This is a genomic window from Luteitalea sp. (assembly GCA_009377605.1).
Taxonomy (GTDB): Bacteria; Acidobacteriota; Vicinamibacteria; order Vicinamibacterales; family Vicinamibacteraceae; genus WHTT01.
In genome coordinates, this window is sequence record WHTT01000036.1 from 1 (window position 1) to 57,671 (window position 57,671).

Below are 57,671 nucleotides of genomic sequence, written 5' to 3' on the forward strand. Positions count from 1 at the left end.
CCATGCGGCGCGAGGCGATAGTCTTTCGTGGACTCGCCGTCAGTCGCTTCCTCGAGGGTAAAGATCAGTAACCCGTTGGATCGCAGGGCGGCCGCGGCAACGGCGACGATCTCTTCCAGGGTACCGAAATAGACCAGCGTGTCGGCTGACAGGATGACATCGAACGCCTCTTTGTGCTCCCGGAGATATGCGGTCAACTCGCTCTTGACCAGGTCGTCATAGACGTGCTTTTCTTTCGCCTGAGCCAGCATACCGGCAGACAGGTCGACGCCGACGAGGCGCCGTGCGAAGGGAGCGACGAGCGGGCCGCAGAGCCCGGTGCCGCACCCGGCGTCGAGCACATCGAGGCTTTTCGGCGCTTGGGTCAGATCCGCCAGCATCGCGGCAACCAGCGCCGGGGCGCGGTATGACAACTTGGTGAGCTTGGAATCGAAGGATGCGGCGAAACTGTCGAAGATCTTTTCGATGAAGCCATCCGACGCGCGTGCTGGAACACCCTGACCCGAGCAGGCCGCGAGCATGTGCCGCGCGATCGGTTCCTCGGGCTCCTCATCGAGCCAGTCTTCGAAGATCTTCACCGCCTTATCGACCTCGCCGATGGTGCAGTGCGCCAGCGCCAGGAGTCTTCGAGCTTCCGGGTGCTTCGGCCTGAGCGTGATGACCTTGCAGAAGCAGGCCACCGCCTCCTGCATTCGCTTTTGTCCCGTCAGCAGAATGCCCAGGTTGGTGTACGCATCAATGCGGTCCGGATTGAGGCGAATGGCGGTTCGATAGGCCGTTTCGGCTTCGACGGGTCTGCCCTGCGCGCGCAGCAGCACTCCGAGATTGTTGTGCGCATTGGCATGATTCGGATCGAGCGCAATCGCGCGCTGATAGGCGACGATGGCGTCGTCCAGCTTGCTTCGATCCTGGAGAACGATGCCCAGGTTGCTGTACCAATCCGCCTGACCCGGCTCGAGCGTGAGGCTTCTCTCGATCAGGGAGATCCCCTCGTCACTTCGTCCCTGCTGGTGGGCGAGCACACCCGAGTAGTGCAAGGCGTTTGGATAATCGGGAACGAGCTCGAGAATCCGGCGATAGAGCTCGGCCGCCTCGGCCAACTGTTGATTCTTCTGCAGCCGAATGGCAAGTGACACCGCCTCCTCGACGGTGACTTCGGGTATTGGTGTCGGAGACTCTTCCATCTTGTGCCCGGCGGGGCTATGAAGCCCCGCCCTACCCTCAACGGAGGCGCACGGCCTCAATCAAACTGATACGCGAAGTTTCCGTCCGCCACCGCGAGACGCACGCGGTTCAGTGCCGACCCCGCCATTGTCCGCGTCAGAAACTCGTGGCTGATGGCAGGCAACACGGTATTCGTGAGTATCGCATCGATCATGCGCCCACCGCTCTCCACCTCGGTGCACCGGCTGACGATGAGGGTGACGGCCTGCTCGTCGTAGTCGAACGGGATCTTGTGCTGATCGCCGACGCGCTTTGCAATGCGGCCGAGCTGTAAGCGAACGATATTGGCCAGCATCTCGTCGCTCAGCGGATGATACGGAATCACGACCAACCTACCGAGCAACGCCGCCGGGAATCTCTTCAAGAGCGGCTCACGTAAGCCTTTGGCGATGCCTTCAGGATCGGGCATGAGCTCCGGATCCTTGCACATGCTCATGATGAGATCGGTCCCGACGTTCGAGGTCAGCAGAACAATCGTGTTCTTGAAATCGATGTGCCGCCCTTCGGCGTCCTCCATCCAGCCTTTGTCGAAGACCTGAAAGAAGAGCTCGTGCACGTCAGGGTGTGCTTTCTCGATCTCGTCCAGGAGGACAACGCTGTAAGGACGCCGCCGGACCGCTTCCGTGAGGATGCCGCCTTCGCCGTAACCTACATAGCCTGGCGGTGAGCCCTTGAGCGTCGAGACGGTGTGCTTCTCCTGGAACTCGCTCATGTTGATGGTGATGACGTTCTGCTCGCCACCGTACAGCGCCTCGGCCAGCGTCAAGGCGGTCTCGGTCTTGCCCACCCCGGACGGACCGCAGAGCATGAAGACACCAATCGGCTTGTTCGGGTTGTCGAGCTTTGCGCGCGAGGTATGGATGCGACGCGCGATCATGTCGAGCGCATGCCGCTGCCCGAGCACGCGCTGGTTGAGGGTTTCCGCGAGATTCAGCAGCGTCTCGATCTCGTTCTTGACCATCCGTCCGACCGGCACGCCTGTCCAGTCCTGCACGACGGACGCGACCGCCTGCTCATCGACGCTTGGCAGAATGAGCGGGGATTCGCCTTGCAGCGTCGTCAGCTTCGCTTGGAGGTCGGCAAGCTCGGCGAGCAGTGTCTCACGCGGCTCCGGCACCGCCGCCGAGAGGCTTCCAGGTGGCGCCTGCGCGGGGTCCAAAGGCGAGGGGTCTAAAGACCCCTCGCTACGTGCTGCTCTAGCTGCTGATCCCACGGTGTCAACGGCCGGCCAGCCTTCGCTCGCCTCCGGCGAGCTACGGCTAGGCAAGCCTGATTCGCGTTGCGCCTGGGCAGCCTGCTCGAGCGTGCTTCCCGTCCCTTCCACGCGCTCGGCTCCTTTTCGCAGCTTCGCGCGAACGGCAAGGATTCGATCCACCAGCTCGCGCTCCGCCTGCCATTGCTGTTCCAACTCAGCACACCGAGTCTCAGCAGCTACGAGCTTTTCCTCGCAGACCATCCGACGGTCGGCGGCGTCGACGCCAATGGCCTCTTCGCGTCCAATGATGCCCAACTCGATCTGCAACGCCTCAATCGTTCGCCGACAGTCTTCGAGTTGCGGCGGGACGGCATGCTGACTGATGGCCACGCGTGCGCAGACGGTGTCGAGGAGGCTCACCGCTTTATCGGGCAGCTGACGCGCCGGAATGTAGCGATGCGACAGACGGACCGCCGCTTCGAGCGCCTCGTCGAGCACCTGCACTCGGTGGTGCTTCTCGAGTATCGATGCGACCCCACGCACCATCAGAATGGCTTTCTCCTCGCTGGGCTCGGCCACCTGCACCACCTGAAACCGACGCGTGAGCGCGGGGTCTTTTTCAATGTATTTCTTGTATTCGGCCCAGGTCGTGGCGGCGATGGTGCGCAAGGTGCCTCGCGCCAGGGCCGGCTTGAGCAGGTTCGCCGCGTCTCCCGTGCCCGCCGAGCCTCCTGCACCAATCAGCGTATGCGCTTCGTCGACGAACAAGATGATCGGCTTGGGTGACGACTGCACGTCCTCAATCACGTGGCGCAAGCGGTCCTCGAATTCTCCCTTCATACTCGCCCCGGCCTGTAGGAGCCCGATGTCGAGCGTGTGGACGGAGACATTCTGCAGCGGCGGCGGCACGTCGCCTTGGGCCACGCGCGCGGCAAAGCCTTCGACGACCGCGGTCTTCCCGACACCCGCTTCTCCCGTCAAGATTGGATTGTTCTGTCGCCGGCGCATCAGGATATCGACGATTTGCCGGATCTCCTCGTCGCGACCGCTCACAGGATCGATCTGGCCTTTGCGCGCCCGGTCGGTCAAGTCCGTCGCAAATCGCTTGAGCGCCTCTTGCTTGCCCATTTGCGCGGGTGCCATCGCATGGCTCGCTTCGCCGGGTGCCGCCAGCGACGAGCCATCGGCTGCCTCCTGCATGTCTTCGGGTGAGCCGTGGACTATCCGCGCGAACTCTTCCGTCAACGTGTCGAGCTTCACTTTCTCGAACTGCCGTGAGATGCCGATCAACGCATTCCGCAGGGAGGGTGTCTTGAGTATCCCGACGATCAAATGACCCGTGCGCACCTGCATGTCGCCGAACATCAGGGTTGCATACACCCAACCGCGCTCAACGGCATTCTCGACGTGCGTCGAGAGATCGGAAATCGATGTCGCGCCCCGCGGCAGACGGTCCAACGTGTCGGTCATGTCCTCGGCCAGTCGTGAGGGATCGATCTCGAAATGCCGGGCAATCCGATGGAGGTCCGAGTCCGGTGTCTGCAGGATCTGCTGGACCCAGTGCACCAACTCGACGTACGGATTCCCACGCAGCTTACAGAAGGTCGTGGCGCCCTCGATGGCCTTGTACGCGAGGCGATTGAGCTTGCCAAACAACGCCGTGCGACTGATTTCGCTCATGGTCGTGACCGGTTAACGACACTTTCTGCATCCAGGCACAGCTCATCGGCATCGGTCTCGGTGCGCCGCTGGCCGAGCCAGGTCGTCCATCCAAGTTGTCCACGTCCGCCGAGCTTCAGCGGCGGGACCTCGTGCTTGTCGAGGCACAGGCGAACGTCCCAATCCAGCTCGAAGCAGAGATACATCCTGACCCAGTCCACCAGTTGGCGGAGGGGTCCGCCTTCGCCGCGTTGCGGCTTCGGCGAGACAGGTCCGCCCTTGTCAGGCAGGAAACTCTCGTATTGCGCCAGTGCGAGCGGTCCGAGATGAATCCGAAACTTGTGCTGACGATCCCAGACCGCGCGGCCGACAACCGCTCCTGTGCCAAGGGTCGCGCCGTCAGCCCCGAGACGCGTGCGCTCACCCGCGCCCAAGGACATCCAATGCCCGACGAACTCTTCGATCCGCACCGGAACACGGAAGAAATGCTGGAGAATGGCGCCCAGGCCCTCCGCGTTTCGCACCTGACGAACGAGCGCGCCCACGTGAAAGAGCTTGGCGAGGTCGGGCACGGCGTCGCGATTGCGGAAGGGCGCAGGTGACACGCCGGCGAACGCCCCGACAAATGCGGCAAAGCGGTCCTCGTCGGGCCGATCGCGCTGAACATGCGGCTGGGCTTGCGCCCATGCTCGATAGAACAGCGCGAGGAAGCGATGATGGAAGAGATCGAGAAACCGGCTGAACGTCGGATCGCCCGCGTGCCGAAGGCGTTCCCGGGCATATTCCGTGAGATGGAGCGGTAACGGGCCGTTGGGGCCAAGGAGACCGAACAGTCTCACCTGAAGGCGCGGCGGTCGTCCATCGCGCCCCATCTCGAATGACGCCAGCGGCGCGGGCGCAAACGATAGGTCCGGTTCTTGCCCCAGACGCACCGGCTCATCGAGTGGACGCAACGCTCGACCCCAGCGGGGCTTTTCAGCGTACAGGCATTCCAATCGCCGCAGCGTCTGATAGAAATCGTAATCGTACGGCGCTTCCGCCAACCGCGCGAACAGGCTCAAAGCGTTGGCCTGGCGCCCCAATGTGGCATCCATCGGCTGATCTCACCCCGACTTTGCGATCGCAAGACGGTCTCCGTGACGGAGTTGATCGACGCGTAGCGCGCGAAGAACTGATCGAGCACCGCCCCCAGGAGATAGGCGCTCCCGCCCTCGAAGGCCAGCTCGTCGACCTCCACCGTGATCTCGAGGCCGCGGCCGAACGCGAGTGGGCCGCGTGTCGGCAGCCTCCGCACCACACGCCCCACTCGGACAGATCTGAGTCCCTCGATCTGCCGTCTGGCGCTCGCATCAGCCGTGGCCGCGTAGAGCTCCAGCATATCGCGCAGCGCCGTCGCGCCTTCCTGTGGCGTGGAGTTCACGAGCGAGAGATAGTTGAGCGATAGATGACTGATGGCGCGCCAGGCGACGGCGCCATCGGCCAAGGCGGGGTACGGACGACTGGGTCCGCTGATGACGCGAATCGTCGAGACCGGCGCAGCGATGTTCAACGAGAAGTCGCTCTTGCCGATACCGACGGACATCTGCAGCGGCAGGTCCCGATTGGTGCAGAGCCCTTGAATCGAGAGCTGCCGCAAATCGGCGCTGTACGGGGCCTGAGCGGAATCCACGAGCCCGAGAAAGACCTCACTGCCGATGTAGCTGGAGCGCGCGCGGTAGCGCTGTTCCGGCGGGACCAGCCGGGGCTCACGGCGCGTCGTGAAATACGCGGCTCGGTGATGTTCGTCGTCCGTGCTGTAGGCCTCGTAGAACGGGAGAAACCGCTGCTCGCTGTCAGTGCCGGCGCCATGGCCGATGACCTCGGTCACCTCGTAGATCTCGAAATCCAGGGGTCTGGTGCGATCCGCGACGACGTGAAACTCGTGCGTGGAATCGGTGACGTGAATGCGGTCGATGCGCGACTTCGGAAAGAGGTTGACGGCCGGTGTGCAGAACAGCTTGAAATTCGAGGCGTCCACCACGCTCTCGAGATCCGGATCCCCACGGCTGAGCAAGATCACGAGCTCGATCTCGTTTCCCTCGACCTGTCGTACCCCTCGTCCGAGGCCCGTCAGCTCGAAGAAGCGAAAGCGCTGCGGGAACGCGAAGTACTCCTGCAGCAGCCGATAGCCTTGAAACGAGCGCAATGTCACCGGCAACAGCGCTTCACGATCGTCGAATCCGACCGGCCGAATGGTCGAGGAAGCGAGGAACTCCAGCCCGCCTTCGCTGCTCCGCAGCTTCGGCGAGGCAGGCGGGCCCTTCGGCGGGCGCACCAGCACGCCGAGACCGGCGGCGAGACACAACTCATACAGCTGGTTCGCCACATCGTCGCGTCCGGTCAGATAGAAACTGAGCCGGTCGAGGGGCATCTGGGAGAAGGTGATGCCGTCTGTCGTTCTGAGCCGGATGCGGAGGCCACCTTTGATGCGTTGCGCGATCGGGAGCCGGTTGAGCGGGAGATCGGGGGCAAAGGAGAAATAACTTGCCGAGATGATCTCGAGTGGCCACAGGGTGACGTCGTGCGCCGTGCGAAACTCACACGCTGTCACGTCCTCGGGTGCAAGCACCGAGTGCATGGTGGCGCCGCGCGGGACCGTCCGCGCACCGGTTGCGAGGCTGGGCTCACTCGTATCGGGCTGGAGCTCGGCCACGAGCATCGACGGTGTCGGCGCGAGGTAGTGCGGGTAGACGACCTCGAGCAGGGCCTGAGTGAAGCGCGGGAACTCGGCGTCGAGCTTGAGCTGAACACGCGCGGCCAGGAACCCGACCCCTTCGAGGAGCCGCTCGACGTACGGGTCGGCGACCTCCAGCCCGTGCATTCCGAGCCTGGCGGCGATCTTCGGGAATTGCTGGGCGAACTCTGCGCCCATCTCGCGCAGATGCTGCAGCTCGAGATTGTAGTGCCGAAGTAGACGGGGGTCCATTCACTTGATGCGCGATGCGAGATCGGCGATCTGCACCTCGCCAGTTTCGAGATCGATCTCGGTTCGTACGAGCAGTTCCACCGGCACCGGCTGCGCCCAGAGGTGGCCGTAAATCTCGACCCCGATGATGTTGTGATGCTCGAGCTGATCGACGTCGAGCGCTCTCACCTGCAACGTGCTCGGCAGGATACGCGGCTCGAAGTCCAGGACGGATTGACGAATGGCTCGCTCGATCTCGCTCACATCGAGCGAGGACGCCGTCTTTCCAGAGAGCGCCGGCAGTCCGAAGAACATCACGGACCGCCGTGCGTAGGGTGCGCCCGCGAGACCCGCTTCGGCCTCGAGACGCGTGGCGTTGAAGAGCCAGGCGAGATCGCGCAGCACCGCTTGTCGCATGCGGCTCTTCGAGACGACACGCTGCTCGCGCGGCTCCAGCTTCTTCTCTGGCTCGTCATCGGTCAGTCGGTCGAGCAGTACCGGTTGGAGCCGTTCCTCCGGTGTGCGCCGATCAGCCATCCGCCTTCGCTCCGCTTCCGCCTTCGTCGCTTCGCGAGTTCGGCGAGACAGGTCGGCGAGACACGTCCGCTTCGCCGCTGATCACGATCCTGCGGATGTCCATGAGCGGCATCTCGTCGGCATCCGTTGTGATGATGCGTTGACCGAGACCGTGGTGCCCGCCGTCGGCCATTTCTTCCCACACCGTTTTCCGCGCAAGCGCGACCAGGCCATCTGTTGACGCCTCTGATCCGGGATACCGGCTCGGAATCAGCGCCACCGACTCGCCTCCGTTCTCGAACTGGAGATGGGCGGGCATCCAGACCATGTCCCGCAGATCCTCCGGGGCCTCGATATCGATCTGGCTCAGACGGGAGAAGGGCACCCAGTAATATCGCCCGTTGATCAGAGCTTCCAGGACGGGGCCCAGCCGGGAATCCGCATCGGCAATCCAGGAGAACGGCTGTCCATTGATGGTGCCGCCCGAGGCGTCGGCCTCATCGAAGGCGCGGGCGCGCAGCGCCTCGGCGTGCGCCTGCTCACCCCGGCCCGCGAGCAGGCGCGACTCGATCAACAGCGCGAGCCACTGCTCCGGCTCGCCGAGCACCATCGGCGATTTCTTGCCATCGAAGACGTCGCGTCGAATGGCCTCACAGCGTACCGCCTCGCCGTACATCTGTGCCATCGCCAAGGCAATCGGATCGAGGCTCGATGCGACGGTGAGCTGGTTCAGCGCGCGCTCCCATTGCCCGAGCACGCAGAGCAATTGAAAGAGAAAGATCCGCAGCTTGGCCTCGGCTGGCTTGGCGCGCACCTCTTCTTGCAGTTGGGCGAGCGCCGCGACAGGGTCCCCGTTCTTGATGCTCTGTTCGGCCGCGGCGGCGAGGCTCATAGGGTGCCAAATCGATCTTCGAATGCCATGCTGCCAAGAGGCTGTCCATCGTTCCCTTGGCCGGTGTACTCGACGGCGATCTCGTTGAACGAGAAGCTGACGTGCTCGAAGGGCTCCGGTCTGCCGCCCGTGTCGCCGGCCTCGATATTGAGTGACGTGACGTGCCCTTGCTTGATGGTGATCTTCAGAAATTCGTGCTGGATCCCGCCCGCCTTGCGCAGGGTGAGCACCGCTTCGGGAATCACCTGATTCCGCCGTAACGCGAGCATCAAGGCGGTCGAGGCGCTATCGACCCGCTTGACGATCTTCAGCTCCTGGACGGTGGCCTTCCCCGATGCGCCTCCGCCACCAAGGGCGGTGTTGGCCTGCATGCCCCACGACCAACGCACGACGTCGATCTCGCCGCCGTGCGCCTGGTCCTGCGACTCCCCCTTGATCCCCTTGACCTTGAGGAACATGTCGCCGGCGCCGGCCCCTATTGGGGAACTCGGGAATTTCGCGTCACTGATCGCCATGGTCCGTCAAGCTCCCGCCCAGCGCTTAATCACCGATCAACCACCGTACTGTTGTGCCTCGCCGCGTCTCTGCCGCAATGCCCGCCTGAGCATCTCAGGCGTGTCCTTGTGCTCGGGTAGGGTAGAGAATAGGTCAGGCCTGGCACGCTCCGCGACTTCCAAGAGCACCCCCAATGCATACCTTTGATTTCTGATTGTCGAGACGCTCTGCGGATTACTGTGCCTAATCGGATCCATGCATTGGTCTGGGTACAGGGGGACCCCAGCCCGCCGAGCCTGATCCTTGAAGTGCATGATGTAGCGTTGCGTTATGGGCCCGACGATGCCGTCCACCATGATGTCTGGCTCGTCCGGCAACGGAGCGTACTCGCCTTTCGGATCGAAGCCTTGGATGTAAACCATTCTGAGCAGTGCTTGCACCAACATCACGTCATCTTTGCGGTTCGCGGCGGCCCGTCCAACGCGAAAGTCGGCGTTGTATGATTCGTATTCTGGGCCGCCGCCGGGGTTCTCTCGCACCGTAACGCATGCCATTGTTTTACTCCCAAAGGACCGGTGGTGAAAGTGCCGTACGTCGCAGATGGCGTCCGCCTTCGCCGCTTCGGCGAGACAGGCCCACCGGCACTGAAGGCCTGCGCGACGTACGGCGCGGGCGGCGCTCGGCACCTTCACCATCGGCGGCTATCCTTCTTTGTTAGCCTTGATGTCATACTTGAACTTGATCCCAGCATCGAGCGATCCATCGGCTTTCTGCCCCTTGTATTCCAGGTCCACCTTTGCGAACTGAAACGAGACGTTCTCCACCAGGCCACCATCGCTGCCGTTGCCCGAGGGCGTCACGCCGGTGATGAGGACGTCCTCCATCTTGTAGATGAGGAACTCCTCCTGGACCTTGCCTGCCTTCCGCGCGGTGAGGGTCGCCTCTTTGATGTGCTCACCAGTCGCGCACGCTTTTAGAAGAGTCGGTGACGCCTTGTCGACGAAGTGGGTGAACGAGAAGTCGCTGAAGCTCGCTTTGCCCGTACCGCCGCCGCCACCGGCGGCCATGGAACCGCTCTGCGTTACGCCCCACGACCATGCGAGGAGCTCGATTTCGTCTTTGTGTTTGCTGTCGGTCGATTCGCCCTTGATGTCGCCAATCTTTAGAAAGATATCTGCTGCCATGACAATCCTCCTGCGTTGAGTCCGAACCGTGAGTCGGTGTTAAGCGAGTGGTGATATCAGCCGGCCGCCTTGGCGGACGGCAACTTGGAAACGAGCCGCAGAGACACAGTGAGGCCTTCCAGCTGATAGTGCGGGCGAAGGAAGAACTTCGCCGCGTAATAACCTGGATTCCCCTCGACCTCTTCTACTTGGACTTCGGCGGCGGCCAGCGGCTTCTGCGCCTTGGTGCTCTCCGACGAATGCGCCGGATCGCCGTCGACGTAATTCATGATCCATCGCTGCAGCCACCGCTGCATGTCATCTCGTTCCTTGAACGACCCGATCTTGTCGCGCACGATACACTTGAGATAATGCGCAAACCGGCAGCAAGCGAACAAATAGGGGAGCCGTGCGGCCAACTTGGCGTTGGCGGAGGCATCCGGGTCGTCGTACTCGAAGGGCTTCTGCAACGACTGCGCCCCGATGAACGCGGCGAAGTCAGAGTTCTTCTTGTGCACGAGCGGCATGAACCCGTTCTTCGCCAGCTCCGCTTCGCGGCGGTCACTGATGGCGATTTCCGTCGGACACTTCATATCCACGCCGCCATCGTCGGTGGGGAACGTGTGGGTGGGGAGGCCTTCGACCGCGCCGCCGGACTCGATGCCGCGGATCCGTGAGCACCATCCGTAGAGCTTGAACGAGCGGTTGATGTTCACCGCCATGGCGTAGGCGGCGTTCGCCCAGGTGTATCGACTATGGTCGGCGGCCCCGGTCTCTTCTTCGAAGTCGAACTCTTCAACCGGGCTGGTCTTCGCGCCGTACGGCAGGCGCGAGAGATAGCGCGGCATCGCCAGTCCGACATAGCGGGAGTCGTCTGACTCGCGCAGCGATCGCCACCCGGCATATTCAGGCGTGGTGAAGATCTTGGTCAGGTCCCGAGGATTCGCGAGCTCCTGCCAGCTCGACATCTGCATCACCGTCGGCGAAGCGCCAGCAATGAATGGGGTATGCGCGGCGGCCGAAACCTGGGACAGTTCGCCGAGCAACTCGACATCTGGCGGCGTCTGGTCGAAGTAGTAGTCCCCCACGAGACAGCCAAAGGGCTCGCCACCGAATTGGCCATATTCGGCCTCGTAGATCTTCTTGAAGATCGGGCTCTGATCCCAGGCGGTTCCCTTGTACCGCTTCAAGGTCTTCCCGAGGTCGGCCTTGCTGACGTTCATGAAGCGAATCTTCAGCATCTCGTCGGTTTCGGTGTTGGTGACGAGATAGTGCAGCCCGCGCCATGCACCTTCGAGCTTCTGGAAGTCCTCCTGGTGCAGGATCTGGTTGATCTGCTCCGTCAGCGTCTTGTCCAGCTCGGCGATGATCGCCTCGATGGACTTGACGACGTCGGCGCCAATCAGCTTCGTCTGTGAAAGCGCCTGCTCAGCGAGCGTGCGAACGGCTCGCTCCACCGCTTCCTTGGCTTCGTCGGTCTTTGGCTTGAATTCTTTTCTCAGGAGAGAATCGAACTCATTCGCTTCGACGGCCCCAATGGCCGATGTTGTGTCTTGCTGGGATTTCGTGTCAGCCATGACTAGTCTCCGCGCGTCCGTCGATGGCGGCCCTCAAGGGCCGCCCTACCGCAAGATGTCGAAGGTGGCGGTAGGGCGCGGCGTTCGCCGCGCCAAGCCCGATGTCGAGGTCGAGCCCCCCTCTTAGGACGAGGCTTCATCCTCCGGCTTACTCGTTGTCGCGAGCGTCTGCAGAAGAGCCGGATCCTGTAACAGCTTGCTCACGAGCTCCTCCGCCCCGGTCTTACCGTCCATGTACGTGATCAGGTTGGCAAGCTGCTGCCGCGCTTCGAGCAGCTGGTTCAGGGCGTCCACCTTGCGAGCAATCGCCGCCGGTGAAAAGTCGTCCATGCTCTCGAACGTCAGCTCGACGTTGAGGTTGCCGTCGCCCGTGAGCGTGTTCGGCACCTGAAACGCCACGCGCGGCTTCATCGCCTTCATGCGACTGTCGAAGTTGTCGACATCGATCTCGAGAAACTTCCGATCGGCCACGGGCGGCAATGCCTCGGTCGGCTTACCCGACAAATCCGCCAAGACCCCCATGACAAAGGGGAGCTGAATCTTCTTCTCCGCCCCATACAGCTCGACGTCGTACTCGATCTGCACACGGGGCGCTCGATTGCGCGCGATGAATTTCTGACTGCTCGACTTCGCCACGACGCACCTCCTAGTGGGCTGTCTCCGACAGCACTACTCGTCTTGTCTCACGCCACCTGCTGCGCGCGCCACCGGGAGCGCCTCAGGGGCAATATCAGCCAGCACTTCGAGAAAATCCTTGGACACCAGACGCTTCGCGCGTTCCAGGAACAACGGGATCGGACTGGACGGCTCGTTGCTGCGAAAGTAGTCGGCCACGGCGTCCAACGCCCGGATGGCATCCTGGCGCGATTTGATCGCGCCGACCGCCACTGCAGCAGGGCGCGGCTCTCCGTCGGTCTCTGCCGTGGTGTCGTCGGCGTGTGTTGCGTCCGGACGCGACGCCAACTGCGCGCGCAGCAGCCGATTCATTCTGACGAGAGGCGCCGACAACGGGTCGAAGCTGGGCACCACTTCGGGGCCGCCTTCTGTCAGCATCAGCGTGTCGATCCGGTTCAAGGCGTCTACCGCACCGGCGACGCTCTGCTGCAGACCCTCCAACTCGTCCAGCGGCATCTCGGTAAAGGCCGCATTGATCTGCCCTTCGTCAGCCTTGACATCCGCCGTGCCCATCGGGGCTTGACCTGTGGCGATCTCGATGTCGCGGAGGCTGAACGTGCCGTGCTGACGATTGTCGACCAGCGGCACACGCCGGAGCCGCTCCACGACCGCCATCGGATCGGCAAAGCAGTTCAGCGCGTTTCGCCGGGCAATCGCGTCCTCATCCAGGAGCGGATACACCTGGCCCCAATACGACTCGAGCCATCGCGACGCGACCGTGAGCGTCTCTAAAAACGCCGGAAGCCCGTCAGTTCTCAACAGCGCTGTGCCCAAATATGCCAGGAGCCGAAGATCTTTACTCTTGCTCAACGCCTCGGTCGCGTTCGCTCGGATCTCGTCCCATTCCGGCGGCTTCCGGCGCTCGGACGGATCAGGCGGAGCGTCCAGCGACGTCGACTGTCCGAACAACCGCAGCGCATCGAACGAGGCCAGCAGCGCTGTGTCCTCCAGATCTTCTCCACACGGCTGATCGACTGTCACTGGTTGCAGCAGGGTTTCACCATCCCATCCAGCAGTCATACGGCGGCCTCTCCACGGCGACGGGAGCCAGCCTTACGCGACCCTCCACCTCTGTGGTACGCCCTCTCCTGCGAATAACGATGGAGTGCCCCTCGGCGAACAGTGCTCAAGTATTGCCCTTACCCGAGGAATGGGGAAAGTGACCTTGTGGACCCTGCGAGTAACGACCACTACATATTGCGCAGACCGCGCTATGTTGTGCAGCAGTGAGCCCTAGGTCGGCTACCGCCCGCTTCCCGAAAGCTGCCAAGTTCCTGAAACGAGGCAGATTCTATCGACTTTCGCCGAAAAGTCCAAAGCGAATGAGGAGTCAGGGTTACGTACATGCCTCCGCGATGAGCACGGTGACATTGTCCGGCGCACCGGCATCCAGGGTGGTCCTGATCAGTCCTTCCACCGCCGCGCCGATGTCCTCGCGCTCGAGCCATTCACCGAGACGGGCGTCCGGAATGGCTCGTGTCAGTCCATCAGAGCACAGCAGAAACCGATCGCCCAGCTGCACATCACCCCGATAGACGTCGAGCTCCAATTGGGGATGGATCCCGACGGCCCGCGTCACGGTGTGCGAGCGCTCTTGCCCGGCGAGCGGATCCGAGGCTCCTGGACTGTGATCGCGCGTGACCTGTTCCAGCCGGCCCGTGCGCCACCGATACACGCGACTGTCGCCGGCCCAGAGGACCACACACCGCGTGCCGCGTACCAGCAAGACAGCAACCGTGCTCCCGCTGCGATCGGCATGGGCGGCATCCCCCGCTCGGCGAACGAGGTGCGCGTTGACCTCTTGCACACGCGCATAGGCAGCGTCGATGAGATCTTCGAAGGCGGGATGCGGTACGAGATCCGCGAGCGCGTCACAAACCATTCGGCTCGCCATTTCGCCGTCGCTGTGTCCGCCAAGACCGTCGGCCACCACCCACAGCCCGATCTCTGGCCGTTCGACAAACGCATCCTCATTGTTCGCGCGCGCCCGCCCGACGTCACTCGCGGCGGCCGATCGAACGCGGAGCGGCGTCTCGCCCTCCACGAGCGCATCCGGCAGGATCCGATCCGTCTCGATATGTGCTGGGATCGATTGCCAGTGGTGGCGCGCCCATGCCCCCTCCAAGAGCGCCGCGAACGTTTCTGGATGCGGCAAGCCCCGCACAATCAAGCAACTGGGCTCGACAATGGAGGACCCTGCGGTCCACCACACCATCAAGGGCTCGTACAGGGTCGACAACCGGTGTGAAAGCAGCTGCTCGAAGCATGGTGTGAGCTCTTCGAGTGAGCCAATGGGGAAGTGCCAACCGCTCGTCTGTCCGTCGTCGTTCAGCATCGCAGCCGCGCCCGGATGGAGCGCCACACGCGCCGGTAGACTGACCGACACCAGGTCGTCGGCCAGGCGGATCACGCGCTCGTCGAAGCTCTCGAAATCGACCTGCTCCGCCGCGAGGGTGTCGATCACCAAGCGCTCGGCACGGTCGAAGAACGGCGCGGTCCCGGTCACCGCCGCGATGAGACCAGCGGAAGCTGGCAGCTCCGTGACGACTGTCAGCGGAAAGTAGCGTCCAACGCGATCGACGCTGGGCACCATCAGGCCGATGACGGGGGCTGAACCGCAGGTGCCCGGCGCCCCCATGAAGCGCCACGCCGGACTCGTGAGATAGACGTCGAGCCAACGTTCACCGAGCGCCGAACGGCTGGCCGCCATTGACTCCTGCAGCCATGCATCCCACACGCTCACGAACGCGTCGGACGTTCGCCGACGCAGGAAATCGCCGTGGCTCGGCAGCTTGCCGTACAGGCCTACTTCCAACGGACCGCACCAAGAAGAGAGAGGGCACGGCGCTTACCCCGCGCCTCAAAGCTCACACGTGAACCGCCGCCAGTCCCGCTTTGCGAACGGATTGTACACGCTGTCGGCTTCGATGATCACTCGAGCTCGATGCCCGCGCGCTTGAAAGATGAGCGCGGAGCGCACGTCAGATTCACGCTCTTCCCGTGCGGCGTCGATCAACCGAAACCAGGCCCATGGCCCATGGAACAACGGGTTGCGCTCTCGCCGACCGGAGCCATCCGCGAACACGACCGCAGCCCCGGCGCCGGGCTTGGGACCGGGCCAGACTGCCGTCACACTGCGCTGGGGAACCCGATAGTCGAACACCTGGCCGTCGCCCTCGAGCGCGAAATGCGTCGTCGACGCGTCGACGTCCGCGATCGTGACCGTGAAGGGCACGCGTAACGTGCTCGAGGTTCGATTGAAGAACAGCTCGCGAAGCCGTTCGGCCCCTTCGAATTGATGCAGCATCGCCGGTGACCCACGCACGGCGCCACGGCGCCATGTCCAGGGACTCTGCGATCTGTCGACCAACGGCTCCAAGTGCTCTTTGAAGAACTTGTCGAACACGCCGCCGTAGCCGAGCAGACGCGCGAAGTCCGACAGCCGCACGTCCGTCCTGCTGTCTGTCGCGAAGGGATAGCGACCTGCAAGGAGCGTCGTGCACTGGCGCAGCACGTTTTGGCTATAGAGCGTCTCGAGCTCGCTGCTCGCACCCGAGATCACCGTTGCTTCGGCCCTCCGACCGATTTGCGTGATCAGTGTCTGGATCACTGGTGGAAGTGCCTCGGCCTCCTGTTGCAGCGATTGCACCATGTCGCGGAGGGTCGGATCCGACAACGCGTCGAGCGGAGTGGCGGCACCCACCTCGGGACCCAGGGAGCGGAGATGCTGCTGAATCTGACCGATGCGACCAAGGAGACGGTCGAGCGGCGCGTTGCCTGGCTCACCCTGCATCAGTCGATGAATCGGCTGGAACTGCGCCGTGACGAGCGCGCCTGGCAACGCATCCGGCTTGCCTGTGGGCTCTGCTTCCTGACGGAAGAGACCGCCGAGGCGGTCCGTGAGCTTCTCTCTCACCGACGGTGCGGCCGTGGAGGACTCTTTTGGCTTCGGGTGCTCGACGAGCGTTGTATTCTCGACAACGGCTGTGAGAAGGCCGCGCAGCGGCGAGGCCGGCCCGGCCAGCGTGCCGAGCGCATCCCTGGCCTCCGACACCGTGGTGAACGGCACGAGCTCGAGGTCGTCGAGGATGCCCTCCCAGGTCGCGATGTAGTCCCGTTCGTACAGATGGGTCACCTCTGCTGCAAGCCTCGATGGGTTGCGGGCGGCCGCGCCACCCTCGCCCCACACCCAGTCATCCGCGGCGAATTGTGCCACCAGCTTGCTCATGTCGCGGCGGGTGACTTGCTGGAACACCCTGCGGCTGTAGACACTGGACAACGGCTCGGCCAGGCTTCTTCCGCTCCTGCGTCTGAGCACCTCTTCGACCCCGACACCGGCAGCCAAGTCGAGGCGCACCGCCCGCGCGCTGTCGTCGGTATACGCACGGTTGAGTCGGCTATAGATGAGCCGTGGAATCGATGCCTGGCGGATGGTGCTGCGCGCCTGCGCCACGAGCGACGGATTCAGGGTGATCGCGCGAAGCGTGTCCCCGGAGTCCAGCAAGCTCTGGAAGTGTTTCGACAATGAGCTAGGTAGGGCCGCCTCGCCGAGGCGGCCGTCTCGGTCAGGCGCGGCGCTCTTCATCGTTTGCCACTCGAGATCCGCGACGAAGCGCAGGTGCTCCTTGTCCAAGCGCTTCGGCTCACCGAGCATGAGGTACGCTTTCAGATACTCGTAGAGCTTTTCCGGTTCCGGCGCGAACTCGACCAGACGTTTCTCGATGCGTGCCGTCAATCGCGGCAACAGGGCCCCGTCGAGCTCCCGGAGGTACGCGTCGCGCGCGGCATTGCCGACCGATCGCCCTTGATAGAGCCCCCATCGCATCGCCCACGGCGTCTTGTCTCGATGGCGGTTTGCCGAATCGGCCACGGCGCGGATCGCATCAAGGCGTGGCAGCAGCGCGTCGAGCGAGCCATCCGCGGAGACGGAGGGCACCTGCTGAAGCTTGGTAATGTCCGCCGCGGTCTCCGCAAGGTACGTGCGGTTGCGACCGCAACTCACCGACAACACGAGAACGCCAACGAGGGCCACGAGAACGATGGCGGCGTAGGACCCCAGTTGCCAGGCGGCCTTCCGCACTTCCAGCCGTCGGTTCACGCCGGCGAGCCCCGACTCGCCGATCAGCACCTCCTTGAGGAGCCGTTCGACGAAGTACGCCTTGCCACGTCCGGTGGGTGGCACCACGGCCTCGGCCGTGACTCCAAATCTGCGGCCGATGGCGCCCAACAACCGATCGATCGGCGTGCCCTCCTGCGTCCCGCTGGTGAAGTACACGCCGCGCAGCAGGATCTGCTGGTCGAAACGCGTCGACCCAAACAGCTCGCCCACGAACTGCGTGAGCATGCCACCGAGCGCGGCCATCTGCTGAGGGAAGGCAAAGAGCTTCGTGCGGCGTCGAACATCACGATCTTCTTCGACCCGTGCGTAGACCCTCGCGTTGAGACGTGCCATCAACTGGTCGAACTCGGCAGGAAATGCCTGCGTGGCCTCGCCACCAACCGTCTGCTCGTACGGGAACGTGACGCCCCATACTTGCGCGCGGCCTTCCTGCGCGAGATCGTCGAAGTACTCGGTAAACCCGGCGACGAGATCGCACTTCGTCACGAGCACGTAGACCGGCAGTCGGATGTGCAGCTCCCGGTTCAGCTCGTTCAACCGACGGCGTGCGGCCTCGACGTGAGCCTCTCGGCCGGGCTCGCCCTGCACCATCAGGTCGTGCGCGCTGATCGTGAGGATGACACCGTTCAGTGGCCGTCGCTTGCGGTACTTGCGCAACAGCCCCAGGAATTCTGCCCAGCCTGCGCTGTCGGACGCTCGGTCGGAGTCCTGGGTGGTGTAGCGGCCCGCGGTGTCGAGAAACACGGCTTCGTTGGTAAACCACCAGTCGCAATTGCGCGTGCCGCCCACGCCGCGCAGCGCCCCGCGGCCCACACGCTGCTCCAGCGGGAACTCCAACCCCGAATTGAGCAGCGCCGTCGTCTTGCCGGATCCAGGCGCGCCGATGATGACGTACCACGGGAGGTCGTAGAGGCTGTGGCCGCTGCGCCGTGTCTGCTTGAGCGTCGCGACGGCTTCTTCGAACCGTTCGCGGAGCTGGACAGCCTCGGCGCTTGGTTGTTCCTGATCCGCCGCCGCTTGCTGGACGACCGCCGCGGCGAGCTGGTCACTCGCGCGGTACGCGCGCAGCTGCCGCACCAGCACCCACACGGACCAGAGCGCGACGATGAGCGCAATAGCGATGACGCGAGAGCTGACGGGCGCAAGCGGATGATAGGTGGCGAAGGCGAAGTAGGGCCCGGCGTACCAAATGAACAGCGCGAGCAGCAAGAAGCCGAGGAGGATCAACAGCGCGCGGAGCTTTAGAAAGGAGAACATCTTTCACAGTCCGCTCACGTGAATGATCTCCACGCGCCGATTGCGCGCCCGATTCGCCGGATCCGATTCGGGCGTGTACCGCGGCTGGGAAGACCCGACCCCCTGCCAGCTCACCCTGGCGTCGTTGTCGACTCCAAGCTGGAGAATCCTCGCGACACCGCGCGCGCGCTCGTGCGACAGCTCGTAGTTGTCTTGGTAGCGCAGCGACCGGAGGGGTTGATCGTCCGTGTGGCCGACCACCAGCACACGCCCAGGCACTTGATTCACCGCAGCCGCCACACGCTCGAGCGTCTGGTAATACACGGAGTTGACGGTCGCGTTCCCGGACGCGAACAGGTCGGGCCCGAGCAACGTCACCACCGTCCGACCACCCTGTTCTTCGGCGCGTAGCGCACCACTCGCCTCATCTGGCGCCAGTAGCGTCTTGAGCCTCGGGCCCTCCACCGGCGCTGCGGCCGGACGCGAGAACGCGTCCATGCCCACCTTCGCGAGCTCGGCGTGCACCGGCGCGGCGGAGCTCGTGAGACTGGCACGGTACGCCGTGAACGTGATCGCCAGGATCGCCAAGGCCGCGGCGGCGACGACCCACCACGGGACATAGCGCATGAGCGGATTCCGCCGATCCTCGAGTCCCCGCCAGCGCAACGAGAGCTCCGGCTCAGGAGCACCACGATGATTGCGGATCTTGCGGTAGAGGTCTTGCTGAACGGCGGCCAGGTGCTCGTGCCCACGCTCGAGCACTTGGTACTTTCCGGCGAAGCCAAGCGCGAGACAGAGATACTGCAGCTCCATCAGGTCGATGTAGCGATCGGGATCGTGTGAGACCCGGTCCAGCATCTCGAAGAACTTCTCTCCGCCCCAGGCCTCCCGGTGCAGCGCCACGAGCAGCGTGTGCTGCGCCCACTCGCTCTGAGCCCCCCACGGCGTGGACAAGACGCCTTCGTCCAGCCCCGCGCACAGCGCGTACCGCGCGGCAATCACGGCCTCGTTCTGGACACCGGCCTCGCGTGCTAGGGCGTCGAAGCGGTGAATCTGGTCGAGTGCGTCACGCCGCAGCGCGGCGACGTCCATGGGCGAGATCGTGCCGCGTATCTGCCCAGCCAGCAATAACAACGGGCTTGCTGCCCGCACGAGCGGATTCAGCCCGATGCCGAGCAGGCCACGCGTCGCCTCCTGAATCGGCGCCGCGTCGTTGGACACTGGCGCCGCCGGGCGTGGCCGCGCAGCATCACGGCGACCGGCTCCAGGCCGCGGCCTGAGACTCGTCACGTCTGGGCGATCGAACGGGTTGTCCTGGTCCGGCATCGGTTCGGCCCGCGAGAATCAACTGCGAATGGCCCAGAACTCCATTGCCAGGCCGGGGAATTCACCCGCGAGATGTATGGCCAGCCCGCCCGACTGCTTGAGTTGATCCCACAGCTCGTTGGTCTGATCGAGCTCGAAGTACGCAAACCCTGCGTGAAACGGAATTTGCCGGGGCGCGACTGGGACCGGCGCCACCGGCACGCCAGGGAGCTGCAGTGTGACCAGATCGCGAATCTTCTCCACCGGACCGATCTTGATTTGCGCGGGAAACCGCCGGCGTAGCTCTTCCGCCGGGAGATCGGCGCGCGCCGCCAAGATGAAGACCGCCGTGCCGTACAACGTACGATCTGGCACGATCGCCACGCTGATGCCGTACTTCTTGGACTCGAGCGGAATTGAGATCGCGCGCTGTTCCAGAATCGCGCTCAGCGATGCCCGGAGGGCGGCGATGACCGGCTCGAACGACTCCCGAAGCCGATCGTGTCGGTACGCGGGGAGCTTCGGCGGACGTTTGGCCGTTGTCGTAAACGTGGCGAGCTCGCCTGCGGCCGACACGCAGACTTGAAACAGTTCCTCCGGATGCACGGCCCCGGAATCGGCATAGTGGGCGAACAAGGGCTCATAGCGATTGATCGCCTGGAGCATGAGAAAGTCGGCGAACTCGGCCGCAGCACCCCTTGCGGTCGCCATCACCCGGCTTCCCAGCGCGTCGCCACGCTGGTGCAGCAGGCCGAGCAGCTCGGTCGTCACTGTGATGAGCCGATTCGCCGCCCGCGCATGCAGCACGGTTGGAATAAAACTGTCATCGAGCACGACCTGCTGATCCGACCGACACTCGACGACGTGTGCGAGCGGCAAGCAGGCATACGCCTCGGTGACCTCGCTCGCGAACAAGAATCGCGTACGCAGCGCGCCGACTTCCAAGACCGCCGCGTCTCCGCCGCTCGCTGTCGCGTCACGGGTCTGCAATTCTCGGACGCCGTGCCGTGCCAGTCCATCGGCACCGCCACCCCGGTCCAGGTCCGGCTCACCCGAGCGACGCAACGGCACCGCCAGATACAGCAACTGATCCCGGACGTCGGTGCCGACATCGATCGGCGTCGGCAACGGGTCATCCTCGGGTGCGCGAAACGGCGTACCGTCGGGGAACACCCCCGCGGCACGCCTCAGCCCGAGCTTGCCGATGCGCAGAAAGTCACGTTCGAGCTCGACCTCGGTGAACCCCCAACTGTGAGCAATCAGCGCCTCACACCGCGTTTCGACGTAGCGCTCGAAATAGCGATCCTGCTGCTGGAAGTGCTGAGGCTGGAGAAACAGCCCCTCGGACCAGACGACTTTGTTGTAGGCAGACATTCGCGTGAAATCGCAGCCAGCCCAATCTATAACAGATAACGCAAGTGGTGCACGCGTCGAACTCGCCCGTAAGGGCAGGGCTTTACAGCCATTGTGGGACGATCACTGCTTGCGTTGTCGGGGCTCCCTGACAACCCCTTCCCGGGCGTGGCGCTCGGCCTTGAGCCGACTGAGCTGTTCTTCGTAAGCCCGTGCGAACTCCTCACCGAACAACTTGCGGAAGCTCGCATCGGGGTCCTTGGCGATGGCGTCTCGCCTGTCGCGATAGAGATCCCAGTAGTGAAGCTTGGCCCCCATGCCAAGCAGCGCGCCTCTCTTGAGCTGACGGTCGAACTGTTGCTGCAGACGGTCTGGATCGAACTCGGCCAGCATCGATTCGAACGCCACGCGCATCCCGGCCAGCGCCGCGAGTTGATGATTTCGCAGATCGTCGAAGGCATCCTCGAATGCTTCGACGGGCCCTAGATACGCGGGATTGCGTTTGACGAGGAGATTGTGGAGCGCGTCCTCGACGTTCACGGAAAACTTGAGGGGGTTGTTGTCCGCGGCCCGGAATTGCGTCGTACGCATCCGGAACTCATCCTTGATGTGCTGGCGAGCCCGTAAGACATCCATGACGCCAGAGACCACCACACGCAGGATCTGACCAAAGCTGCGCGCCAGCTCGGGGGTGACACGTACTCCATCCAAACCAGCGCCCGCCAGTACTGCCGCCAAGTCCGACTCGTCCGGCTTCGCGCTTGTCCGCGACGCCAGTGCGTCTTGAGGCAGTGCGTCTTGAGGCAGCGCGTCTTTCGGCAGTGCGTCTTTCGGCAGTGCGTCTTTCGGCAGTGCGTCTTTCGGCAGTGCGTCTTTCGGCAGTGCGTCTTTCGGCAGTGCGTCTTTCGGCAGTGCGTCTTTCGGCACTGTCTCTTCCGGCGGCACGGCCGTGCGGTCAGACAGGGCCAGCTCGCTCGGGGCCGGCTCGCTCGGGGCCGGCGGAACAACCTGTACTCGTGAGATCGGAGCCTCTGTCGATTCTGCGGCTGGTGCACTGGTCGCGGGTCGTTCAGCGCCCGGCGGTGCCTCCAGGTGAGGCGGAGTCATGTCGGGCGGATCATCCGGCGCCAGCGGGTCGTAGTCAGCCGGAATCAACGGCGCGCCCGGCTGCTGTGTGGATGCAGGGGAGGGCAGGACTGCGGGTGGCTGGTAGTGTCCAGTTATTGGAGAGCTGCGTCCTAGATCTCTGGCACTGGCTGCCTTCCGTGCCGGTGTGTGCTTGGGCGTGGGATCCAACAGCTTGAGCGGGTCAACTTCCTGGCCAGTCACGGGCTCCGCGTCAGGTCCCACACTGGCGGAGGATGGGAGCCGTGGCGCTGGCGAGGGGAACCGTTGTGGCATGAACGGATCATCCGTCCCGAGCGGGCTCGAAGCGCCGAATGGAGGGTCGGGCGAATAGCCTCTGGACGCATCGGCAAACGGGCCCAGCGCCGCATCGTTCTGCTCACTACTGATTGAGACTTCGATCTCGTATGGGTCGATATAGATACGGTCGCCAGATTTGAGGGCATGCGGCCGCCCGCGCACCAGACGGTTCTTGGGCGAGTTGACGAAGACGCCGTTGGTACTCGTATCCTCGATATAGAAGATGGCGTTGACGCAGCTGATCACGGCATGTCGAGCCGAGACCCTGGAGTGTGGCAGCACCCAGTCGTTGCTTGTCTCGCGACCGATGCTGCCCCCCTCGGCGGAGAAGACTCCGCGGCGGGCGCTCCCGAGCCTTGCTGCCTCGGGCGCGGTGACGTCCAAGGTAAGAATCATGCGGGTGTTCCTTACTGAGCCAGTCTACCGCATGCGGTCCCTGTCGAGTAAGATCCGGGGGGCTTGAAACCCAGCACCTGGCAGCGAGGGAGGGAGGTTGTCATGAGACGGTCGCGCGCCGCTCAATCCACGCGGGCGGGCTATCCCTGCACGGCAGGAACGAGGGGCCGCGTGCCGCCGTGGCACGGCGCCGTGGTGGGCGCGGCGGTCGGACTGATGATGATGACCGGAAGGATAGCGCCGGCATACGCGCAGGCACCGTCGTTCCAACAACACTTCGCTGAAGGGGCCACCGGTTTCTACCACACCGACATCGGCCTGCTCAACACCAGTGAGACCGAGGTGGCCGAGGTGCTCGTCACGCTGAATCCGGAGGCGCCAGCCGAGCCGGTCACCGTGCCCCTCACGTTGGAGCCGCGTGCGCGGCAGACCGTTGACGTGAACGAGGCGATGGGCGATTACGCCGGTGGCGTGTCGATCCATGTCGTCTCGGATCAGCCCGTCGCGGCAACGCGGCAGATGCGGTGGGGGACACCCCTGACCTACGGGAGCACCCTGGAAAGCGGAGTACCAGAGGCGGCGACGACGTGGTACTTTGCGGAAGGCGCCACCTATTCCTTCAACCTCTTCTATTTGATCGCGAACCCGAACGACGCCGACGCGAACGTCACGATCCAGTATCTGCGCGCGAGCGGCGAGCCCGTGACGCAGGACCTGGTTGTGGCTGCGCGGAGTCGCCGCACGATCTGGGCCAACGCGGTGCCAGGACTCGCAACGGCGGAGGTGGCCGCCGTCATCTCGGCCGATCAGCCCATCGTCGCCGAACGAGCGATGTACCTCGGCTCGCGGTTCGAGGCGGGCACGGCCTCACGCGGTGCGTCGGCGCTCAGCTCGGAGTGGTTCTTCGCGGAAGGCGAAACGTCTTTCTTCGACACGTTTCTCCTGCTGGGGAATCCGGGCGCTGCGCCGGCCTCGGTCACGGTCACCTATCAGTTACCGGACGGATCGACCCTGGCCAAGGTGCACGACCTGCCTGCTGCCTCGCGACGCACGATTCTCGTTGATCAAGAGGATTTGGAATTGGCTGCAACCGCCGTAGCGATGCGCGTGTCGTCGAGTGTCCCGATCATCGCCGAACGTGCCCTGTGGTGGGCGGCGGCAACCGGCTCCTGGTACGAGGCCCACGCGACGCTGGGAGCAACTCAGACAGGCACGGTATGGGCGATTGGCGAGGGCGCATCGGGTGGCCCGGACGCGGAAGACACCTATGTTCTGGCCGCCAACGCTTCTGCGGATCCGGGAGAGGTGCGAGTCACCGTGATCCGGGACGACGGCGCGACCGCGCAGCAGGGCTTCGCGCTTGCGGGGCACCAGCGACTAACCGTGTACCTTCTGGAGTACTTTCCCGGTGTGGAGGGCCACCGGTTCAGCGTGGTGGTTGAAAGCCTGGCGAACGGAGAGCCGTCGGGCGTACCCATCACGGTCGAGTACGTCCGCTATCAGTCGACCGGGGGCCTCTTCGGCAACGCCGGCGGTGCTGCGCTCGCGACCAGAATTCAGTGAGCAATCCGGACGAGGTAGGGCGCGTTCGCCGAACGCGCCGTCCAGCCCACTAGGAACCAGGAACCGTGAACGAGGCCGCCATGTGCGCGCAGATAGGTTCCTGCTCTTGCAGCTTGTCGGGCTTCATCACACAAGTCAGCCGGTAGAGCGTCTGCGCGACGGGGAACGAGTACTGTCGCACCACTTCCGGGCCCTGTGAACCCGGTCGCTGATATTGGATGGCCACCACGCGACGGCTGCCGTCCTCGAGCAGCCGGGTGTCGAAGTCGGACGCATTCGGCTCGCGCTCTTTGATCGTCTCGGCCTCGATCTGGCCAAAGACGTCGGTGACCTCCTCGGGTTGCAGGGCCTGATTGAGCTGCGTCTGTGACAAGACCACCGTAGCCTCACCAGCCTCCTGTGTGAACGTGGCAACGGTTGGCGAGCTGCCCGGCACGCTTTGCCAGTGCTCCTTCGGATATTCAATAGAGACGCCGCCCGCGGGATCGCTGAGAGGCACGAAATCGGGCTCCGCTGTCCGGGTGAGCCAGGCGGGCCCACTGGGCGTCGTCACTTCCTCTTCCACTGGAGGCTCGGTAGGTGGGTCGGCCGGCGTGCCCCGCGAGGCGCACCCCTGTGACGTCACAGCGAGCGCGGTGACGACTCCCAGGGTGAGCGCCGATTTCACGAGAGCCCAGCATTGATGACGTCGGAACATTTCCAGTGGCCACTGCACAGGGTACCTCCTCATCGTCGGCGGTCATCGGCTGAGACCCGCGCGCCGCGCCATGTTGGCATTCGTCATCGTCCTTTCTTCAATTCCACGAGACGAGACCTGGCTGCCGCGCGATTCGGATCCCCCAGCGGAAGTAGTGCCACGGCCTTCTCGTAGAGGGGAATAGCCTCCGCCGTGCGCCCGAACGCATCATACTGCCGTGCTTGCTTGTACGCATCGCTACCCGCCACCTTCATCTTGCCCTCGAGACGTGTCAGGGCTTCCTCGAGACCGGGGGTCGCGGGATCGACCGAGCGCGCCCCCATGTATCGACGGTTCGCGGTCTCGAGATCCCCCCTCTCCTCGAGCCGCGCGCCGTCATGCATCAGCGCTGCCGCCCGCTGGGCGCGCAACTGTCGGGCTTTCTCGAGCAAGCCCTCGGTCTCGTCGGAGGCCGGTATGCCCTCGAGTACCTCAATTGCCCGAGCATAGTCATCGCGAGCCAGCGCGACCTTTGCCTGGCCAATCCGTTGCCGCCGACCGGCTTCGCCGGCCAATCGCGCTTCCTCCGCGTTCACGACCGTGTCGGCAGGCAGCGTGCGGCCGTGGGCGGACAACGACGTCTCTGGACGCATCAGAGCGCTTGCGCCCGCCATTCTCGTCGTCTCTAGTGCTTCGAGGATCGGTTCTGGCGATTCCGTCGGTTTGCTCGAGGGCACGCTCGGCCTGAACATGAGGAGCACCACCACCGCGAGCGCCACGAGGCCCAGGGCCACCGCCATCGGTTTTGGCTTCAGGACCTTCGATGCGAACGTCGGTGCTGTCGCTGGTGGCTGTGTGGCGCGCGTCGATCGCTCGCCCTCGACTCCTGCGCCGACGGTCGGCACCGACGATGACGCCTGCGAGGCGCTGAGGGCTGCGACAGGTGCGGGATCTGCCGGTTCTGCGACGGGTTCGGTGTGAACAGCGGATGCTCCCACCGCTCGGCGCGTCTCCCCGGCGACGAAATCCTCCAACTCGATGCGAACTTTCCCGAGCACGACGGGGCGGCCTGGCTCGAGTCTGGTGCGCTGCACTCGCTGCCCGTCGACCCAGATGCCGTTCTGGCTGTTCACGTCGATCAAGACGTAACTGCCCTGCTCATGGCGCAGCTCCGCATGATAGCGCGAGACCGTCTTGTCCTGATCTTGCAGCACGATGTCGTTCTCGGGCGCGCGCCCGATTCGCACGTCGTGCTTCGTCAGCTCGACACGATCGACTCCATCGGATCGAAAAATGAGTAGCTTTGCTGCCATAAACTTCGTCGCAAGCCCGGCGCTAGGAGGACTCCTGCTCGCGGAACGCGGAAAGGCCGATCCCCAAATGTCAATAACGTTCCGACTGCGATAACCGAAGGTGCGACGTGCACCGCCGGTGGGCATGCCTAGCCGCGCAAATCGCTGGTCGACCAGGCAGTCGATCTCCCGTAACCTACACGAGCATAATGCCTTTTCGACACTTTAGCGGGTCCACGATAGCCGGGCCGCTCTTCCCTGGACAGCGTGATCGTGCGGCCCCTGGACGATAAGAATATCAACAATGGATGCTATTCTGTGTGGCTGAGCGGATACGCCGAAACGAGACGCCCTTGAGAACCGACAGCAGTGAGCGCGCCTGACCTCATCGCCCAGAAGTTTCGCATCAAGAGCCTCCTCGGTCGTGGTGGCATGGGCGAGGTGTATCTTGCGTTGGACGAGACGCTCGGCGCCCGACGTGTTGCGCTGAAGCTGTTGCGCATCGACGAAGAAGAGATGCGCAAGCGATTCGAGCAGGAGGCACGCGCGGCGGCAAACCTTCAGCACCGGAACATCGTCACGATCTACGAGTACGGCCAGCACCGCGGGCAGCCCTACATCGCGATGGAGTTCATCAGCGGTGCGACCCTGGCGGCCGTCATCGGGGAGCAGCGACCGCTGTCGCTCGCCACGCGACTGGAGCTGGTTGAACAGGCGTGTTCTGGCGTGGCGCACGCGCACAGCCAAGGCATCATCCACCGCGATATCAAGCCCTCGAACCTCATCATCGATCACGAAGGACGTCTACGGATCCTCGATTTCGGCATCGCCCACGTCCCAATGGCAAACCTCACCCGCGGACCGGGCATGATGGGCACCCCCAACTACATGTCACCGGAGCAAATCAACGGTGATCCGCTCGATCGTCGGAGCGACGTGTTCTCGCTGGCTCTCGTGCTCTACGAGCTGCTCGCGCATCGACAAGCCTTCACGGGAGATTCGATCCGCGTGCTCGATCGCATTCGCTTCGAAGAACACTCCCCCGTCACGTTCTCTCCCGAAGGACAACTGCCGCAGCAGGTGGTGAATATCGTGAATCGGGCGCTCCAGAAGCACCCGGATGATCGCTATCAAAACCTCCTCGAGATGGAGATGGATCTGCGACGCGCGCGCGGTGGGACGGGGGCCGCCTGGTCGAACGCTCAGGTGCCCGCCACGGTCGTCGTCAGGCCGCCGACGCGCGGCACGCCCGGGTCGGGCGGTCCGCTCGCCCACCGTCGCCGAGAGCTGGCGCAGCGGCGCTTCCTGCTGGCGAGGAAGGCGATCGATCGACAGGACTACACGCTGGCCGTCGAGGAGCTCGAACAGGCCGTGGCGGTCGATGAGTCACATGCTGAAGCGGCGGCCCTGCTCGACGAGACGCGTCGACGCCTCGGCGAACAGCAGGCAGAGAACGTCGCGCGGCTCCTGGCGGATGCGGAGCGGCGGTTTGCACGTGGCGAGCTGGCCGATGCGCGGGCCAGTGTCGAAGAAGCGCGTGCCCTCGATGCCGAGAGCTCGCAGGTCGTGGAGCTGTCGGAGACCATCGCGCTGGCTGAAGCGGAGGCGCATCTCCACGGCTGTCTGGAGCGCGCACAGTCGGCGCTCGCCGCCGGCGAGCTGAGTCGCTGCGCGGCGCTGCTCGACGAAGTGGGGCAGGTGCGAGCGGATGCGCCCGGCTTGGTCGAGTTGCGCCAGCAGCTCGACGAGGCGTACGCCGCAAAGGCTCGCGAACGACGCTTGCAGAGGGCAGTGGCGCAAGGCCGCGCCGACCTCGAGCGACAGGAGGTCCAGCGGGCGCTGCGCGCCGCCGATACGGCCCTGCTCGAGGATCCAGACTACCTGCCTGCACGGGAGCTGCGCCGCGACGCCCTGGCCGCCCGGTCCAGGGCAACGGCGGGCGCGTCCGAGTTGGAGGCAACTGCCGAGGTCGCCGCAGAACCGCTCGATGACGGCGATACGCGCCCGGTCCTCGTCAGCGAGCTCCAAAGCTACGCACGACAGGTTACGAAGACCTCGGCGGTTGCGAGCGGTCAAGGGACGAGCCAGGGCCCATCGTGGCGAGACCGGCTGACGCGCCTCGTGACCGCCGTGACCGGCACCTTCGCCGGACGCAGGCAGGCCTGACGCGCACCCCCTGCGCTACATTCTGTAATTCCGGTGTATAATGCCTTGTTTGTGCGCTGCATCTTAGATTTCCCGCTGGAAACCTGACGCCGATCATCTGGGTTCGTCGGTCAGAGTGTCCCACCGCTAAGTCCCATCGCTCAAATCGAGGCACCCTTTTGGTGTCATTGGTTCGTCTCATTCGGCCTGCTGCGCGGTTAGGGAAACGCTCCAGGCAGTTCAGGAGCATTCTCTATATGCCGTTCTCGACTCTCGGACTCTCGCCCGTTCTCTGCGCTCCACTCGCGCGACTGGGCTATACACAACCGACGCCCGTACAGGCCAAATCGATACCTGTTGTGCTCGACGGCAGCGATCTGCTGGCGCGTGCACAGACGGGCACCGGCAAGACGGCCGCGTTTGCCTTGCCGATGATCGATCGCCTCGTCGTGCGCGGCCGGCGTCGGGCCGAAGCGCGCAAGTCGCGCGGTCTCGTCCTCGTCCCGACGCGCGAGCTCGCGCTTCAGGTGCACAAGGCGCTCACGACGTACGGCGCTTCCGTCAACCTCAGGGCCACGGCCATCTTTGGCGGCGTAGCGATGCAGCCGCAGGTGCAGGCGCTGCGGCGGGGCACTGACATCATCGTGGCGACGCCGGGTCGGCTCATCGACCACATCCAGCAACGTACCGTCGATCTCTCGGCCGTGGAGATCCTCACGCTCGACGAAGCGGATCGCATGCTCGACATGGGCTTCTTGCCGCCGCTGCGTCGCGTGCTCGGAACACTTCCACGCGATCGGCAGACGCTGTTGCTCTCGGCCACACTCTCGAAGGAAGTCGTGCAGCTCTCTACCGAATTCACTCGCGAGCCGGTGCGCGTGGATGTCTCGGAAGCGCAAGTCGTGGCCCCGACGGTGACGCATCGCGCGCACCCGGTGCCAGACGGCCGCAAGGGCGATCTCCTCCGACACGTGCTGATGCAGCCGCCGGTCGGAAGAGCGCTCGTCTTCTGCAGGACCAAGCACGGATCGAATCGTGTAGGCGACGCGCTCGAAAGAGCCGGCATGCGTGCGGCGGTCATCCACGGAAACAAGAGCCAAGCGGCTCGCGGCCGGGCGCTCAACGACTTCAAGACAGGCCGCGTGACGGTGCTCGTGGCAACCGATGTTGCGGCGCGCGGGCTCGATATCGTGCAACTGCCTCTTGTCGTCAACTATGATCTGCCGCTCGTGGCCGCAGACTACATCCACCGCGTCGGACGAACGGGCCGAGCCGGGCTCGCCGGACGCGCGGTGTCCCTCGTGTCATCGGCCGATCGCCGCCTGCTGTCCGACATTCAGCGGCTCCTGCCGTCGCCGATCGAGCAGGTGGTCGTTGAAGGGTTCGAGGTCACGCCCGCTCGCGCCGTCACGGTCGCGCAGAGGCAGCAACCAGGCCGCGCTTTCAGTCCGGGGCAGCGCCGTGGCGCTCGCTCTGCGGCTGGGCGGTGGTCGGCGAGACCCGGGCGTTCGCGCCCGCGCGCTTAGTGGTCCGGGCCACTAAAGCCAGGAATTCACTCGAGTTGCCATGAATTCCGGGCGGCCATGACGTCACGCGTGACTGGCCTGTTCGACGCTCACAGCCCGTCGGTGCAGCCGAAGGCGCGGCGCGAACAACAGTAGGTAGAGCGCTGGCACAGCAAGCAGCGTGAGTGCCGTGGACGCGGGGTCGCGGGCGCGGGACGACGCCGCTCAGCGCGGATTTCGGGGCCGCGAGCGCAGAGGTAGTGGTCAGTGGCAGTGATCAGCCGATACGCCGACGGTCGGGGGCTGGCGGCCGAACTGGCTCGTTAGCCGCGACGTAGGCCCCCGAGCGGTGGCCAACCGGCTGGCCACTGACCACTGACCACTGACCACTGCTGTTAGGGCACGAGCTTCTGGAGCTTTTCCTTGTCGGCTTCCGTCGGCGTGTGGGCCAGATTGACGAGAACCATGGCCAGCGTCTTCACGGACTCGGAGGCCGACTCGTCCTTCAGGAGCGCTTCGAGCTTTGGCTTGCCGTCAGCACTCACCTTGTGTTCGAGATTGATCAGCGCCTGCGCCACCACGCGCTCGTGCTCGCTCGTCTCCTCGTTCTCGACGATGCCCTTGAGCGCCTCTTTGTCGCCATCGCTCGGGAAGTGATTGAGCTTGAGGAGAATTCCGGCCATGGTCTGGACGGCCTTGGTTTCAGCCGCAGCCACCGTGTCGACAGAAGATGTCAAGAACAGCAACACGAGGAAAGACGCCAGTGAGTACCGCATACTCCTCCTCCATGGGCGCGACGGCCTGGTCGACCTCGAGCATTTGCGTTGGAGAGATGAGAATAGGGGGCCGAGCGACGCGAGTCAAGCCGGGATTAGCCCGACGTCCCCCAGAGCACGGCGACCGGAAAGTCCTTCAGCGCTTGACCCGCGAAGATCCACGACTCCTGCGGGTTCGTGACAATGGGCACGTCTTGACCGGTAAGGACGTTTCGATAACGTAACGCGGCAAGCTCGGGCGGAAGCAGCACACGGCTCGTTGCCCATGTCCCAATGCCGACAGGCCACTGTTCCGGCTCGTCCCACATCAGAGAGGCCACGAACCGTGGCACCAGAGTGATAGCGACGTGCCCGCCCTCGTCCTTCGGGCTTCGGCGGGCGAAAGCCACGAGATCGCTGGGCACCGTCACGTCGCACGCAAGCGGGATGTATTCGCCCTCCAAGAAGAGGTTGGGATGCATTTGACGCAGCCGTAGGCCAATCAGCGTCAACAGCAGCTTGACTCGTCCATCGCGCCAGGTGTCGAGCAGCTCCGAGAGACGCGCCGTCCGCTCCGAGGTTGGCAACGCAGTGAAAGGCGAGGGAGCCTCGCTCGTCCCCCAAGGGGTCACACCCTTCGGGTGCAGCTCGCTTCCAGCCAAATGGCCCAATCCCCGAGCCGGGATCGTAGCCGTCCCCTCGCTCCTGACCTCTCGGCCGTGGGTTCCAGCAACCGCCAGCGCATCCTCGTCATCCGGTAGCAGCGCGGCATCGCATGCCAGCGTTTCGACCTCGTCCAGCAAGCGGCGACGCAGCTCGTAGTCGACCGGGCGGCGGTTGTCGGGGTCGACGAGCGACAGCTCCCACAGCTCCGCGCCCTGATAGAGATCCGACACACCGGGCGAGGTGAGCCTGAGCAGGATCTGGCCAAGCGAATTCACCGCACCCACGTGCGCGAGCTTGTGCGCAAACGGCACGAAGGCCGGAAGAAAGCGGTGGGACGTCGACCCCGTCAGGACGCGATCAACGAACGTCGCCATGGCGTCGTCGTATGCCTGGTTGGGATTGATCCAACTGGTATGCAACTTGGCCTCGTGAATGGCCTTGAGCATGTAATCGCGCAAGCGTTCGACGAGCGGCGCCGGCGCTGGGCTCTCGGGCCCGAGGTCTGGCGGCCAGATGCCGAGCAAGACCTGATAGAAGCGGTACTCGTCGTTCCGTGACGGTGCCCAATCGTTGTCGTAGTGCACGCGGGCGCCGCCCGTGATGCGCGTCCAGCGCGAGAGTTCCGTTCGCCACGCGTTCGGGATCTCCGACAGCACGTTGATGCGTGCCCGCACGTCCTCACCGAGCTTGGTGTCATGCGTCGCCGTCGTCAACATCTCGCACGGCCACGTGGCCAGACGATGGAGATTCGTCGCGTGGAACTCGTCTGTCGCCCGCGACGGGCGCGCCGGATCGGCGCCCACCTCGTTGACCGAGACGAGGATGTTATAGCGGTAGAACGCGGTGTCCTCGAGGCCCTTGGCCTGCACCGGACCGGTGTACTGCTGGAACTTCATCGCGAACGTGATCCGGTGCGCGTAGTCCTCGTCATCGACGGCCGCGAACAGAGGGCGCGGCTTCTGGTCGTCCGCTGCCTCGAAGGCAAGATCGCCGTCTCGTTCCGGCAGAAGCACCGCGCGCAAGAAATCGAACAGCGAGCGCTCCATGGCCGGATTGCGACGACGTGCTTCGGTGATGGCTCGGTCGATCATCTCCCGATCGCTAGGCGTCCAACCGTCGTGGCTGACATATGTGCGATAGACGGGAAAGCAGGCCACGACCTCGGTGAGCATCTCGCGTAAGCTGCTGAGCGTGAAGTCGCGCGATCGCCGGCTGCCTTGCGCGATATGGCTGAGAGCGTGTACCAGCACGTTCAGCTCGCTCGCCATCGTCGTTTCGATGATGAGCTTCTTGCTCTTGTAGGCCACCTCTGAGAACGGCAGGCTCCTACCGGTGATGCGGACATAGATGCGCCGCAGAGCGCGGAATCCGTCGGGCTTGACGAACAGTCCGTTGACGTCGTTGATGAAGTTGTAGCCCGTGGTCCCGTGCACCAGCCATTCATGGGGCAGTGTCTCGCGATGAGACAGAATCTTCTCGGCGATCATCCAGATGGGACGCTCGGCGTCCGGGTGGTGCTGTCCGCCGGCGCTCGCCGCCGTTGGGCTGCGCCGGGCCAACGCCTGCACCCTCGCAAAATAGCCGGCTGGATCGAAAAGACCGTCGGGATGGTCGATGCGGAGGCCGTGCACCTGGTTCTGCGCGAAGAGTCTCGCCAGCAGCGAGTGCGTCGCCTCGAATACCAGCGGGTCCTCTACGCGCACGCCGGCCAGCTCGTTGATGTCGAAGAACCGCCGGTAGTTGATCTCGTGTTGCGCGGTGCGCCAGTAGGCGAGGCGATATGGCTGTTCCTCCAGCAGGTTGTGCAGCGCGTCGAACGTTTCTGGACGCCCAGGCACACCATTGGCCGCCGCCAGCGCCTCCTCGATGTGTGCGCGAATGCGTGGCGAGGCCCTGAGCAAGCGTCGCAGGCGCTCGCGCAAGACTTCCTTTTCGCGGTGCCGCTCCTCGATGCTGTCGGAATCGGTGTCAGTGTAGAGCGGCAGATTGTGCAGGCCCGTCAGAATGCTCAGGAACTCGCGAAGATCGGGATCGCCCAGGCCCATCGCGGCTTTCAGCTCGTCGATCCGATGACGGAGCACCCTCGGCTGCTGGCGCGGGTTGATGGGCAATTTATGGTCGTAGTACTGCACGAAAAGGTGCCCGTCGTCCATGCCGAGCGTCAGCTCGCCTCGCTCGAGCACAGCGCCGTACTGATCGCCCAAGATCGGTAGCAACACCTTGTTCTTCATCTCCGGCGTCACCGGATCCCAATCGATGTCGAAGAAGCGGGCATAGAGAGAGCAGGGCCCGTTCTCCAGTACCTCGCGCCACCACATGTTCGACTGAGGCTCGACACCCATGTGGTTCGGGACGAAGTCCAGGACGAGTAGGAGGCCGTGCGTCTCCAGTGTCTGCGTCAAGGCGCCAAAATCGGCATCCGTGCCGAGCTCGGGATTGAGGCGGTTGTGATCACAGATGTCGTAGCCGTGCAGGCTGCCCGGGCGCGCCATCAAGAACGGCGAGAAATAGCATCCGCCAACGCCGAGGCGGGCCAGATAGGGCACCAGGGCCTGCGCGTCCGAGAACGTGAACGCATGGTTCATCTGTACTCGGTACGTGCTCACGGGAACACGGCCTGGACCGGAACGCCTGACGTTGATGGGTACCTCCTCGAGCTGGCTGGCTCGCGACTCGTGTCTCGTCGATCCTATCCGGGAAAGGGGGAGGGGCCAAAACAAGGGGTCAAGGGGTCAAGGGGTCAAGGGGTCAAGGGATGGTTCTTAGGGCGTACGTAGCGCGCGGCCTTCAGGCCCCGCGGCCGACGAGCCGGAAACGTCGTCCTCACCCCGCTGCGCGACCCACCCTCCCTTGACCCCTCGACCCCTTGACCCCTCGACCCCTTGACCCCTCGATCCCTTTACCTAGCACCAGAGCTCCCGGGCGCTGAAAGGAGATAACCAGGCCACCCGATGGCGATCGATCGACCGTCAAGGGCTGCGCATCGGACGAGAGCAACGTGTCCTCGCTCGACAGCAGGACGTGCCAGGGGCCCGTGGGTCCCACCTTGGGGTCGGGCGAGCCCGCGTCCCGCCTGGCCAATCGCTCAGCGGACAGCGAGACCGTGCCCTGTCCCGAGAGGCGCACGACCACCAGCAATACGCGCTCTGGCTCGCGGCGCAGTACCGCCACGGTCCCCTCGTCTGGCGCCCAGGCATCGGTCTCGATCCGATCATTGCCGGACTCGCTGATCGTCTGGCGCCGAAGCGAGAGCAAGTGGCGATAGTACGCGAGCGTCGACCGGTGCGGCTCGTGACCGACCTCGTCCCACTGCAATCGACTCCGCAGAAACGTGTCGTGAGCTTGTGGGTCCGGGACGCGATCACGCGCGCGCGGATCGCTGAATGCCGTGAAATGCCGGAACTCCTCGCGCCGTCCCGCGGTCACCGCGCGACCCAATCGGCCGCTGTGATCGGTGAAGAAGAGAAACGGCGTCGACGCCGCCCACTCTTGCCCCATGAAGAGCAGCGGCACCTCCGGTGCCAGCAACACGAGGGCGCTGGCGGCGCGGTACACCTCGAGCGGCACCTGGTGGTTCAACCGCTCGCCGTGCGCGCGATTCCCAATCTGATCGTGGTTCTGGAGGCAGGTGATGAACACATGCCACGGAAGACCGGTCGGATCGGTGCCGCGCGGCGCGTTGCGATATCTGGACCACTCGCCTCGGTACAGCCAGCCTCGTCGAATGGTCTCGGCGATTTCAGCGGTGGTGCCCTTGTAGTCGGCGTAATACCCCTCGCGGTCACCCGCCGTGTGCCCGCGGATCGTATGGTGCAGATCGTCGGCCCAAACGGCGTCGAGACCCCAGCCGCCGTCGGCGGTTGGCCGCGCGATGACGTCCAGGTTTCGCGAGTCCTCTGCGATCAGAAGGCGGCGCGGCGGCTGGACGTGTGCTTTCACGCTGGCGGCGAGCTGTCCAAGAAACGGCGAGGACGACTCATCCACGATGGCGTGCGTTGCGTCGAGCCGCAGGCCGTCGATGCGGTACTCCACGAGCCAATGCAGCGCGTTGTCGATGAAGAATCGGCGAAGCACCTGACTGCCAGGCTCGTCGAAGTTCAGTCCACGGCCCCAGGGGCTGTGGTGTCGTGTGGAGAACACCAACGGGCTGAACGCTGCCAGATAGGCACCGTCCGGTCCGAGGTGGTTGTAGACGACATCGAGAATGACACCCAGGCCAAGCGCGTGCGCCCGATCGACCAAACGTCGAAGGGCGTCCGGGCGACCGTATTGCTCCGACGGTGCGTAGAGCGCTGCACCGTCGTAACCCCAGTTTCGGCTCCCTGGGAATGCCGCCACGGGCATGAGCTCGATTGCTGTGACGCCGAGGTCGCGCAGGTATGGCAGCCGCTCGGTCACGGCATCGAACGTGCCGGCGTCCGTGAACGTGCCGACATGCAGCTCGTAGACAATCAGCTCGGTGGGCGCGATGCCACGCCAGCCGGTCTCGCTCCATGTGAACGTCGAGGGGTCGACGATCTCGGAGAGCGCGTGCACACCGTCCGGCTGACAGCGTGATGCAGGATCTGGCCACAGCGGCTCCTCGTCCATTCGGTAGCCGTACCGATCTCCGGGCCGCGCGTCCCCGACGATGGCTGCAAAGCAGTTGTCATCGTCACGGATCAGCGGAATCTCGCGCGATCCGCCGGCGCGCGCCTCGAGGTGCAACATGACGCGGGACGCGGTTGGCGCCCAGACACGAAACCGCGCGCCGTCCGTCGTGAGTACGGCTCCGAACCTGGGCTGCCAGATGTCCATGGCGCATCATCGACAGGCGAACGCTCTCCCTCCCTCGCCGAGGCGTCGGTTGATCGACGGCGGCTTCGGCGAAGCCGCCCTACGTTCCCTGTTGCCCTTCATCCGAGCAAATCCGCGAGATCCCTGAGCGGCAGCCCGAGCCAGTCCGGTCGGAGCAGCAGCTCGTTCTCCACATCGCGCAAGGTACGGTCGATCAAGTGCATTCGGAGTAACGCTTCGAACGAAGCCGCTCGTCGCGGCACGAGGGTGGTGTCGCGCATCAGCGATCGATAGCTCCGCAGAAATAGCGCGGACACCCACGCGGCCCAGAAGCGGCCCCACGGCTCGAGACGCTCGGCATCGCTGGGTCGCGTGACGACATAGCTCTGCAAGCCGGCGTATGCCGCATAGCTGAACGATCGCAGCATCCCCGCCACGTCGACGAGCGGCGACTGCTGCGTGCGCCGCTCCTCGAGTGGCTTGCTCGGATCACCCTCGAAGTCGACAATGACGAAGTCTTGCTCGCGCCAGAGCACCTGACTGAGCTGGTAATCGCCGTGAATGCGAATGAGCGCCGAGGTCTCGGTGACGCGCGCAGCCAAGGCGTCGATCAACGGCTCGATACTGTCGGCACGTGCGAGGACCGATTCGTACAGCTCCCGGAGCGACGCGGGCACCAACGGCTGTTTTTCCCGGAGCAGCAGTACCGCCCGCCGGGCCCGCGCGCGCACCCCTTCGGCCAGCCGGACGACCCCCGCGGGGGGGAGCGGCTGTGGCTCGAACGCCGGGTCGCTCGAGGCGTCCGCGAGCGCCACGTGGAGCTCGGCCGTGCGGCGCCCAAGTGTCGCGGCAACCTCGATGTAGCCACCAATCGTGTCGAGGACCGGAAACGGAAGCAGTTGATCCGCGAGGGCGACCAGAGACTGAGCCGCAGGCACATCGGGGGTTTCACCGTGGCGACCACCAGCGATGACCCGCTCGGAGTATCGTGCCATCTCGTCGGTCGCGTGTGACCACCCATCCGCCTGGTACAGGACACACTGCTCCAACACCGCGATCGTGGCGGCCGGCCTGTCGCCGCCGCCGCGTTCATAGAGGAGCCCGCCGATCGACGCGGGCGCGTGCGCGAACTGTCGGCGCGTCAGATACGCGCCAACCTCGATTTCCGGATGTGTTCCTGCCTGAGAGGCCCGGAGCAGCTTGAGCGCGAACCGATCACCGAGGAGGTACACCGTATTGCTGAATTCACCAGTGACCCGCGCCGCTTTGAGCGAGGTGACCCCTTCGGGTATCTCGGCCACGGCCGTCGCGTCCAGCGACAGGCCGCGCAACCGGCCGGCGGCCGAGCGTATCTCACGCTGCTCCAAGATCGCTGCCGCCATCAACGGCGCTGCCTCGTGCTCGCCCACGCCGTGGAGCACGCCCTTCCGTGCCCCAGTGATTGGTGCGATCACACGTTCCGGATGGTCCCGCAGGATCGCGACACCCGCCTCGCCGCTCGTGAGACCCACGGGCACGTTGCACCGCAAGCGTGCGCGTCCCACCGCTTCCGCCTCGACCACCAAGAAGAACACCGGCTCCCGTCCCGACTTGAGACGCGCCCAATCCACGATTCGCACACGCTCGGCCTCCGGCAGCCGGCTCGTGAACCAATACTGGCGCTGCAGGTAGGCGAGCAGGTGCTTGCGTTCGACGAGCTCGCGAACCGACGTGTCCAGGACCGTATCCCAGGCTTCGCCGATGAGCAGCGACGCCGCCGCCAGCGTCGCCGGCTCGCTGGTCGTGGCGAGCGGGCGTTCCACCAACACCGGCGGTGAGCTCCACTGCAGCGTGAACCAGTAGAACGCGTAGGGGCCGAGTGTGAGGAAGTACGGTATCTCGGAGATGCGCGGAAACGGCGTCTGGCCGAGCAGCTCCACCGGTGTCATCCCGGCAAACGATGGAAGCTCGAGCTCGACCGGCTGCACGCTCGGCGAAAGATTGCTCACCACCAGGATGACCTCGTCCTCGTAGCGGCGCACATAGGCGAGGACCTTTCGGTTCGACGGCTCGAGGACTTCGAGCGTGCCGCGGCCGAACGTCTTGTACTGCTTTCTCAGCGCAATCATTCGTCGTACCCACGCGAGCAGCGAAAACGGCGATCGCTCTTGCGCCTCGACGTTGATGGCCTGGTATCCGTAGACCGGATCCATGATGGGCGGCGCATAGAGGCGTGCCGGATCCGCGCGCGAGAAGCCAGCGTTGCGGTCGCTCGTCCACTGCATCGGCGTGCGAACACCGTTGCGATCGCCGAGAAAGACGTTGTCGCCCATGCGCAGCTCGTCGCCGTAGTAGACGATCGGCGTGCCCGGCAGCGAGAAGAGCAGGCTGTAGAGCAGCTCGATGCGCTGTCGGTTGTTCTCCATGAGCGGTGCGAGCCGCCGCCGAATGCCCATGTTCAAGCGCATGTGCGGATCCGCGGCGTACGCCTGATACATGTAGTCGCGTTCCTCGTCCGTGACCATCTCCAGCGTCAGCTCGTCGTGATTACGCAAGAAGATGGCCCACTGGCACGAGTCGGGAATGTCCGGCGTCTGGCTGAGGATCTCGGTAATGGGGTGGCGATCCTCCTGCCGCAGCGCCATGAACATGCGCGGCATCAGAGGGAAATGGAACGCCATCTGGCATTCGTCGCCGTCGCCAAAGTATGGACGCACATCCGACGGCCACTGGTTGGCCTCGGCCAGCAGCATGCGCCCCCTGTAGTGCTGGTCCAACGCGTGGCGAATCTCCTTCAGGAAGGCATGCGTCTCCGGCAGGTTCTCGCAAATGGTACCGTCCCGCTCGAAGAGGTACGGCACGGCATCCAGCCGCAGGCCGTCGACACCCATGTCCAGCCAGAACCTCATCACCTTCAGCACCGCGCGGCGGACCCGCGGGTTGTCGAAGTTCAGATCGGGCTGGTGATGGAAGAAGCGATGCCAATAGTACGCGCCTGCGGCTTGGTCCCACGTCCAATTGGACTTCTCCGTATCGTTGAAGATCACGCGCACGTCCGGCCAGCGCCGTTCCGCATCGCTCCAGACGTAGTAGTGGCGCTTCGACGAATCGGGCGGCGCTTGGCGCGCCGCTTGAAACCAGGGATGTTGATCGGACGTGTGGTTGATGACCAGCTCGGTGAGCACCTGCAAGCCGCGCTCGTGCGCCTCTCGCAGAAACGTCCGAAAATCCTTGAGCGTGCCGTAGCTGTGGTGGACCCCTTCATAGTGCGAGATGTCGTACCCGTCGTCCTTGAGCGGAGAGGGGTAGAAGGGGAGCAGCCAGATCGCCGAGACACCCAGGTTCTGCAGGTAGTCGAGCTTCTGCGTCAACCCCGGAAAATCTCCCACGCCATCGTCGTTGCTATCGAAGAAGGCGCGGACGTGGACCTGGTAGATCACAGCGTCCTTGTACCAGAGGGGGTCGCGTGCGCTACCGGAACGAGGCATAGCCATGCTCAGGATGCGGGCGGGCGGCCCGGGACGAGGCACAGCAGCGCGACCGATCGGCCTACCATCTTGTAGGACGCGCCGACGCGTGGATCGTCGCTCGGCATCGTCGCAGTTCGCGTGTCGAGCTCGAGCGCCCAGGCGCAGTGCGATCCGGTCCGAACCGATGGGGGCGGCAGCACGAAATCAATGGGTCCCTCGTTCGCATTCAGGAGGATCAGGAAGGTGTCGTCGACGATGGGCGCACCGCGATCGGTCGTCTCCAACATCTCGTTGCCGTCGAGTCGCATCCCAAGGGAGCGCGCCTGCGTTTCCTCCCACATCTCGTCGGTCATCTCGACACCGGAACGGTGATACCAGGTGAGGTCCTTGACGCCGGCGCCACGGATTGGCCGGCCCTGGAAGAAGCGCTGTCGACGAAGCACGGGATGCTTTCGGCGCAACCGGACCAGGTGACGAGTGAACGTGAGCAGGGCCTTTTTCTCCTCGTCCAGGGTCCAGTCGCTCCAGCTGATCTCGTTGTCTTGGCAGTACGCGTTGTTGTTGCCTTGCTGCGTGCGGCCCATGTCGTCACCGGCGCAGATCATCGGGACTCCCTGCGAGAGGAGGAGCGTGGCGAGGAAATTGCGCTTGTGCTTGGCGCGCGCGGCGCGAATCTTCGGATCGTTGGTCGGCCCTTCGACGCCGAAGTTCATGCTCAGATTGTGGTTCTCCCCGTCGCGGTTCTCCTCGCCGTTGGCCTCGTTGTGCTTCCGCTCGTAGCTCACCAGGTCTTCGAGCGTGAAGCCGTCATGACACGTGACGAAGTTGATGCTCGCCACCGGCCAGCGTCCCGTCAACTCGTAGAGGTCGCTGCTCCCGGCCAAGCGCGTGGCGAACTCCGAGACCGCGCCGCCGTCACCGCGCCAGAATCGGCGCACCGAGTCGCGGTACTTGCCGTTCCACTCGGTCCAGCCAGGCGGAAAGTTCCCAACCTGATACCCGCCCTCGCCGAGATCCCACGGCTCGGCAATCAGCTTCACCTGTGACAGTACCGGATCCTGGTGAATGATGTCGAAGAACGACCCCAGCTTGTCGACCGCGTGCAGCTCGCGGGCCAGCGCGCTTGCAAGGTCGAAGCGAAACCCGTCGACGTGCATCTCGAGCACCCAGTAGCGGAGGCTGTCCATGATGAGCTGCAGCACGCGGGGGCTCATCATGTTGAGCGTGTTGCCAGTACCGGTGAAGTCTTCGTAGAACCGCGCGTCCTCGGGCGAGAGGCGATAATACGACTTGTTGTCGATCCCGCGCAGCGACACCGTTGGCCCGAGATGGTTCCCCTCTGCCGTGTGGTTGTAGACGACGTCGAGGATCACTTCGAGGCCGGCCCGATGAAGGGCCCGCACCATCATCTTGAACTCTCGAACCGAGTCGAGCGCGCGGCGCGCCAGGGAGAAGCGCAGATCCGGCGCGAAGTACGCGAGCGTGTTGTAGCCCCAGTGGTTCGAGAGGCCCTTCTTGATGAGATGCCAGTCATCGAGGTGATGATGCACTGGCATCAGCTCGACCGCGGTGACGCCGAGCGACACCAGGTGCGACAGCACGGCATCGGATGCCAAGCCGAGATACGTGCCGCGCAGCTCTTCGGGCACGTTCGGGTGGAGCTTCGTGAAGCCGCGAACGTGCAGCTCGTAGATGACGGTCTCATGCCAAGGCCGGCGGACGGGGCGGTCCTCGCCCCAGGTGAAGGCCGAGTCGACCACGGCCGCCAGTGGCGCGTAGGCGGCGCTGTCGCGCTCGTCCATCGCGTCGAGGTTGCCGTCCTGATAGTCGAACAGTGACGCGTGCCACCGCAAGCTGCGGCCGATGGCCTTGGCGTAGGGGTCGAGCACGAGCTTGTTCGAATTGAAGCGATGCCCGTTCCCGGGCTCCCACGGACCCGACACCCGATACGCGTACAGTTGGCCGGGTCCGACCTCGGGTAGGTACCCGTGCCAGACGAGGTCGGTTCGTTCCGTCAGCGGAATGCGCGTCGATTCATGAGCCGCGTAAGGCGAATCGAAGAGGCAGAGGTCGACGGACGTTGCGTGCTCCGAGAATAATGCAAAGTTGACGCCGCTGCCGTCCCACGTTGCTCCAAGGGGATACGGTTTGCCTGGCCAGATCCTCATCAAGCGGACGATTGTGACACAGGTCGCGGAAAGAGCAGAAACAGTGCAGCTGTACCCGGTACCCCTCCTCACGTACTAAAATGTCGGTGTGCCGGCCGTCACCCAGAACCTGGCTCCCTTCGACCTCCTGCGGCGGTGGGCGCGGTTGCTCGACGATGTTTTCCGGATTCCCGGCACCAACATCAGATTCGGGATCGACCCGCTGGTGGGGTTGATTCCCGGTCTCGGCGACGTCGCGAGCCCGCTCTTCACGATCGCTCTTCTTTTCCAAGGGCTCTGGACGGGGGTGCCCAAGGTGGTGCTGGCGCGCATGGTCGCGCACGCCGGCGTCGACGCGCTCCTGGGACTGTTTCCCTTGGTCGGCAATGTCGCCGACGTGTTCTGGCGCGCGAACCGCTGGAATCTCGCGCTGCTGGAACGCCATGCGTCGGTCGGTGTGTCGCCGTCACGCGGCGATTACCTGTTCGTGTGGTGTGCTATCGGCGTCTTGCTTCTGCTCGTCTTCCTACCCATCTTGCTCGTCCTCGGGCTCGTGATCTGGATGTGGAACCATCCCGCGCCCGGTCTTGGCCTGTAGTTCCCGACGATTACGCTTCCCACCTCCTCCGGAATATCGCTGGTGACCGGAGTCTTCTCGGCTGCCTGCCCCGAGAGACAGAGAACACTGACAGCCATCAGAATGACTGCGAGGCGGTTAGCAGCGCGCATCCGGGAAGTGTCGCGGTTGCGACGAAGACCGACTTGGACGGTCGTTAAAAATGGGATTATCGGAATCACCTATGGGTGGTATTGGATGTCGAAGGCACCACGATGGTGTGGGTGCGAGTCTCGGGCCGTGACTGGCGGTCTATCGATTATTCGAAGAAGACCATTTTGCAGAAGCGATAGCCGAGACGAACTGGAAGATTATCGCCCTGCCCCTGGATCCCTTGATCCCTCGATCCCTCGATCCCTTGATTCCTTGATTCCTTGATCCCTTTTATCCCTTTTATCCTTGCCCATGCTCGTCAGCGACTTCGACTACGATCTGCCCCCGCATCTCATCGCCCAAACGCCGGCGGCCGACCGCAGTGCCTCTCGGCTGATGGTGCTCGACCGCAAGACCGGGTCGGTCGAGACAGGTGTTGCAGCCAACCTGCCACGGTGGTTGCATCCAGGCGACCTCTTGGTGGTAAACGACACCCGGGTGTTTCCCGCGCGCCTCGTGGGCCATCGCGTACCAAGCGGTGGCGCTGTGGAGTGCCTCCTCCTACGCCGGCTGGATGACGCTCGGTGGGACGCGCTCGTTCACCCGGGACAGAAGCTGAAGCCAGGACGACGGTTCCGTTGTGAGGGCTTGGGCGGTGTGATCGATGGTGAGGTTCTCGCGCAGCACACGTTCGGCCGGCGCACGGTGCGATTGTGGGCACCGGATGGCGGCGATCTCGACCGAATGATCGATGCGATTGGCCACGTACCCCTGCCGCCATACATCAGGCGCAGCGAGACACCCGAGGATCGGGAGCGCTACCAAACCGTCTTTGCGCGCGCGCGCGGCTCGGTCGCCGCCCCCACGGCCGGGCTGCATTTCACGCCAGCGCTCCTCGAGGCGCTCGACCGCCGCCGCGTCGAGCGCCTCGCCATCACCCTGCATGTCGGCTACGGCACGTTCAAGCCGGTCCGGACCGAAGCGGTAGAGGACCATCGGGTCGACGCCGAGCCGTATATCATTGATGAGGCCTCCGCGCGCGCGGTCAACCGCGCCTTGGACGAACACCGTCGTGTCATCGCCGTAGGGACGACGACCACGCGGGCCCTCGAGAGTGCGGCGATGAGGGGGAACGGACGCCTGACGGCCGCTCGCGACGAGACATCGCTCTTCATTAGTCCCGGATTCGCGTTCCAGGTCGTCAGCGGCCTGCTGACCAACTTCCATCTACCTCGCTCGTCCTTGCTGTTTCTCGTCTGTGCGTTCGCCGGGCGCGACGAGACCTTGGCGGCCTATAGACGAGCCGTCGAGGAGGGCTTCCGATTCTACAGCTACGGTGACGCGATGCTCATTGTGTGACGAGGCCGGAACCACGAGGCCGCGCGATGCGTCTTCTCTGGACGTAACGTTATCGTCGGCCCGAGCGTCCAACTGAGGCGTGCGGCCGTGCTGTGGCTGTCCCACCGTTTCCAGGGCTTTTTCGGGTTACACTCAGGGGTTGTTTTGCTTTCCCGTACCGCGGGAGATTCATTTTGGCGTCCTTCATCCCTAATTACAGCTTCACACCAAGGCACCGGTTCGCCGGCCGCCGCGTATTTTTTTCATTGCTCGTGCTCACGGCATCTGGGCTCGCCGCATGTGGCGGGGGTGCCTCCTCTGCATCGCCACCCCAAATGCCTCCCGCTAAGGTGGAGCTCCAGGAGGTGCAGCCGGTTCCGCTGGAGGAGGCTGGCGAGTTCGTGGCCACCCTTCGGTCGCTCCGCTCGACGGCTATCAGACCTGATGTCCCGGGGCGGATCAGGCGGATCGACGTAAGCTCGGGCGATCGCGTCAAGCAAGGCACGCCGTTGATGCAGATTGACCCCCGTCGACAGCAGGCCGCCGTGTCGAGCCAGCAGGCCGCCATCCAGGCGCAACGCGCAAATGTCGAGCTTGCGCGCCAGGAACGGGACCGTGGAAAGGCGCTGCTCGATGGCGGCATCATCAGCCAGCAGGACTTCGACCAGCTCGCGAACACCTACTCGACAGCGCAGGCGCAGCTCGAGTCGCTCGAGGCGCAGCTCACGGAGCAGCGCGTCAACCTCCAGTTCTTTCAAGTGCTCGCGCCCACGACGGGTATCGTCGGCGACATCCCGGTGCGGGTGGGCATGTACGTCACCTCGGACACGGATCTGACGACAATCGATGGCGAGGGGGCGCTCGAAGTCTATGTGCAGGTGCCGGTCGAGTACGCGACTGACCTCGCTGTACGCTTACCGCTTACGATCGTGGACAACGCCGGCAAGGAGCTGGCGAAGACCACGGTGTCATACGTGGCGCCTCGGGTTGATAGCCAGACACAGTCGATCCTCGTCAAGGGGCGTCTGCCGGATTCCGCTGCGCTCCGTTCGGATCAGTATGTGCGTGCCCGGATCGTCTGGCGGACCACTGAGGGTCTGGCAGTGCCCGTGCTGGCCGTGACGCGGATGGGCAACCAGCATTTCATTTATGTGGCCGAGTCCCAGGAAGGGAAGACGGTCGCGCGGCAGAGGCCCATACAGGTAGGCGAGATCGTGGGCGACAATTTCACCGTCCGCAGCGGCCTCGAGCCCAACGAGCAGATCGTCGTCTCCGGCGTGCAGACCCTCTTCGACGGAGCGCCCATCGCGGCGGGCTCGTAAAGCCATGTTTGTCGATACCTTTATCCGCCGGCCGATTCTCGCGAGCGTGTGCTCGTTCATCATCATTCTCGCCGGCGCGATGGCGATCCCGACGATGCCCATCGCGCAATATCCGGAGCTCGCGCAGCCACAGGTCGCCGTCTCCGCTGTCTACACGGGCGCGAGCGCGGAGGTGGTCGAGACGACGGTGACCCAGCCGCTCGAGCAGGCGATCAATGGCGTCGAGGGTCTGGTCTACATGACCTCGACGAGCAGCAACCAGGGCACGAGCACGATCACGGTGACGTTCGACGTGACCCGCGATCCTGATCTGGCGGCGGTCGACGTGCAGAACCGTGTCGCAACAGCCCAGGCACGGCTCCCGGCCGCGGTCCAGCAGCTTGGCGTCACGGTACAGAAGCAATCGACGGGGTTTCTGCTTGGCGCCGCCTTCCTAAGTGAGAACGACCAATATGACACGCTCTTCATGAGCAACTACGTCGACGTCTACGTCAGGGATGCGATCAAGCGTGTGCCTGGTGTTGCCGACGTGATCATCTTTGGCGAGCGCAGGTACTCGATGCGTTTGTGGCTCGACCCGGATCGACTGGCCGGACGAGGTCTCACGGCCGCCGACGTCGTCAGTGCGTTGCGCGAGCAGAACGTCCAGGTGGCCGCCGGCCAGGTGGGGCAGCCGCCTGCGAGGAAGGGGCAGAGCTACCAGATCAGCGTGCGGGCGGTCGGCCGGCTCCGCGAGGCGTCGGAATTCGAGAACATCATCCTCAAACGAGGGAACGATGGCGCCTTGGTTCGGCTCGCGGATGTGGGCCGGGCCGAGCTCGGCGCCGAGACCTACGACGCCTCCCTCCGCTACAACGGTCGAGAGGCGGTTGGTGTTGGCGTGATGCAGCTGCCGACGGCCAACGCGCTCGATGTGTACCGCGACGTGACCGCAGAATTGGATCGCCTCTCGGAGAGCTTTCCTCCGGGCTTCGAATACGAGATCGCCTTCGACACCACCACCGCGGTGCAGGAGTCGATCAGAGAGGTGATCACCACGCTCGCCGAAGCGATTTTTCTGGTCCTGCTCGTCATGTTCTTCTTTCTGCAGGACTGGCGCAGCACCGTCGTCCCGGCGATCACGATTCCCGTCTGTCTCGTCGGCGCGTTTGCGTTCATGAAGCTCTTCGGCTTCTCGATTAACACGCTCACGCTGTTCGGGATCACGCTGGCGACCGGCCTGGTCGTCGACGATGCGATTGTCGTGGTCGAGAACATCCAGCGGCACATTCACGACTACGGGAAGAGTGCTCGTGTGGCTGCGTCGGAGGCGATGGGGGAGGTCATTGGACCGGTCATTGCGACGTCGCTCGTGCTGGCCTCGGTGTTCGTGCCGGTGGCGCTCTTTCCTGGGACCACCGGGCGCTTGTACCAGCAGTTTGCGCTCGTCATCGCCGTCGCGGTGACCATCTCCGCCTTCACGGCGTTGACGATGTCGCCCGCGATCTCCGCGCTCCTGCTGCGCAGTGAGCGTACAGAAGGGCGATTCTGGCACCTGGTCAACCGCGGCATCGATGGGTTCTCGCGCGGCTACATCTGGTGGCTGCATCGCCTCGTGAACCGTAAGGCCATCGTGGCTGTGTGCTTTGCACTTGGCCTCGTTGCCACCTATTGGATCTACACGCGCGTCCCCTCCGGCTTCGTGCCAGACGAGGATGCCGTGTTCTTCATGGTCACGGTGCAGGCGCCGGATGGTGCGTCGCTCGACTACACGTCGAACATCACGCGTCAGTCAGAAAAGATACTGCTCGAGGCTGAAGAGGTGAGCGGTGTGTTCTCCGTCCACGGCTTCAGCTTCCTCGGTGGCGGCCCGAACCGCGGGATGCAGTTCGTGCGCTTGAAGTCGTTCGATGAGCGCTCAGGTGATGAGCACTCGTCCATGGCGGTCGTTGAACGGTTGCGGCCGGCGCTGATGGGGATCTCGGGCGCGATGGTCATCCCGTTCCAATTCCCGGCGATTCCGGGGATTGGCCAATTTGGCGGCTTCACGTTCGAGTTGCAGGATCAGAGCGGCGGGGCCATCAGCCGGCTCGCAGAAGCGACAGGTCAGCTGACCATGCAAGGGAACCAAACGCCTGGTCTGGCCGGTCTGTTCAGCGCGTTCACGATCAACGATCCGCAACTCACGGTCACCGTCGACCGCGAACGGCTCAAGGCGCTCGACCTCTCCTTCGAGGACGTGACGAGCACGCTTCAGACGCTCATGGGCTCCGTCTACGTCAACGACTTCGACTTCAACAATCGCTCGTATCGTGTGTACGTGCAGGCGGACCAGCAGTTTCGCGCACAGCCCCAAGATCTCGGCCGCTACCAAATGCGGACCCCCGATGGTCAAATGGTCCGGCTCGAGACGGTGTCGAGCGTCGCAGAAGCGACGTCGCCTCAAATCATCTCGCACTACAACATGTTCCGCTCGACGACCATCAACGGCGGGGCGGCACCCGGCTTCAGCTCGGGTCAGGCGCTCGGAATCATGGAAGATCTCGCTCGGCGCACGTTGCCGCAGGGGATGACGTTCGCCTGGTCAGGGCTCTCGCGAGAGGAGATTGCGGCCGGCGGGCAGGCGATGATCATCTTCGGCCTGGGGCTGTTGCTCGTCTACCTCACGCTCGCCGCACAATACGAGAGCCTGGTCCTCCCGTTCATCATCTTGCTGTCGGTGCCGCTCGCCGTGATGGGCGCGCTCCTGGCCCAATGGGGCCGCGGCCTCATCAACGATGTGTACTGCCAGATCGGACTTCTGATGCTGATCGGGCTTGCCACCAAGCAAGGCATTCTCGTGGTGGAGTTCGCCGAGCAGCTCCGGCGCCGCGGCCTGTCCGTCGTGGAGGCTGCGATTGAAGCCTCCCGCATTCGTCTTCGACCGATCTTGATGACCTCGTTGTCCTTGATTTTCGGGGTGATGCCGCTCGCGCTGGCGACCGGCGCCGGCCGGTTCGCTCGTCATTCGGTCGGGACCACGGTGATCGGGGGCATGATCCTCGCGACGATACTCAACCTCATCATCATCCCGGTGATGTACATTGCAGTCCGCAGTCTCTTGCCGACTCGCGCCGCTGCACCAGCGGAGGCCTCTGCAGAGGAACCTGCATAAGAGCAGGGGCCAGGGATCAGGCATCAGGATCAGCGCCGGGCTGGCCCTGACGCCTGCTGACTCTGGTGCCTGATCCCTGACCCCTACTGACCCCTGACCCCCTGTATAATCGATTGGTTCGGCTGGCGTGGGCCGAGCAGCTCTTGAGCCCTGAGCGAGCGCCGAAGGCGCGAGTCGAAGGGTAGGGCGCCGCCGCGCGAACGAACGCCTACCTTTCGTGCCGGTGTAGCTCAGCTGGTCAGAGCATGCGTCTCATAAGCGCAGGGTCGACGGTTCGAGTCCGTCCACCGGCACCAATCTTCCCCCATGTCTCGCTTCGCCGCCCGTGTGCGGTCGACCATTCGTGAGCAGGGCTTGCTCGGACCTGGCGATCGTGTGCTGGTGGGGTTGTCCGGCGGGCCAGATTCCGTGGCGCTCGCGCACGTGCTGCTGCGTGTTGCGCCGGCGCTCGACGCCACAATCTGCGCGTTGGTGCACGTGCACCATGGACTGCGTCGCCAGGAAGCGGACGATGATGCAGTGTTTTGCCGATTGCTGGCGGAGCAGGTCGGCCTACCAATCTCGGTAGGGCACGTGGACGTGCGCGCGGAAGCGACAACGAGACGCATCTCACTCGAGCGAGCCGGCCACGATCTGCGACACGCGTGCTTCGAGCGGGCGCGTGTGCAAACGGACGCAAGCGTTATCGCGCTCGGTCACACGCGTGACGACCAAGCCGAGACGCTGCTGCTGCGTCTGTTCCGCGGCGCGGGCACGCGGGGGTTGGGTGGGATGTCCCCTCGAGTGGGCCACGTGGTGCGTCCGTTACTCGATACCACCCGGGCTGAGGTTCTTCGATATTTGGCATCGCACGGGCTCGGCTACCGCGAGGACACGTCCAACCGCGACCTCACGTTTGCGAGGAACCGGATTCGCCACGTCGTCTTGCCACAGCTCATGCTTCAGATTGGCCCGCACCTGCCGAAAGTCCTCGCCCGCGAAGCGGCGCTGGCGCGTGACGATGAAGCATGGTTGAGGGAGGCTGCAACCGAAGCGGCCCAAAGAGTCGTCTTATACAAAGAAGGAGAGGCCTCAGCGAGGCTGCAGCTTCCGGCGCTTCGGGCGCTGCCGCCCGCGCTCCAGCGCCGGGTGGTGTGGCAGGCGCTAGAGCGCCTGGCCTGTGGGCGCTTCATTGGGTGGACGCATGTCCGCGCCACGCTCGAATTGGCCAATGGTCGCCGTACTGGTTCCTTGGCGCTGCCAGCCGTTCGCGCGGCGCGGCGCGGCGAGGTGCTGGTGTTGGAGGTGACCGCAGGCGAGGCCGGACGCCAACGGCAGGAGAGAGGTTCGCGAGAAGGGCGAGCATTTCGCTATGAGCTGGGGGTGCCAGGGACGCTCGAGATCGCGGAAGCAGGGCTCGTTCTGACGGCCGAGATGAAAGCGGTCGGACCCGAATGGGTGGCGCGGGTGTCCAACCCAATGGAGGCTATTTTGGATGCACGCGCGCTGGGCCGGCCGCTGGTCGTACGGAGCCGGCTGCCTGGCGATCGGCTCCAGCCCCTGGGGTTGACCGGCACCCGTAAGTTGCAGGACCTTTTGGTGGATAGGAAGGTGCCGCGGGAAGCCAGGGATCGTGTGCCCCTCGTGGTGGCTGCTGACGGCTCGATTGCATGGGTGATTGGGCAGGCCGTTGCTGAGCCGTTTCGCGTCTCGCCGGAGACCGCAGGCGTGGTATTCTTGAAAGCTACCCCGGTGTAGGAGGGTCACGTTGAATTCGACGCTCAAGAGCTTGCTGTTCTGGATCGGCCTCGTTGTCGTCGTCGCGCTCATCTGGAACTTTTCGAACAGCTTCCAGAAGGGCGAGCGGTCCGTGTCCTTCAGCGAGTTCTCGAAGTGGGTCGACCAGAAGAAGGTCGAGCAGGTCACGATCACCGGGCAAGAAATCGTCGGCACCGAGAGAGGGTCTCGCGACGAGTTCAGCACGTATGCGCCGGTGGTTGGTGAGCAGCTGACGGATCGGCTGATTGCGAGCGACGTGGTCGTCAACGCCAAGGAGCCGGTGACGAGCCCGTGGTCCGCGCTGCTGTACGCGTGGGCGCCGATCTTGTTGTTGATTGGCTTCTGGATCTTCTTCATGCGACAGATGCAGAGCGGCGGCAACAAGGCGCTGTCGTTCGGCAAGAGTCGCGCAAAGCTTTCCTCGAGCTCGCAGAAAAAGGTCACGTTCAAGGATGTGGCCGGTGTCGACGAGGCGAAGGACGAGCTCCAGGAGATCATCGAGTTCCTCAAGGAGCCGCAGAAGTTCCAAAAGCTCGGCGGGCGCATTCCCAAGGGCGTCCTGCTCATGGGCCCCCCGGGAACTGGCAAGACGCTTCTGGCGCGCGCTGTCGCGGGCGAAGCCAATGTGCCCTTCTTCTCGATCTCTGGTTCCGACTTCGTCGAGATGTTCGTGGGCGTGGGGGCGTCGCGCGTTCGCGATCTCTTCGAGCAAGGGAAGAAGAACGCGCCGTGCATCGTCTTCATCGACGAGATTGACGCCGTTGGTCGGCACCGAGGCGCGGGCCTGGGTGGAGGCCACGATGAGCGAGAGCAGACGCTCAATCAGTTGCTCGTGGAGATGGACGGCTTCGAGTCCAACGAAGGCGTCATCCTCATGGCGGCAACGAACCGGCCGGACGTCCTCGATCCGGCGCTGCTCCGGCCTGGCCGGTTCGATCGCCGAATCGTGGTCAATCGGCCGGATGTGAAGGGGCGCGAGGGTATCCTCGCCGTTCACACGAAGAAGATCCCGCTGAGCGACGACGTCAATCTGCCGGTGCTGGCGAGGAGCACCTCGGGGTTCGCGGGTGCGGATCTGGCGAATCTCGTCAACGAGGCTGCGCTCAGCGCCGCGCGTCTGAACCAGCGCATCGTGCGCATGATGGACTTCGAGTTCGCCAAGGACAAGGTGCTCATGGGCGCCGAGCGACGCTCGATGATCATCAGCGACGAGGAGAAGAAGGTCACGGCTATTCACGAAGCAGGCCACGCGCTGCTCGCCGTGCTGCTGCCTCACGCCGACCCTGTCCACAAGGTGACGATCATCCCGCGTGGAATGGCGCTTGGCGTGACCCAGCAGATCCCAGAGGATGACAAGCACAACTTCTCCAAGGTCTACCTCTACGATCACATCGCGATTCTGCTCGGTGGACGATTGGCCGAGGAGATCGTGAACACGACCATTACGACCGGTGCCGGCAACGACCTCGAGCGCGTCACCGAAATGGCACGGCGCATGGTCTGCGAGTGGGGAATGAGCGATTCGATGGGTCCGCTCACCTTCGGCAAGAAGGAAGAGCAGATCTTCCTCGGTCGCGAGATTGCGCAGCACCAGGACTACAGCGAGAGCACCGCTGTCCAGATCGATCAGGAAGTCCGCCGCATCGTGATGGACAATTACACCCGCGCCAAGCAGACGCTGGAGGAGCACAAAGCGGAGCTGCTCCAGATTGCGGACGAGCTCCTCGTGCGCGAGGTTCTTGACGCCGGCCAGGTGAAGCGGATCATCCAAGGCCTGCCGGTCGATGAGGTGCCGTCCGAATCCGCCGGGCATACGACTTCACCGCGCCCCACATCCAACGAGCCGCAGGAGCGGCCTACCCTGCCCGTCGCCCCGCTCAAGGCGCCGCTGGCACAGGAGTAGGGATCAAGGTTCGAGGTAAGAGGTTAAAGGTTCGAGGTGGGGGTTTGAGATAGGTCTCGGGCGGCTGGCGCCGGCCGTCGGCCCGGAGCCTCGAACTTCCACGGAAAGCGTTGAACCTGCCCCAGATATACCTCGAACCTCGAACCTCGAACCTCGAACCTTGATTCCTTCCTCCGTGAGCCCCCGGCCCCGCTATCACGTGCCGCTACCAGATGGGCGCGCGCTCATCCTCGGTGAGCGCACGCTCGTGATGGGTGTGCTCAACGTCACGCCGGACTCCTTCTCTGACGGCGGCCTCTACTTCGACCACGATCGCGCGCTGACCGCCGCACTGGCCATGATCGACGACGGTGCAGATATCGTCGACGTTGGCGGCGAATCGACGCGCCCAGGCGCGCGCGACGTGGACGAAGCCGAGGAGCGGCGGCGCGTCGTCCCGCTCGTCGCCAAGCTGGCGCCCCACGCGAGCGTGCCGATCTCGGTGGACACCACCAAGGCCGGTGTCGCGCGAGCGGCGCTCGATGCCGGCGCCACCATCGTGAACGACATCAGTGGCTTACGGCAGGATGCCGCGCTCGGCGACGTCGCAGCGCGTGCGGGTGCTGCCCTGATTCTCATGCACATGAGGGGCACGCCGCACGACATGTATGCACGGGCGGTCTACCGCTCGGTGCCGGAAGAGGTCGCCGCCGAGCTTCGATGGAGCCTGGCTGCAGCGGTTGCTCGCGGCGTGTCGCGCGAGGCGGTGATCCTCGATCCGGGCATTGGCTTTGCCAAACGGGCAGAGCATAGCTGGCAAATACTCAGCCATCTCGACCACCCGGCCCTCCTGACGCTCGATCGACCCTGGTTGGTTGGCCCGTCCCGTAAGTCCTTCCTCGAGCAGGCGACCGGAGAGTGTCCTTCAGCGACACGTGAATGGGCAACGGCCGCCGCCGTAACGACCGCCGTCCTGCTCGGAGCACACATCGTCCGAGTCCACTCGGTCCGGGAAATGACCGCCGTCGTTCGGGCCGCAGACCTGGTGCGCCGGTGTCGGGAGCAGGCAAAGCAGGTTTGAGGTGAGGGACTCAGCTATGATCTTGACTGCTGATGCCTGACACCCTCACCGCCCTGCTACGCCGAGCCCCGGTCACGTGGTGGGACATCCTCGACATTCTCATCATCGCGGTTGTCATCTACGAGTTCTTGAAGCTCATTCGTGGCACGCGAGCCGTGCAGATGGCGGTGGGCTCGGCGCTGGTCGTCGGGCTGTATTTCCTGTCGACAGCTGCGCCGTTGCAGACGGTCAACTGGGTGATCCGCAACATCGTTGGCTACTTGGTGTTTGCCGCCATCGTTTTGTTCCAGTCCGACATCAGACGCGCGCTGGCGCACCTCGGACGTACGTGGTTGCTCCGCTACGTCACCAGCGCGGAGACGGACGAGGAGGCGCTCGAGGAGATCGTGACCGCCGCCGCCCAGCTCGCCGACCGCCGAACGGGCGCCATCATTGCCGTGGAGCGCGAGATTGGACTCCGCAATTACGTGGAAAGCGGTATCCCACTCGACGCCACCATCACGCACGACCTCCTGGTGAGCGTGTTCCAACCGGCTTCGCCGCTGCACGATGGTGCCGTCATCTTGCAGGAGAATCGGGTTGCCGCCGCCTCGTGCTTCCTTCCGCTCACGGTGAACCCACAGCTCAGCACGGAGCTCGGCACGCGACACCGCGCGGCCATCGGTCTCACCGAGGAGAACGACGCCGTTGCCGTCGTGGTCTCGGAGGAAACAGGCGCCATTTCCTTGGCGCTCGATGGTACGATCGAGCGCGGCCTCACGCCCGAGAGGCTGCACGCCCGGCTGCGCACGCTCGTAGTGCAGCGGCGCAGCACCGGTGACCGAAATCACGAGCCGGCCTATACGATCTGATGGCGTACCACCCGTTTCGCAATCTCGGGCTGAAGCTCGTGGCTTTGAGCCTGGCTACGCTGCTGTGGGTCGCCGTAGGCGGTCAGGAGACCGCCGAGCGCTACCTTCCCGTCCCGATCGAGTTCCAAAACGTGCCGAAGGGCCTCGAGATCATTGGTGATCCGCCGGACTCGGTCAACGTGCGTGTACGGGGCTCGTCTGGCAACCTCGCGCGCATGCAGATCGGTGAGGTGCTGGCCGTGTTGGATCTCCGCAACGTACAGCCCGGCACGAGGCTCTTTCACTTGTTGCCCGAACAGGTGCGTACACCCTATGGTATCGAAGTGGTGGAGGTATCACCCTCCTCCTTCTCGCTCGTGGTCGAGCGATCGAGCGTTCGTGATGTGCCGGTCGTGCCGGAGATTACCGGCCAGCCGGCGCCGGGCTACGTAATGGGGAAAGTCACCAAAGAGCCGGCGACCGTTCAGGTGGCCGGCCCCGAGAGCCATGTGCGCCAAGTGACCCGAGCGACCACCGAGCCGGTGAGCATCGAGGGCGCGGTGCGCCCGGTGCAAGAGCAAGTGGGGATCGGCGTGGCTGACGCGCAAGTGCGGTTGCTCGGCGCGCGCGAGGCGCTGATCAGAGTCGAGATTCGCCGGGAGCCTGTGAAGCCATGACACGACTGTTTGGCACTGATGGCGTACGTGGCACCGCAGGCGAGCCACCGCTCGACGAAGCCACGATCCTGCGGCTCGGGGCGGCGCTCGTACGAGTGCTGCCGCACGAAGGACGCGGTCGACTGCTCGTCGGGCGGGACACCCGCGAGTCTGGAGCCTGGCTGGAGCAGGCAATCGCGCGCGGCGTGCGGGCGATGGGCAGTGACATCCAGAGCGTGGGCGTCATCCCGACACCCGCGGTCGCGTACCTCACACGCACGCTGGGATTCGATGCGGGCATCGTCATCTCGGCATCACACAACCCCTATCGGGACAACGGGATCAAGATCTTCTCCGGCCGTGGTGAGAAGTTCGACGCGCCGCTCGAGCGCGAGATCGAGCGTTGGGTCTTCGAGCCTGTGTCGTCGATTGATTGGCCCCAGCCGATGCCGGTCGAGACCATCGACGGCGTCGCGCCGTACATCGAGCACGCCCGGCAGGTGCTGCCCGACGTAGGATCGCTCCGAGGAGCCAAGATTGCCCTCGACTGCGCGAACGGTGCGACAGTGGCGGTTGCGCCACGCGTCTTCGAGGCCCTGGGCTTCGAGGTCACGGCCACGGGTGACGCCCCCGATGGGCGCAACATCAATCTCGGGTGTGGGTCGACCCACCCGGAGCGATTGTCCGCGCTCGTCGCCGACAATGGCTACGTTATGGGCGCCGCGTTCGACGGCGACGGCGACCGCGCCATCCTGGTCGACGCCACAGGACGCATCGTCGACGGCGACGCGATCATCCTGCTCTGCGCCCGACATCTTCAGCGCCAGGGTCGGCTTCGCGGCAATGCCATCGTCGCTACCGTGATGAGCAACATTGGCTTGGAGCTGGCATTGCGCGACGATGGCATTGACGTGGTTCGTTGCGCGGTGGGCGACAAGTTCGTCTGTGAGGACCTGCTCGCCCGCGGCCTGTCGCTGGGCGGAGAGCAGTCGGGCCACATCATCCTCTCCGACTTCCTCTTCACTGGGGACGGCATCGCGACGGCGTTGTTCGTCTTGCGTGTGATGGCGGAGTCGGGGCGATCCCTGGCAGACCTCGCCGCGCAGTTCAGAGGTTATCCTCAGACGCTCGTCAACGTCAGAGTAGGGACGAAGCGTGATCTGCAGGCGGTTCCTGCCGTCTCGGCGATCATGGCGGACGTCGAGCGCAGGCTAGCCGGCCGCGGCCGGCTGTTGGTGCGCTACTCGGGAACCGAGCCGCTTCTTCGTATCATGATAGAGGGAGAGGATCAGAGCCAGATTCAGGCGTGGGCCGAGGAGATCGCTACCACGGCTCGGGGGCATTTGAGCTAACGAGCCAAGGGCTCATTTGAATGGTCCTCGTAGCGCAGGCCTTTAGGCCTGCCTGCTGAGATGTCGCGCCGTGATTGGCAGGCCTAAAGGCCTGCGCTACGAGGACCAGCGATGGCAACTGTATGAGGCTCGCCGTCAACATCGACCACATCGCGACGATCCGGGAGGCCAGGCGTGCTCGTGAGCCGCAGCCCGTGGCTGCGGCGCTTGCAGCGGAAATGGCCGGTGCCGAGGGGATCACCATCCACCTGCGCGGGGATCGGCGGCACATTCAAGAGCGCGATCTGGAGCTGCTCCGTGAGGTCGTCACGACGAAGCTGAACGTCGAGATGGCGGTCACGGCTGAAATGCTGCAGATTGCGCTGCGGGTGCGCCCGGATCAGGTCACGCTCGTTCCCGAACAGCCGAATGAGGTGACCACGCAGGGTGGCCTGGACGTGGGAGCACACAACCAAGCCATCAAGGACATGACCCGTCAGCTAACCGATGCGGGCATCCGCGTCAGTTTGTTCATCGACGCTGACCCAGAGCAGGTGCGACGCGCTCGGCAAACCGGTGCACAGGCGATCGAGATCAACACCGGACCATATGCCGACGCCCGCGAAGCCGCGCGACCGCAAGAGTTCGCCCGTATTGCGGATGTGGCGCGTCTTGCAGCCCGCGGCGAGGTCGAGGTGCTTGCGGGCCACGGCTTGAACTACTTCAACGTACGTCCAATCGTGGCGATCCCAGAGATTGTCGAGCTCAACATCGGTCACGCCATCGTCGCGCGCGCCGCGCTGGTCGGGTTCGACCGTGCCGTGCGCGAGATGGCGGCCCTGGTGTTACGCTGATCTGCGGCGGTTCACCGAGAGTATGAAGGCCGAATCGATCGTCTTCGCCGTGGCCGGCGCCTGTTTTGGGCTGCTCGTCGGTTGGTTGCTGGGCGCTCAGTCCGCGCCGACGAGCCGTCCGGAGCCCACGGAGGCGGAGGCGAGCACGCCGGCGGCGGCCGGCGACGGTGCGGCGGCGCAAGCAGGCGCGCCGGCTCCGCTCGACCAGGCGAAGCTCGAGAAGTTGATCGCCGGCGCCGAAGCGCGTCCCAAGGATGCCGAGGTGCGCGCGGAGATAGGAAATCTGTACTTTGACGCCGAGCGCTTCGATGAAGCTGCCCGTTGGTACGAAGCGTCGCTCGAGCTCGACGCGAGCGACCCGGACGTGACGACGGACCTCGGCGTGAGCTATTACTACACGAACCAGCCGGACCGCGCACTCTCCCAGTTTGCACAGGCACTGGAAATCAATCCGCGGCATACGAAGACGCTTCTCAACCTCGGTATCGTTCGAGCGTTTGCGAAGCAGGACTTGAAGGGTGCGGCCGAGGCATGGCAACAGGTCGTCGCGCTGGCGCCGGACAGCCCCGAGGGGCGGGCTGCCCGGACCGCCCTCGATGCGCTTCGTTCCGCGCATCCGGAGGTTGGGG

At 64.3% G+C, this 57,671-nt stretch carries 40 protein-coding genes and 1 tRNA gene (2 of these 41 only partly in view); 17 read left to right on the forward strand and 24 right to left on the reverse strand.

Features of this window, described 5'->3' with window-relative positions; translation table 11 throughout:
• The 17 genes from GEV06_13705 to tagH form a co-directional block, all read right to left on the reverse strand.
• A partial coding sequence (locus GEV06_13705) for a tetratricopeptide repeat protein (GenBank protein MPZ18951.1) occupies positions 1-1,184 on the reverse strand: 1,184 nt, incomplete at its 3' end.
• A 56-nt stretch (positions 1,185-1,240) separates the two neighbouring features.
• Positions 1,241-4,099: a type VI secretion system ATPase TssH gene (gene tssH / locus GEV06_13710; GenBank protein MPZ18952.1), complete on the reverse strand. Its 2,859-nt coding sequence runs from the start codon at positions 4,097-4,099 to the stop codon at positions 1,241-1,243.
• Positions 4,096-5,172 carry a type VI secretion system baseplate subunit TssG gene (gene tssG, locus GEV06_13715; GenBank protein MPZ18953.1) on the reverse strand — a complete coding sequence of 359 codons (1,077 nt, stop codon included), beginning with the start codon at positions 5,170-5,172 and terminating at the stop codon, positions 4,096-4,098. The genes tssH and tssG overlap by 4 nt, the downstream gene beginning before the upstream one ends.
• A complete protein-coding gene (gene tssF / locus GEV06_13720; GenBank protein MPZ18954.1) occupies positions 5,136-7,043 on the reverse strand; it encodes a type VI secretion system baseplate subunit TssF in 1,908 nt (635 codons plus the stop codon). The genes tssG and tssF overlap by 37 nt, the downstream gene beginning before the upstream one ends.
• Entirely contained in the window at positions 7,044-7,559 is a 516-nt protein-coding gene (tssE, locus tag GEV06_13725; GenBank protein MPZ18955.1) for a type VI secretion system baseplate subunit TssE, read from the reverse strand.
• Entirely contained in the window at positions 7,552-8,430 is an 879-nt protein-coding gene (locus GEV06_13730; protein ID MPZ18956.1) for a virulence protein SciE type, read from the reverse strand. Before GEV06_13730 ends, tssE begins: the two co-directional genes overlap by 8 nt.
• Complete coding sequence (locus tag GEV06_13735; GenBank protein MPZ18957.1) at positions 8,427-8,945, reverse strand: Hcp1 family type VI secretion system effector; 519 nt, start codon at positions 8,943-8,945, stop codon at positions 8,427-8,429. The genes GEV06_13730 and GEV06_13735 overlap by 4 nt, the downstream gene beginning before the upstream one ends.
• A 36-nt stretch (positions 8,946-8,981) precedes the next feature.
• Complete coding sequence (locus GEV06_13740) at positions 8,982-9,620, reverse strand: hypothetical protein (protein MPZ18958.1); 639 nt, start codon at positions 9,618-9,620, stop codon at positions 8,982-8,984.
• Positions 9,621-9,626: 6 nt separating this feature from the next.
• Positions 9,627-10,109: a type VI secretion system tube protein Hcp gene (hcp, locus tag GEV06_13745; GenBank protein MPZ18959.1), complete on the reverse strand. Its 483-nt coding sequence runs from the start codon at positions 10,107-10,109 to the stop codon at positions 9,627-9,629.
• A 56-nt stretch (positions 10,110-10,165) separates the two neighbouring features.
• Positions 10,166-11,665 (reverse strand): type VI secretion system contractile sheath large subunit, encoded by a 1,500-nt coding sequence (tssC, locus tag GEV06_13750; protein MPZ18960.1) that lies wholly within the window; start codon positions 11,663-11,665, stop codon positions 10,166-10,168.
• A 123-nt stretch (positions 11,666-11,788) separates the two neighbouring features.
• Positions 11,789-12,301: a type VI secretion system contractile sheath small subunit gene (gene tssB / locus GEV06_13755; protein ID MPZ18961.1), complete on the reverse strand. Its 513-nt coding sequence runs from the start codon at positions 12,299-12,301 to the stop codon at positions 11,789-11,791.
• Between the two features lie 33 nt (positions 12,302-12,334).
• On the reverse strand, positions 12,335-13,360 hold the full coding sequence (tssA, locus tag GEV06_13760; protein MPZ18962.1) for a type VI secretion system protein TssA: 1,026 nt from the start codon (positions 13,358-13,360) through the stop codon (positions 12,335-12,337).
• A gap of 316 nt (positions 13,361-13,676) precedes the next feature.
• The gene (tagF, locus tag GEV06_13765) at positions 13,677-15,155 is read right to left on the reverse strand and encodes a type VI secretion system-associated protein TagF (GenBank protein MPZ18963.1); all 1,479 of its coding nucleotides are present in this window, start codon (positions 15,153-15,155) and stop codon (positions 13,677-13,679) included.
• Positions 15,156-15,200: 45 nt separating this feature from the next.
• A complete protein-coding gene (gene tssM / locus GEV06_13770; protein MPZ18964.1) occupies positions 15,201-18,716 on the reverse strand; it encodes a type VI secretion system membrane subunit TssM in 3,516 nt (1,171 codons plus the stop codon).
• A gap of 3 nt (positions 18,717-18,719) precedes the next feature.
• Positions 18,720-20,021, reverse strand: a complete 1,302-nt coding sequence (locus GEV06_13775; GenBank protein ID MPZ18965.1) for an OmpA family protein — start codon at positions 20,019-20,021, stop codon at positions 18,720-18,722.
• Between the two features lie 18 nt (positions 20,022-20,039).
• Positions 20,040-21,374, reverse strand: a complete 1,335-nt coding sequence (gene tssK / locus GEV06_13780) for a type VI secretion system baseplate subunit TssK (protein MPZ18966.1) — start codon at positions 21,372-21,374, stop codon at positions 20,040-20,042.
• A gap of 102 nt (positions 21,375-21,476) precedes the next feature.
• Positions 21,477-23,174: a type VI secretion system-associated FHA domain protein TagH gene (gene tagH / locus GEV06_13785; GenBank protein MPZ18967.1), complete on the reverse strand. Its 1,698-nt coding sequence runs from the start codon at positions 23,172-23,174 to the stop codon at positions 21,477-21,479.
• 102 nt (positions 23,175-23,276) lie between these two features.
• Between tagH and GEV06_13790 the strand changes: the two genes are divergently transcribed.
• The gene (locus GEV06_13790) at positions 23,277-24,737 is read left to right on the forward strand and encodes a hypothetical protein (protein MPZ18968.1); all 1,461 of its coding nucleotides are present in this window, start codon (positions 23,277-23,279) and stop codon (positions 24,735-24,737) included.
• A 49-nt stretch (positions 24,738-24,786) separates the two neighbouring features.
• Here the strand turns inward: GEV06_13790 and GEV06_13795 are convergent, their stop codons facing one another.
• Complete coding sequence (locus GEV06_13795) at positions 24,787-25,452, reverse strand: hypothetical protein (GenBank protein ID MPZ18969.1); 666 nt, start codon at positions 25,450-25,452, stop codon at positions 24,787-24,789.
• A gap of 65 nt (positions 25,453-25,517) precedes the next feature.
• Positions 25,518-26,852: an FHA domain-containing protein gene (locus GEV06_13800; GenBank protein MPZ18970.1), complete on the reverse strand. Its 1,335-nt coding sequence runs from the start codon at positions 26,850-26,852 to the stop codon at positions 25,518-25,520.
• Positions 26,853-27,074: 222 nt separating this feature from the next.
• On the opposite strand from GEV06_13800, the gene GEV06_13805 reads away from it, so the two are divergent.
• Entirely contained in the window at positions 27,075-28,871 is a 1,797-nt protein-coding gene (locus GEV06_13805) for a protein kinase (GenBank protein ID MPZ18971.1), read from the forward strand.
• Positions 28,872-29,107: 236 nt separating this feature from the next.
• On the forward strand, positions 29,108-30,376 hold the full coding sequence (locus GEV06_13810; protein MPZ18972.1) for a DEAD/DEAH box helicase: 1,269 nt from the start codon (positions 29,108-29,110) through the stop codon (positions 30,374-30,376).
• A gap of 374 nt (positions 30,377-30,750) precedes the next feature.
• Here GEV06_13810 and GEV06_13815 read toward each other — a convergent pair whose 3' ends face one another.
• From GEV06_13815 to glgX, 5 genes are all read right to left on the reverse strand, one after another.
• Positions 30,751-31,131, reverse strand: a complete 381-nt coding sequence (locus tag GEV06_13815; GenBank protein MPZ18973.1) for a hypothetical protein — start codon at positions 31,129-31,131, stop codon at positions 30,751-30,753.
• A 95-nt stretch (positions 31,132-31,226) separates the two neighbouring features.
• On the reverse strand, positions 31,227-34,361 hold the full coding sequence (gene treY / locus GEV06_13820; GenBank protein MPZ18974.1) for a malto-oligosyltrehalose synthase: 3,135 nt from the start codon (positions 34,359-34,361) through the stop codon (positions 31,227-31,229).
• Positions 34,362-34,599: 238 nt separating this feature from the next.
• Positions 34,600-36,573 (reverse strand): malto-oligosyltrehalose trehalohydrolase, encoded by a 1,974-nt coding sequence (gene treZ / locus GEV06_13825; protein MPZ18975.1) that lies wholly within the window; start codon positions 36,571-36,573, stop codon positions 34,600-34,602.
• A gap of 98 nt (positions 36,574-36,671) precedes the next feature.
• Positions 36,672-40,019: a maltose alpha-D-glucosyltransferase gene (treS, locus tag GEV06_13830; protein MPZ18976.1), complete on the reverse strand. Its 3,348-nt coding sequence runs from the start codon at positions 40,017-40,019 to the stop codon at positions 36,672-36,674.
• Between the two features lie 8 nt (positions 40,020-40,027).
• Positions 40,028-42,169 carry a glycogen debranching protein GlgX gene (gene glgX, locus GEV06_13835; GenBank protein MPZ18977.1) on the reverse strand — a complete coding sequence of 714 codons (2,142 nt, stop codon included), beginning with the start codon at positions 42,167-42,169 and terminating at the stop codon, positions 40,028-40,030.
• An 88-nt stretch (positions 42,170-42,257) separates the two neighbouring features.
• Here glgX and GEV06_13840 point away from each other — a divergent pair, with 88 nt between their 5' ends.
• A complete protein-coding gene (locus tag GEV06_13840; protein MPZ18978.1) occupies positions 42,258-42,746 on the forward strand; it encodes a DUF4112 domain-containing protein in 489 nt (162 codons plus the stop codon).
• A gap of 423 nt (positions 42,747-43,169) precedes the next feature.
• On the forward strand, positions 43,170-44,216 hold the full coding sequence (queA, locus tag GEV06_13845; GenBank protein MPZ18979.1) for a tRNA preQ1(34) S-adenosylmethionine ribosyltransferase-isomerase QueA: 1,047 nt from the start codon (positions 43,170-43,172) through the stop codon (positions 44,214-44,216).
• A 314-nt stretch (positions 44,217-44,530) separates the two neighbouring features.
• Entirely contained in the window at positions 44,531-45,517 is a 987-nt protein-coding gene (locus GEV06_13850; GenBank protein MPZ18980.1) for an efflux RND transporter periplasmic adaptor subunit, read from the forward strand.
• A gap of 4 nt (positions 45,518-45,521) precedes the next feature.
• On the forward strand, positions 45,522-48,650 hold the full coding sequence (locus GEV06_13855) for a multidrug efflux RND transporter permease subunit (GenBank protein MPZ18981.1): 3,129 nt from the start codon (positions 45,522-45,524) through the stop codon (positions 48,648-48,650).
• A gap of 219 nt (positions 48,651-48,869) precedes the next feature.
• Positions 48,870-48,946 (forward strand) — tRNA-Met (locus GEV06_13860).
• Positions 48,947-48,956: 10 nt separating this feature from the next.
• A complete protein-coding gene (gene tilS / locus GEV06_13865; GenBank protein MPZ18982.1) occupies positions 48,957-50,387 on the forward strand; it encodes a tRNA lysidine(34) synthetase TilS in 1,431 nt (476 codons plus the stop codon).
• A gap of 10 nt (positions 50,388-50,397) precedes the next feature.
• Positions 50,398-52,311 (forward strand): ATP-dependent zinc metalloprotease FtsH, encoded by a 1,914-nt coding sequence (gene hflB / locus GEV06_13870; GenBank protein ID MPZ18983.1) that lies wholly within the window; start codon positions 50,398-50,400, stop codon positions 52,309-52,311.
• A 250-nt stretch (positions 52,312-52,561) separates the two neighbouring features.
• Complete coding sequence (gene folP / locus GEV06_13875; GenBank protein ID MPZ18984.1) at positions 52,562-53,371, forward strand: dihydropteroate synthase; 810 nt, start codon at positions 52,562-52,564, stop codon at positions 53,369-53,371.
• A gap of 32 nt (positions 53,372-53,403) precedes the next feature.
• Positions 53,404-54,222, forward strand: coding sequence for a TIGR00159 family protein (locus GEV06_13880; protein MPZ18985.1), 819 nt, complete (start codon positions 53,404-53,406; stop codon positions 54,220-54,222).
• A complete protein-coding gene (locus GEV06_13885; protein MPZ18986.1) occupies positions 54,222-54,878 on the forward strand; it encodes a hypothetical protein in 657 nt (218 codons plus the stop codon). The genes GEV06_13880 and GEV06_13885 overlap by 1 nt, the downstream gene beginning before the upstream one ends.
• Positions 54,875-56,209: a phosphoglucosamine mutase gene (gene glmM, locus GEV06_13890; protein ID MPZ18987.1), complete on the forward strand. Its 1,335-nt coding sequence runs from the start codon at positions 54,875-54,877 to the stop codon at positions 56,207-56,209. The genes GEV06_13885 and glmM overlap by 4 nt, the downstream gene beginning before the upstream one ends.
• A 122-nt stretch (positions 56,210-56,331) precedes the next feature.
• Positions 56,332-57,042, forward strand: a complete 711-nt coding sequence (locus tag GEV06_13895) for a pyridoxine 5'-phosphate synthase (GenBank protein ID MPZ18988.1) — start codon at positions 56,332-56,334, stop codon at positions 57,040-57,042.
• Positions 57,043-57,265: 223 nt separating this feature from the next.
• A protein-coding gene (locus GEV06_13900) for a tetratricopeptide repeat protein (GenBank protein ID MPZ18989.1) crosses the window boundary here: on the forward strand, positions 57,266-57,671 show its 5' portion. 26 nt of this gene lie beyond the right edge of the window; only the first 406 of its 432 coding nucleotides appear in the window; the start codon lies at positions 57,266-57,268; its stop codon lies beyond the right edge, outside the window.
• Positions 57,639-57,671: the 5' portion of a YHS domain-containing protein gene (locus GEV06_13905; GenBank protein MPZ18990.1), read on the forward strand. The gene runs 312 nt beyond the window's last position; the window shows 33 of its 345 coding nt (coding positions 1-33); it begins with the start codon at positions 57,639-57,641; its stop codon lies off the right edge, out of view. Before GEV06_13900 ends, GEV06_13905 begins: the two co-directional genes overlap by 59 nt.

Bases quoted from the DNA above. Each gene is read 5' to 3' on its own strand.
- tssH (MPZ18952.1), bottom strand. From the start codon at position 4,099: ATGAGCGAAATCAGTCGCACGGCGTTGTTTGGCAAGCTCAATCGCCTC.
- tssG (MPZ18953.1), bottom strand. From the start codon at position 5,172: ATGGATGCCACATTGGGGCGCCAGGCCAACGCTTTGAGCCTGTTCGCG.
- tssF (MPZ18954.1), bottom strand. From the start codon at position 7,043: ATGGACCCCCGTCTACTTCGGCACTACAATCTCGAGCTGCAGCATCTG.
- tssE (MPZ18955.1), bottom strand. From the start codon at position 7,559: ATGGCTGATCGGCGCACACCGGAGGAACGGCTCCAACCGGTACTGCTC.
- GEV06_13730 (MPZ18956.1), bottom strand. From the start codon at position 8,430: ATGAGCCTCGCCGCCGCGGCCGAACAGAGCATCAAGAACGGGGACCCT.
- GEV06_13735 (MPZ18957.1), bottom strand. From the start codon at position 8,945: ATGGCGATCAGTGACGCGAAATTCCCGAGTTCCCCAATAGGGGCCGGC.
- GEV06_13740 (MPZ18958.1), bottom strand. From the start codon at position 9,620: ATGGTGAAGGTGCCGAGCGCCGCCCGCGCCGTACGTCGCGCAGGCCTT.
- hcp (MPZ18959.1), bottom strand. From the start codon at position 10,109: ATGGCAGCAGATATCTTTCTAAAGATTGGCGACATCAAGGGCGAATCG.
- tssC (MPZ18960.1), bottom strand. From the start codon at position 11,665: ATGGCTGACACGAAATCCCAGCAAGACACAACATCGGCCATTGGGGCC.
- tssA (MPZ18962.1), bottom strand. From the start codon at position 13,360: ATGACTGCTGGATGGGATGGTGAAACCCTGCTGCAACCAGTGACAGTC.
- tssM (MPZ18964.1), bottom strand. From the start codon at position 18,716: ATGTTCTCCTTTCTAAAGCTCCGCGCGCTGTTGATCCTCCTCGGCTTC.
- GEV06_13775 (MPZ18965.1), bottom strand. From the start codon at position 20,021: ATGCCGGACCAGGACAACCCGTTCGATCGCCCAGACGTGACGAGTCTC.
- tssK (MPZ18966.1), bottom strand. From the start codon at position 21,374: ATGTCTGCCTACAACAAAGTCGTCTGGTCCGAGGGGCTGTTTCTCCAG.
- tagH (MPZ18967.1), bottom strand. From the start codon at position 23,174: ATGATTCTTACCTTGGACGTCACCGCGCCCGAGGCAGCAAGGCTCGGG.
- GEV06_13790 (MPZ18968.1), top strand. From the start codon at position 23,277: ATGAGACGGTCGCGCGCCGCTCAATCCACGCGGGCGGGCTATCCCTGC.
- GEV06_13800 (MPZ18970.1), bottom strand. From the start codon at position 26,852: ATGCCCACCGGCGGTGCACGTCGCACCTTCGGTTATCGCAGTCGGAAC.
- GEV06_13810 (MPZ18972.1), top strand. From the start codon at position 29,108: ATGCCGTTCTCGACTCTCGGACTCTCGCCCGTTCTCTGCGCTCCACTC.
- GEV06_13815 (MPZ18973.1), bottom strand. From the start codon at position 31,131: ATGCGGTACTCACTGGCGTCTTTCCTCGTGTTGCTGTTCTTGACATCT.
- treY (MPZ18974.1), bottom strand. From the start codon at position 34,361: ATGAACCATGCGTTCACGTTCTCGGACGCGCAGGCCCTGGTGCCCTAT.
- treZ (MPZ18975.1), bottom strand. From the start codon at position 36,573: ATGGACATCTGGCAGCCCAGGTTCGGAGCCGTACTCACGACGGACGGC.
- treS (MPZ18976.1), bottom strand. From the start codon at position 40,019: ATGCCTCGTTCCGGTAGCGCACGCGACCCCCTCTGGTACAAGGACGCT.
- glgX (MPZ18977.1), bottom strand. From the start codon at position 42,169: ATGAGGATCTGGCCAGGCAAACCGTATCCCCTTGGAGCAACGTGGGAC.
- queA (MPZ18979.1), top strand. From the start codon at position 43,170: ATGCTCGTCAGCGACTTCGACTACGATCTGCCCCCGCATCTCATCGCC.
- GEV06_13850 (MPZ18980.1), top strand. From the start codon at position 44,531: ATGCCTCCCGCTAAGGTGGAGCTCCAGGAGGTGCAGCCGGTTCCGCTG.
- GEV06_13855 (MPZ18981.1), top strand. From the start codon at position 45,522: ATGTTTGTCGATACCTTTATCCGCCGGCCGATTCTCGCGAGCGTGTGC.
- tilS (MPZ18982.1), top strand. From the start codon at position 48,957: ATGTCTCGCTTCGCCGCCCGTGTGCGGTCGACCATTCGTGAGCAGGGC.
- folP (MPZ18984.1), top strand. From the start codon at position 52,562: ATGGGTGTGCTCAACGTCACGCCGGACTCCTTCTCTGACGGCGGCCTC.
- GEV06_13880 (MPZ18985.1), top strand. From the start codon at position 53,404: ATGCCTGACACCCTCACCGCCCTGCTACGCCGAGCCCCGGTCACGTGG.
- GEV06_13885 (MPZ18986.1), top strand. From the start codon at position 54,222: ATGGCGTACCACCCGTTTCGCAATCTCGGGCTGAAGCTCGTGGCTTTG.
- glmM (MPZ18987.1), top strand. From the start codon at position 54,875: ATGACACGACTGTTTGGCACTGATGGCGTACGTGGCACCGCAGGCGAG.
- GEV06_13895 (MPZ18988.1), top strand. From the start codon at position 56,332: ATGAGGCTCGCCGTCAACATCGACCACATCGCGACGATCCGGGAGGCC.